This window comes from Microbacterium gilvum (assembly GCF_039543865.1).
In the GTDB taxonomy this organism is placed as follows: domain Bacteria; phylum Actinomycetota; class Actinomycetes; order Actinomycetales; family Microbacteriaceae; genus Microbacterium; species Microbacterium gilvum.
The window spans coordinates 1-55,599 of the sequence record NZ_BAABKO010000008.1 but is presented as its reverse complement, the minus strand read 5'-3'; the positions used below and the strand labels follow the sequence as shown (position 1 = coordinate 55,599).

The window sequence follows — 55,599 nt, the reverse complement described above, 5'->3', positions numbered from 1 at the left end:
GTCGATGCGGACGGAGTCGCTCATGATCCGTCCATCGTAGGCAGAGTCAGAGGGTGAGCGAGACGACGGCGCGGGTCTCGGTGGGGTGGGCGATGAGGTCGAAGCCGGCTTCCTGGAAGGTGGAGAGGGAGCCGACGAAGAGGGCGTTCGAGCTGGTCTTTCCGGCCGCGACGTCGATGGGGTAGGCCTCGAGCACGCGCGCGCCTCGTTCGCGGGCGTAGCGGATGGCGCCCTGGAGGAGTTCGCCGACGAGCCCCTGGCGGCGGTGTTCACGGCGGACGGAGAAGCACGAGACGGCCCAGACGCTGTCGTCGTCGAGGGGTTCGGCGGTGCCGGTCTTCACGATGCGCGAGCGGCCCAGGCGCTGTTGCGTCGGGCGGGGGCCGACGCGGACCCATCCGGCTGGGGCGCCGTCGACGTAGGCGACGAGGCCCGGGGGCGGGCCGGCGTCGATCTCGTCGCGGAGCATCCGTTCGCGTTCGTCGACCGTGGTGGTGCGCCAGTCGGCGTTGGAGAGAACGGGCCACATGCACTGGCAGCTGCGCCCGTCTCCGCCGCCCGTGAGGGCGCTCTGCACGTCGTTCCACTGCGCCGTGGTCGCCGGCGTCATCGTGATCTCGGCCATGCCCCGACGGTACTCCGCGGCGCCGACACTCGCGGGGTGCACCCCGGTTCGCGGCACCGTTCGCGACAGGCTAGACTGTTCGAGTTGTCCGGGTTCGCCCGGCAGCGGGCTGTGGCGCAGCTTGGTAGCGCACTTGACTGGGGGTCAAGGGGTCGCAGGTTCAAATCCTGTCAGCCCGACCAAGAAGTCCCGGAAACTCAAGGGTTTCCGGGACTTTTTCTGTAGGTGGATGTGATCTGGTCATCGAAAACCCGTCACTTTGACGTCCTCGCGGCCTGTTCGGCCGCCGCGTTCCGGCGGGGGAGCCTCCTTGCCGGTTGAGTCGCCCCGGCGTGTCCGGAGACAGGATTCCTTGGAAGGATCTGTCTTATGGGACGTCCCAGTAAGTACCCGCGCGAGCTTCGTGAGCGCTCTGTCCGGATGGTCGCCGAGGTGCGATCCGACTACGCGAGCGAGTATCAGGCGATCACCGCGGTCGCGCAGATGCTCGGCATCGGCTCCCCGGAAACGATCCGGACGTGGATCCGCCGGCAGCAGGTCGACGCGGGCGACCGGCCCGGCGTGACCACGGACGCGGCGGAGGAGATCAAGCGGCTCAAGCGGGAGAACGCGGAGCTGCGTCGGGCGAACGAGATTCTGAAGGCAGCCTCGGCTTTCTTCGCGGCCGAACTCGACCGGCCACTGAAGCGATAGTCGGGTTCATCGCCGACCACAAGGACCGCCGTGAGGGTGGGCTGCGATGGGGTGTCGAGTCGATCTGCGCCGTGCTCACCCAGCACGGCTGCAAGATCGCCCCATCGACCTACTACGACGCCCGGGCCCGGCGCCCGACCCGGCAAGAGATCGCCGACGAACAGTGGAAGCCGATCGTGCTGGACACCTGGCGGAAGCATCGGCGGGTGCTCGGCGCCTGCAAGCTGTGGCTGCGGTTACGTCGCGACGGGCATGACATCGCGAGGTGCACGGTCGAACGGCTCATGCGTGAGCTCGGAATCGCCGGGGTGCGGCGCGGGAAGCGCAAGCAGCCCGTCGACGGCGCGCTGCGGGAGACGAGGCTGGCCGATCTCGTCGACCGGCACTTCTCCCGGTTCCGCACGAACCAGCTCTGGGTGGCGGACTTCACGTACGTGTGGACGTGGTCCGGCTGGGTGTACGTCGCGTTCGTGTTCGACGCGCACTCCCGCCGTATCATCGGCTGGCGCGCAGCCACGAGCATGACCACCCCGCTCGTGCTCGACTGCCTCGAGATGGCACTGTGGACCCGCCGCCGCGAAGGCGTCACCGGGCTGTCCGGGCTCACCCACCACACCGACGCGGGCAGCGTCTACACATCGATCGCGTTCACCGACCGGCTCGTCGACGAGGGCATCGACCCGTCCGTCGGGTCCGTCGGCGACGCGTACGACAACGCCCTCGCCGAATCGCAGATCGGGCTCTACAAGTCCGAACTCATCCACCATGAGGGCCCGTGGCGGGACGTCGATCAGGTCGAAGCAGCCACCGCGTCATGGGTGCTGTGGTTCAACAGCGACCGGCCGCACGGCTCGATCGACGACCTCACGCCGCTCGAAGTCGAACAGCTCGACTACGCTCGCATCGAACCGGTCGAACAAGCCGGCTGACACCAGCAAAACGCTCTCCGGACACGCCGGGGCGACTCAGGTCGCTCCCGATTCGTGGGTAGGAGTACGACGCACCTGTTCGGTATGGACACGGAACACAGCTCGACCGGCGACCCCTGGCGTCCGGAGCCGCTGCTCGTCGTCGGCGAGCTCGCTGCTTATCTGGCGTTCCCGTCTCCATGGTCTCTGACTGGCGCACCCGTGGCCTCGGTCCGCGCGCGTATCGCTTCGGGAATCACTTGGAGCTCGCGCTCTCGGACGCGCGGATAGCGCGCTCCGTGCATCGCGGTGTACCGTTCTGTCGTCCGGAGCAGACGAAGTAGTCATAGACGCGCCCGCTCTTCGACCGAGCGTCGGGACCAGCAGCCGGCGTTGACAGTTGAAGCAGCAGACTGTGCTCTTGAGGTAGCGCGTATGAATGCGGCTGCGCGCGCTTTGACGGCGCGAGGAGAGGAGACGTTGGGCTGTCTCCCAGGTCGCCGTCGGGACCAGCGGTTTGTGGCTTCCTGCATGCTGCGCGCCGTTCCGCGTGACGATGCCCTTGCAATAGGGGCTCGTCAGCACACGACGAAGGCTCGCAGCTGTCAGCGCCGCGGGGGAGCGGGAAGCAGTCGCCCGAGTCCGAGGTCCTCTGTTATGAGTGCCGTGTCGAGCTGAGCGACGCTCCACTCGCCGGGCGCATAGGTGGCGAATGCCCAGGCGATGTGCGGCGCCCGTTCGCGGTCGAGTTGAATCGCTCGATAGTCGCGTACGTCCTCGGTCTGTCGGCGGACGTTGAGGTAGCCGATCGGCGCCCGCCCCGACGTTCCGCCCTGGATGGCCTTCTGCCGCATGCCCTTCATGACTTCTTGTGCGAGGATGCGCGAGTAGAAGTCCGCGATCGACGCCATGGTCCCGTGCAGGAACGTGCGGTTCGGAGTCGTATCGATGCCCGCGGTGCTTGATACGAGACGGCACCCGTAGGCTGAACGGCCTGGGTGATCGCGATGTCGTCGGCTCGAGACCGAGCGAGGCGATCGAGCTTGTGAACGATGACGTCGTCGGGGGAGGGCTCTCGGGTGTAGGTGAGCCTTCGTTGGAGTTCTGGGAGATCGATGCTCCGTCCTGAGTGTCCGCGGTCGACGAACTCGGCTACAACGCTCGCCACCCTTGTCTGCTTGACGAGTAGTCGAGACGCGGACGTACGAGACGGCCGATAGCGGCGAGAACGACACAGAGGCAGGGGAGCGGTGTGGGGATGGTTGAAGCGCGTGATCCGCTTCAGCAAGGATGACGACTGTGAGGCCTTATAACGCATCGGTCAAGAGCCGACCGAACCAGGATGGACCCAACGTGTGGGCTGAGGAGACGGTCCAGGACTTTCTCGACAGACGTTCGCACGTCTCCGCCGCGAGTTGCCCCTGAAGACATTCACGGAGCCCAACAGCGGTGTTCGCTTACGTCTATCGGGGTGAGCGCGCGCAGTTCCGTATCAGGCCACCTGGCGAGAATGACGACCGTCGGCGCGCGGCGCCTCGACCAGAACACGCCTCGCCACCGGTCGCAGCTTGGCTGGCCATGCTGCGGCCTCAAGCAGCCTGTGCTCGGATCCCTATCCGAGCACAGGCCGCTTGAGGGACCTGCCCGCGCAGCTGTCCGTCGGCCATGCGACGAGCCGGCCTCGCACGACAGCTCTATCTGAGGGGCGGGCGATTCGATCGCGGCGACCTTCGAACCCACATGGCATGCTCAACCCATGGCTCACGTGACGGATTCCTTCGACGATGCGGTAGCGTCCGCGCACCACGAGTGGACCGGAGGGAGCGCGGACAGATTCAGCTGCAGCATCGATGGCATTGTCCTCAAGAGTGGTGACGTGATCTATCCACAGCGCGCGGGGGTGACCGTTTTCGTCGGTGCGAACAACTCGGGAAAGTCGACCATCCTGCGAGAGGTGGTGGAGACGCTGAAGAAACACCGCAACCGAATCACGACGCCGACTCTGTCGGTGGATCGACTTGCGCTCAGCACGACGGGAACGATAGCCGATCAGTTCGCGTGGCTTAGGGATAACGCCTCGTTCTCATTCGTAAATGGTCGTCCGATTTTTCGTCGGCATGGCGTAGAAGCAACCCCAGGCGTCCTCGCGCAGCAGTTTGCGCTTCGCAACGAGGCGTCGCCCGGCGTAGGCGAGTTGGCCGGCTTCATCTGCTTCTACGGGAACGCAGAGGGTCGCTTTTCGATCGGCGGATCGGCGGAGATGCGCGAGTCCGTCGACGACGCACCGAGTCACCCAGTACACCATCTTCAGGACTCTGCCGAAGTCGCATCGACCGTCAGCCATATATCCGAGCAAGTCTTTCGCAAGCCCTTGACTGTGGACGCGCTTGCCCGGACTGTCCGCTTACGAGTTGGGAAAGTCGAGGGAGAGGTTCCGCGTGTGAACGACGTTCCCCGTTCGTATCGCGACGAAATGGCGGCCCTTCCGCCTCTCGACCGCCAAGGCGACGGGATGCGCGGATTCTTTGGACAAGTGCTTCCCGTCGTCACCGCGACCTACCCGATCATCGTTCTCGACGAGCCAGAGGCCTTCCTCCATCCTCCGCAAGCTCATGCGCTCGGCCAAGAGTTGGGCCGCCTTGCGGTGAGCCGTGGAATTCAGATCCTCGTCGCTACGCACGACAGGAGTCTGCTGACCGGCCTTCTCGATTCAGGTGTGGACGTGTCCGTAGTCCGAACCAGCAGAGACTCCGATGACGCCAGGGTGTTCCAGCTCGATTCTTCAGAGCTCCGTGAACTCTGGAACGACCCGGTTCTCAAGTATTCAAACGTCTTGGACGGACTATTCCATCGGCTGGTCGTTATTACGGAAGCCGAGAACGACTGTGCATTCTTGGCGGCAGCGCTGGACTGCCCAGACCGAAGCGCTAGCGGTATGCCAGCGAACGAGATCCTGTTCGTGCCAAGCGGCGGCAAAGCGGGGATGTGGAAGATCGCTAGCGCGCTGAAGGGCGCGAAAGTACCGGTGGTTGCTGCTCCCGACCTCGACATCATCGCCGAGGAAGCAGACATTGCTCGACTTGTGCAGAGCCTCCACGGTGAATGGGGCACTGACATGCGCCGTACATGGCTAAGCGCAACGTCGGCGCAACGTGCTCCGCGAGACCCTGTCCGCATCGGCGATGTGCTGTCAGCAATCAATGCCGCCCTTTCAGGCCGATCGGACGAAGTCTATGATGCCGATGTGCGACGTGAACTGATGGCTCAGGCGCGGTCTCGCGAGTCTCCGTGGACGGAGGTAAAGATGCATGGAGTAGACGCGTTCACCGGCCAAGCTCGTGTCGATCTGGGGGAATTGCTCGGAATGCTTGAGGACGTTGGCGTCGTGCCAGTCCATCACGGCGAACTGGAACGCCTCGCGCCAGCAGTCGTCTCGCGGAAAGGGCCGGGTTGGCTCCAAGAAGCGTTGGGAACGTCCCAGCAATGTAATGAACGGACGCAATCTCATGTCGAGCGAATTCTGGTCGCGGGCGAGCGCATCACATCTTTGCAGAACACTCGTGAAGCGCCGCTCGTCCCCTGACGCGCCGAACGAGGGTTTTGAAGGAGCCGGCGACCTTGACAGTTGGCCTGCGGACATTGCGGTCGCACCGGAGCGGTGCATCACGGAGATGTCGCACTTCTCCACCTCGAGCCATAGTGCGCGGAACATGATGGATCCTCATACGGGCAGTGCGCACAACGCGACGGTCGGCGCGCTGTCCTCGCTGCAGCGTCCGCTGCTCCAGGGCGGAGCTGAATCTGGCCTGAGTAGCGCTTCGCGGGTACAGTCACTGAGATGCGACTCAGATCACCACGACGCCGCTCGAAATGCTGGTCTGGGCGGGACATGAACCGTCGCTGATGAGCTGCGGCGCCCCGCTCGCCGGTGCTGGCAAAGTCGTCCTCGACGCCGATGACTGGGAACTAGCCTTCTTCAACGCGATTCCAGACACAAAGCGGCACGAGTTCGATCCGGCACGCGTCCTGGACGTAAAGATCGTGGTGAACGCCGGCGAGTTTCTCGAGATGCTCGTCGGCGCTGGTCAGGAACTGAGCTGGCACCGCTGGGAACGGGATCCGGCTCCGCGACGCGTGTGGGGTGTGTCGATCCCTCAGCTATCGGCTGAGGCGTTCGACCGGAACCCAGCACCGATCCACTAACGTGCGTCGCACGGGAGCGGTCCGGTTCGTGCCACAGCTCCGTCAGCGGAGAGCGGTGAGCAACCTCAGTACCACGTGGCTCCGGGCCGCCCATGTCCACGATGATGTCACGGGAGGCCGCCGAAGACCGTCCCGCTAGCCGTGGTGCACGCGACTACAGCATGCCGGTCTTCTGGCCCTCCTCGATCAGGTAGGAAACGAACGCCGAGCACGTCACCAGGGCGTACTTCGCGAGGGCTTGATCGACATCCGCAGCCTCGATTCCCGCGTGGCGGATGCCGTCCTCATCCGATGTCCACCCGTACATCTTTGACCATGCGCCCTTAAGCGCAGGGTGGATCTTCAAGCCCGCAGCTTCCAACTTGTTTAGTCCCGCGCCGAGCGTTCCCTCGCCCGCGATTTTCATGACCACGGCTTCGACGGCAGAGATCGACTCTTTGATGGAGTTGGGGTAGTCCGGATTCTGGCGGTCGGCAAGGAGTTCGACAGCGCGCTCCAGGCTGTGACGCGCGCCCTTGACGGTCGCCGCATCGTCGATCGCGGATGCCACCGCATCGGCCTCGCCCGTGGATCCGACCTGCGTGATCTCGCCGCTAATAAAGCGGAAGTCGACCAGGAAGTACTCAAATCTATTGTTGAAGGCGTCGGTGATCGCCTTAGTGACGTTGGAGGTGTGCGCGTCCCTGTACCGGGTCACGTAACCCACGAGGTTCTCGATCAGGTCGAGAACCTGCCACCACTCACCGGTCAGAATGGTCTGCTTGATCATCTGCCAGATGGCCTGCGAGGAAGGCTCTTCGTCGGCGGGCTTCTTGAACTCCCACATCCAGACCGCGGTCTTGACGTTCTTGTGGGTCTTGCTCCGGGTCTCAGCCTCCTTATCGCGGAGGATGGTCCGGAGGGTGTTCGTGACGTTCCACAGCTCGGTCCTGGTTTCTTCGTCCAGGGATTCCGACTGAACCAGCGTGCGCGCCGCACGATGACCCATGCGTTCGGCGAACCCAGGCACCGTCACTCCTCGTAGGTGGACAGCTTGAAGTCGTTGAACGCTTTGAGCAGCTTCATAGTCGCCTCGTAGTCGAGCTTGTCGCCCTCGTAGCGGACCTCGTACAGCCCCTGGAGGTTGGACGGCAGGGTGACACCCCGCTCGACCAGCAGGATGAAGTTGCGACGGTAGAGGGCGAGCGCCGCGCCGATCTCGATAAGCACGTTCTCGTTGAGCATCACGCGCTCGGTGCCTTCGGGCGTCATGAGCCGCTGCTCGCCGCCGACGTGGACGATGCCAGCACCGCAAGACCTCATGTCGTCCATCACCTTGTCGGGAACGGGCTTGGAGACCGACTCATTCTCAACCGACACGACCGGCTCGAACTCGCCAAAGGTGAGAACCTCCTTGAGCTGGTCCACGATTGCGCTGTTCTTGCCGTGGCTGATGAACACGCGCTTGTTGCGGCGCAGATCGGGCTGCACGACCGCACCAGGGGCAGCCGCTCCGGAGGGAGCCGCAGCAGCGGGAGCGGCGGAGTTGCCTGCGCCCGGACCGAAGATCTCCGGTTCCTGGAACGCCGGGGTGTCGTCGGCCGGGGGCGTGTCAGGGGCGACGACCTTCGGGGTCTGGGACAGGTCCACGTAGTCGTCACCCTTATGGTCCGCGCGGAGGAAACCGACGAAACGCGCGTTGTCCACGATCATGTCGAAGGCGCGCTCGGTCGCGTCGTTGGGAACGCCCATGTCGGCGAGCACGTTGAGCGCGATCGTGCGGGACGGCACACGGCTGCCGTCGTACTTCTCCAAGAACTCGCGGACCACGCGTGGGCGGAGGACGGCTTCGGCGAGGGCCCGCACGTCATCACCTTCGACAGTGGGCGCGACGACGCGCTTGCCAAGCTCGGTGAGGGACACGAGTTCGCTCTGGGCGGCGCCGTCGGTGAGGCCGTAGGCGACTGATGCACCCGTGATCGCGCGGAAGGTGCCACCGGTCGGGGTCATCTTGAGAGCCATCGCCACGCCGAGGGGGCGCGTCGGCTCCTTGCCATACTCGTCGCGGATCGCCTGGGGCACTCGCACGGCCTCGCGCACCGGGTGGCCGGGAACATCCGACTGGCTCAGGCGTGCACGGCGCTTCTTCGGTTCTTCCGCGGTCGGCTCGATCTTCCTACTCTTTGACGCTTTGGCGTGTGTTTTTTCAGTCATTGGCTGGAACTTTCTGTGTTGAGAAACAGACCCACGGGGTGGGCCCACGAGAAGTGTAAGCCAATATTGACCGGAATCATTCCGGAAGAGTGAGTAATCTTTCTGACCGGCCTGACTAGCCTCGTAAATACGCGGGTGCGCTTGACGGTCAGTGTGATGGCGTTTGTCAATCGCTTTCATAGCTGTTTCCCCACTCGCGGGCGTGGAGGAGCATCGAGGGTGGACACAGCGAGGCTCCCGCAGAAGCAGGGGCCAAGCCGTGCTCGACACAGAAGCGGGAACCACCCAGGTGCCACCGAATGTTTGCTTCTGGCCGCCGACAGACCGCTCGCAAGACGGGGGCTGAGCGTGCGTGGGATCGCGTCGTGAGCCTTGGGCTGTTTCGCGGACAGGACGAGTCGTGCGTGCCGCCTAGTGCTCGTATCCACCCTTCGATGCTTCGCGCGATAGTGGCTCCCTATGCGCACGACCACCGACGCCTAGCGGGGGTCGAGGCTTCCGAACGCGCTGAGCTGTCCGTCAACCTCCAGAGTCCGAACGGCTCCCCGCAGCTTGACATGGTGGGTGCTGGCCACCGAGCAGGGCCACGCCACTCCATCCGGATCCCGCGCGAGATCGTCAGCTGTTTTTGAGGTGAGTCCGAAGCCCGGCCCATCAGAAACCCACCTGAATCAGCCGCCAAGAACCACCACCGACCGGCTACACTCCTACCAAGCGAATCGCCCGGTTCCCCGTAAACACAAGGGGATCCGCGAGTTCCCGAGACGATCGTCGGAGACCGGAAATCGACCGGATCCTCCAAGGGGTCGCAGGTTCAAAATCCCAGCCCGTCGCCTCAACAGAGTGAGCGCCATGGATCACACCGAGTACCAGAGCGCCGTCCTCACAGTCCTCGACGGCGCAACCACAGCATCCTCCGCGTGCGTCGCCGCGATCCATCGCGCAACAGTCAACGCTGGCGCCGACGTCCTCATCGAGGTATTCGTTGACCAGGACGTCGAAGGCCCGTTCAGCGTCTGGGTTCGGTTCGAAGGCGATCACGCCGTCGCGCTCGACCGCGAACTCGGCGACGAGCGAGAGCTCTTCAGCGTGATCTGGGGCGAGGAGGGCTGGGAGCCTCCGGTTCCGCCGCGACCGGCCGGATGGTCGCGGCAGCGGCTGACGGAGGCGATCGTCGCCGCCGTCGCCGCATGGGTCGGCCCGCTCATCCCCGCAGGAACACCCGCAGTGCACTGGGAGGTCGCACCGCACGACGGCATCGTCGACGGCATCGCCGTCGGACCCGTCACCGCCTGACAGCCTCGCCGCCGGAGAAGCACACACTCCCGGCTAAGGTATCCACGTGCCAGACGCCGCGCCCGCCCCCGTTCCCCGCCCCGGCGCCGTCTACTTCGTCGGCCGCGTCATCCTGCGCCCGCTGTTCTGGCTGCTCTACCGCCCCCGCATCGTCGGCCGCGACAACGTGCCGGCCAGCGGCCCCGTGCTGCTCGCGAGCAACCATCTCGCGTCGCTCGACACTGTCATCATCCCGACCGCGGCCATCCGCCCGGTGCAGTTCCTCATCAAGTCGGCGTACTTCACCGGCTCGGGCCTGCTCGGCCGCGCGAAGCGCTGGTTCTTCACCTCGATCGGCGGCGTGCCCGTCTACCGCGCGACGGGCCGTGACGCCCGCGCCGCGCTCGACGCGGGCAGCAGCATCCTCCGCGCCGGGAGCGTCTTCGCCGTCTTCCCCGAGGGCACCCGCTCGCGGGACGGCAAGCTGCACGACGGCCACGGCGGCGCCGCCTGGATGGCCCGCGACACCGGCGCCGCCGTCGTTCCGGTCGGCCTCATCGGCACCGGCAGCGTCACGCCCTTCAGCCACCTGCTCCCCGGGCGCCCGCGCCTCGAGGTGCGCTTCGGCGAGCCGCTCGACCTCACCGACCTCGACGGCATCCCCGACGGCAAGGCCCGCCGCGAGATCACCGAGCGCATGATGGCCGCCATCGCCCGCCTCAGCGGCCAGGAGCGCTCCGGCAGCGTCAACGCCTCCTCACGAGACTGACGTCATCCGCCCGATCACCCCTGGGAACCGCCCCGCCAGCTCCCCGGCGAGGTAGCCGACGCCATCCCGCCGCCCGGCGAGCTCGTCGCCCGCGGCCGCATGCACGTACGTGCCCCACACCGCCGCCCGCGCGGGGGAGAGGCCCCGCGCGGCGAACCCCGCCACGGCCCCCGCGAGCACATCGCCCGAACCCGACGTCCCGAGCCCCGGCCCGCCCGCGCGGATGCGCCACGCCGAGCCATCGGCATCCGTCACGAGCGACTGCGTCGCGACCGCCGCGCCGTACCGCTCCGCCACGGCACGCGCGGCCCGCGCGAACGCCCGGCCCTCCGACGGAACCTCCGCGCCGAGCAGCACCCCGACCTCGGTCGGGCTCGGCGTGAGCACGAGCCGCCCGCGCAGCGCATCCGCGAGCGACGGCCGCCTCGCCAGCGCCGCGAGCGCGAACGCATCCACGACGAACGCGACCGACGGCGGCGCATCCGCGATGAGCCCCGCGAGCAGCCCGCCCGCCGCGTCGACGTCGTCGAGCCCCGACCCGACCAGCACGCACTGCACGTCGTCGAGGTCGGCCGCGAGCGACACGTCGCCGCGCACCGATCCGTCTTCGTCCGCGAGCGGCACGATCCCGGCCTCCGGAACCGCCGCGCCGACCGCCGCCGCGACCGATCGCGCGACCGCGAGCGTGATCCGCCCCGCACCCACCCTCAGTGCCGCCGTGCCCGCGAGCATCGCCGCACCGGGGCTCCGCAGCGCTCCGCCGACGACGAGCACGGTGCCGCGGTCGTACTTCGACGACCCCGGATCGGGCAGCCCCCATCGCCGCAGCGTGCGCTGAGTCACCCGCTCACTCCGCCGTGACACGGCTCTCCTCCTCGGCGTCGTCGGGCTCGCCCGGATCGATGTCGCCGCCCTCGGCCGCCGCATCGCGGCGCCCCGCGTGCAGCGTCGGCGCGATGCCCGCCGCGACGAGATGCGCGACGTCGCCGACGCGCTCGGCGCGCCATGCGCCATCCGACCGCTCGAGCACCGTGACCGAGGCGTTCGCGACCGGCTCGGCGATTGCGGCCGCGAGCGCCCGCCGCTCGTCCCACCCCTCGACGACGTACCGCGTCAGATGCACGAGCGCCTCATGCGCGAACACGACCACCGTCTCGCGCGGGGCATCCAGCGCGTCGCGCAGGAACGACCGCAGCCGCAGCGCGACGTCGGCCCACGACTCGCCGCCGGGCGGACGGTAGTAGAACTTGCCGAGATGCGCGCGCCGCTCGTCCTCCGACGGGAACCGCTCGCGCACGCCGTGCGACGTGAGATGGTCGAGCACGCCGAGCTCGCGATCCCGCAGCCGCTCGTCGACGGATGGCCGCGCCCCCGCCAGCAGGCCCGTGCGGTGGGCACGCACATACGGCGACGACCACACCTCCGCGTCGCCCACCTCCCGCAGCACCGCCGCCACCGCCTCGGCCTGCCTCTCGCCGAGCGGCGACAGCGGGGTGTCGACATCGCGGAACGGGAGGTCGATCACCTCGTCGCCCGCGGCCTCCGCGGCGCTCGCCGCCTCGTTGCCGACGCTCTCGCCATGACGGATGAGGATGAGCCGTTGCACGCGCATCGCACGAGGCTAGCGACGACGACGTCGCGGCGGGAGGGGGTTGCGCGCCGTCCGCCGGCGAGCAGAGTGGACGCATGGCCATCCCCGTCATCGAGCAGTCGTCGCTGGGCGAAGACTTCGTCGGCGCCGCGCACGGCTCCGAGGTCTCGTTCTTCCTCGAGCGGATCGAGCGCGAAGGCGCGGGGCCGCGGCTCCACCGGCATCCGTACAGCGAGACGTTCGTCATCCGCTCGGGTGCGGCGCGCTTCACGGTGAGCGACGAGCAGATCGTCGCGTGCGGAGGGCAGATCCTCGTCGTGCCGGCCCTCGTCGCCCACCGATTCGCCGTCGTGGGATCGGAGACCTACGAGGCGATCCACATCCACGCGAGCGACCGCTTCATCACCGAGTGGCTCGAGTGAGAGCCGGTCAGTGCCGCGCGTGATCCTCGGTATCGGGCTCGGCGCGCAGAACGTCGGCGATCTCCTCCTCGGGGCGGGGAGCGACGTTCTCGTCCTCTTCGAGCTCGGGAACCGTCGGCTCGTCGGGCAGCGGCACGTGATGCTCATCCGGTCGGCTCATGACAGCTCCTTCGCATGCGGGGTTCCAGCGTAGACCGGCCGACGGCGGCCAGCGGGCAGCCGACACCACCCCGTGACATCCGCCGCGTGGCGGAGTAGACCGGAGCCATGACGTACCGCATCGGATACCTCGTCGGCAGTCTCTCGGGCGACTCGATCAACCGCGTGCTCGCGAAGGCCCTCGTCCACCTCGCCCCGCCGAGCCTGCAGCTCGAGGAGATCCCCATCCGCGACCTGCCGCTGTACAACCGCGACGACGAGCTCAGCCCCGTCGACGCCGTGCCGACGTTCAAGAAGGCGATCGAGGCATCCGACGGGCTGCTCTTCGTCTCGCCCGAGTACAACCGGTCCATCCCCGCGCCGCTCAAGAACGCCATCGACTGGGGCTCGCGTCCGTGGGGCCAGAACTCGTTCGCCCGCAAGCCGACCGGCATCATCGGCGCCTCGCCCGGCGCCATCGGCACGGCCGTCATGCAGGCGTCGATGCGCAGCGTGCTGAGCTTCCTCGACGCCCCGCAGCTCAACGCCCCCGAGGCCTACGTCACCTTCCACGCCGACGCGTACGCCGACGACGGCTCGGTGACGGATCCGCACACGGAGACGTTCCTGCGCCACTACATGGAGGAGTACGCGGCGTTCGTCGAACGCGTGCTGTCGGCGACGCTGCCGGGCCACGAGGGCGACGCCGATCTGGATGTCATGCACTGACCCCCTGTCGTTCCGAGCGATCACGACATATCGTTGAGTATCGTTCGAACCCGATGGAGGTCATCATGAGCACCAACTCGTTCCCGTTCGGCGGCGCCAACCCCGTCGACGGCGTCTGGCAGATGATGGAGCAGCTGCGCTCGTCGTTCGACAAGCGCGCCGCCTCCCCGCGGATGGCTCGCGGCGACGTGCGCGCGGCCGTGCTCGTGCTCCTCGCCGAGCAGCCCATGCACGGCTACCAGATCATCCGCGAGATCGAGGAGCGCAGCGGCGGCAGCTGGAAGCCGAGCGCGGGCTCCGTCTACCCGACGCTGCAGCTGCTCGCCGACGAGGGCCTCGTCACGGCCGAGGAGTCGAACGGCCGCAAGACCTACGTCATGACGGAAGCCGGCCGCGCCGTCGCCGCCGAGGCCGAGGTCCCGTGGAGCACGGGCGCCGGCTCTGGCTCGTCCACCGCGTCGGACGGCCCCTCGTTCGGCGCCCTGCCCAAGGCGGGCGTCGACCTCGCCCAGGCCGCCGCGCAGATCGGCCGCACGGGCACGCCGGAGCAGGTGCAGCAGGCCGTCGACATCCTCGACGACGCCCGCCGCCGCATCTACGCCATCCTGGCGCAGGGCTGAGCGCGGTGGCGGCGGGCGCCGACGGGGCCGCGACTCCCGAGACGCGGGCGCGCTACCGGCGCATCCTGCGCTTCGCGAGCAGGCACCTCGTCGTCGCCTGGTGGTACGAGGTCGTCCTCCCCCAGATCGGTCTGCAGGCGGTCGCCGATCGCACCCGCGAACGCCGGATGACGCGCTTCGCGCGGCGCTTCCACGGCCTCGCCGTCGAGCTCGGCGGGCTCATGATCAAGGTCGGGCAGTTCATGTCGTCGCGCCTCGACGTGCTGCCGCCCGAGATCACGGCCGAGCTCGAGGGCCTGCAGGACGAGGTGCCGCCCGTGCCCTTCGACGCGCTCCGAGCCGCCGCCGAGGCCGAGCTGGGTGCGCCGCTCGAGCGCGTCTTCGCCTGGTTCGACGAGACGCCCATCGCCGCCGCCTCCCTCGGCCAGGCGCACCGCGCGCGCCTGTCCGCGGCCGACGCGGAGGACACCGGGCTGACGGACGTCGTGGTGAAGGTGCAGCGCCCCGGCATCGACGCCGTCGTCGACGTCGACCTCGCGGCGCTCCGCAAGGTCGGCCGGTGGCTCAGCCGTGTGCGCGTGGTCTCGAACCGCGTCGACATGCCGGCGCTCGTGGAGGAGTTCGCCGCGACGAGCCGCGAGGAGATCGACTACCTGCACGAGGCGGCCTCGTCCGTGCGCTTCGCGGACGACTTCGCGGGCGACGCGCGCGTCGCCGTGCCATCCGTCGTCTGGGAGCGCACGACCCGCCGCGTGCTCACCCTCGAAGACGTCACGGCCATTAAGATCACCGACCAAGAGGCCCTGCGCGCGGCGGGGATCGACCCCGCCGACGTCGCTCCCGTGTTCGCCGCCGTCATGTTCGACCAGCTCTTCGCGCACGGCTCCTTCCACGCCGACCCCCATCCCGGCAACGTCTTCGTGACGCCCCGCCCCGACGGCGGCTTCGTGCTGACGTTCATCGACTTCGGGATGATGGGCGCCGTCCCCGACTCCACGCGCGCGGGCCTCCGGAAGCTGCTCATCGCCGCCGCCGGGCGCGACGGGCACGGCCTCCTCGCCGCGGTCCGCGACATCGGCATGCTGCTCCCGTCGGCCGACACCGCCGAGCTCGAGCGCGCGCTCGCGCAGCTCTTCGCGCGCTTCGGCGGGATGGGCTTCGCCGAGCTGCGCGAGGTCGACCCGCGCGAGTTCCGCGCCTTCGCCGACGAGTTCGGCGACGTCGTGCGCTCGCTGCCGTTCCAGCTCCCCGAGAACTTCCTCCTCGTCATCCGCGCCATGTCGCTCACCTCCGGCGTGTGCAGCGCCCTCGACCCCGCCTTCAACCTGTGGGACTCGGTCGAGCCCTACGCCGCCCGCCTCCTCCGCGAGGAGAGCGGAAATGTCGTCCGCGACGTCATGACGGAGGCGGGCGAGGTCGCCGCCGTCGCGTGGCGGCTGCCGAAGCGCGTCGACGGGCTCATCTCGCGGTTCGAGGACGGCGCCGTGCAGGTCGCGACGCCGAAGCTCGACCGCCAGCTCGCGCGGCTCGAGAACCTCGTGCGCCGCGCCGTCTCCGGCGTGCTGTTCGCGGGGCTCCTCATCGGGGGAGCCGTGCTGCAGACCGCCGAGGTCGGCTTCGGCGCCGTGCTCATGTGGGCGTCGGCGCTTCCGCTGCTGCACGCGCTGTTCGCGCGCCGATGACGGATGGCCGCACCCGCGCCCCCGCTTCCTAGACTGGGCGGGTGCCGATCACGTCCGCGATCCTCGATGCCGCCGCGCGGCATCCCGACTGCGTCGCGATCGCGGGCGACGACGGACGCCTCACCTACGCCGAGCTCGTCGCCGACTCCCGACGCGTCGCCGCCGCGGTCGACGCGCTGCACCGCGCCCATCCGGTCGATGCCGCGCCCGAGACCCGCGGCATCCCGATCACGGCCGTGAGCGTCGGCTCCGCCTTCCACACCGCGCGCATCGTCGCGGGCCTCGCCGGCTACCGGGCCGTGTCGGCCGCGATCGACCCCCGCTGGCCGCTCGCGCACCGCGTCGGCGTCGTGCTCCAGACCGGCATCGGCGTCGTCGTGGGGGAGGACCCCGCCTTCGCCGCGGCCCTCCGAGAGCGAGGATGGCACGGCGCGTTCGTCGGGCTCGACGCGCTCGACCGGCACGGCACGGCCGCGCCCCCGACCGTGCGCGACGCCGACGAGGCGTTCCTCCTCCTCTTCTCCTCGGGCACGACGAGCGATCCCAAGGCGTTCCTCAAGACCCGCGGGCAGTACCGCGCCAACGTCGCCGTCTCGAGCGCGCACCTCGAGCCGCTGCCCGGCGTGCAGACCCTCGCGCCCGGACCCGTCTCGTACAGCCTCACGCTCTACGCCGTCATCGAGTGCCTCGCGACCGCAGGCGGCGTGCACCTCGCCGACGCCTTCCATCCACTCGACGCCGCGCGCACCATCCGCGACGAGGGCATCACGCGCGTCGTGGCCGTGCCCGCCGTCGTGCAGGGCCTCGTCGACGCGGCCCGGCGCGACGCCGCCGCGCTCGCTGGCCTCGACCTCGTCGTCACCGGGGGCGCGCACCTGCCGGCGAGCCTGCGCGACGGGCTCGCCGGCGTCCTGCCGCGCACGCGCCTCGTCAACTACTACGGCGCCGCCGAGATCGGCTTCATCGGCGACAGCCGCGGCGGCGCGCACCTCGACGTGTACGACGGCATCGAGGTGCGCATCCGCGACGACGCGGGGCGCGACCTCCCGGACGGCGATCTCGGCACCCTGTGGGTGCGCGCCGCCGCGTGCTCCGACGGCTACCTCGCCGGCACCTCCGACGCCGTGCTGCGCGGACCCGACGGCTGGGCCACCGTGCACGACCAGGCGCGCATCGTCGACGGACGCCTCGCGCTCGCGGGCCGCGCGGGCGACATCGTCGCGACGGGAGGCCACAAGGTCTCGCTCGCCGACGTCGAGCGCGCCTTCGACGGGATGGCGGGCGCCGTCTGCGCGATCGCCCTCCCGCATGAGACCCTCGGCTCGGTCGTCGCGCTCGTCGTGGAGGGCGACGCGGCATCCAAGGAGGCCCTCGCCGGCCGCGCTCGCACGGCCCTCGCCCCGCAGTTCGCGCCGCGCCGCTGGTACCGGGTTCCCCGCCTTCCGCGCACCGTGGGCGGCAAGGTCCGCCGCGGCGAGACGGCCGCGCTCGTCGCGCGCGGCGAGGCGGAGCGGCTGTGAGCGCGCGCCGCGTCGTCGCGACAGGGTTCGGCGCCGTCACGCCGAGCGGCATCGGCGCCGACGCCCTGTGGGACGCGGTCTCCCATGGCCGCAGCGCCATCCGCCGCCTCGAGGGGGTGGACGTCGACGGCCTCCCCGTGCGCATCGGCGGGCAGGTGCGCGGCTTCGCGACGACCCTCGGCCCCGCGCTGGCCCGGCGGCTCAGCCCCGTGCTGCAATGGGCCGTCGCGGCGGCCGACGAGGCGCTCGGGCAGGCAGGCGGCCTTCCCGCGGCGCCGCACCGGGTGCACGTCATCGCCGCGACGGGCTCGGGCCCCGTCGACGCCATGCAGGCGGCGACCCGCGCGCTCGACGCCCGCGGTCCGCGTGCCGTGCCGCTGACCCTCGCCATCCACGGCGCCCCCGACGCGGCCGCCGCGCTCATCAGCCAGCGCCACGGCATCACGGGCGCCGCCTCGGCCGTGTCGGCGACCTGCGCGAGCGGCGCCGTCGCGCTGGGGGAGGGGCTGCGCCGCATCCGCCACGGCTACGTCGACGCCGTGGTCGTCGTCGGCCTGGAGGACTGCCTCGGCCCCGTCAACCTCTCCTCGAACGCCAACCTGCGCGCGCTCGCGACGGGGCACGACGACGCGCCCGAGACGGCGTCGCGCCCCTTCGACCGCGCCCGCCGCGGCTTCGTCATGGCGCAGGGTGCGGCGGCGATCGTGCTCGAGTCGGCGGACGGCGCACGGTCGCGCGGCGCGACCGCCCTCGCGGAGATCGCGGGGTTCGGCGCCTCGAGCGACGCGCACCATCCCACGGCGCCGCTCCCCGACGGAGCGGGTGCGGCGGCGGCCATCCGCGATGCGCTCGCCGACGCCCACGTCGACTCCGGCGCGGTCGACCACGTCAACGCGCACGGCACCGGCACGCCCGCGGGCGACGCGGCCGAGCTCGCGGCGCTCGCCGCAGCCCTCGGCGACCGCGCCCGTGCCATCCCGGTCACCGCGACGAAGTCGTCGACGGGGCATTTGCTGGGGGCCGCGGGAGTCGTCGAAGCGATCATCGCCGCGCGGACCATCCGCGACGGCGTGCTGCCGCCCACGCTCAACCTCGACGACCCCGAACCCGGATGGCGCTTGGTCGGCTCGCGCACGCCGTCGCGGCTCGACACCGTGCTGTCGACGTCGTTCGGGTTCGGCGGGCACAACGGCGCGCTGCTCATCGCGCGCGCAGACGGATAGGAGACCGACATGGACCGAGAGCAGCGCCATCGCGCGCTCGCCGAGCGCTTCCTCCCCGACGACCTGCTGGAGCGCTTCCGCGCCCGCGCCGCCGTCGCCGATCGCGACAACGCGTTCTTCGACGACGACCTCGTCGAGCTGCGCGCCCAGGGGTACCTCACCCTCCTCGTGCCCGAGGAGCTCGGCGGCGCGGGGCTGTCCCTCCACGAGGTCTCGCGTCTCCAGCAGCGTCTCGCGGCGGCCGCCCCCGCGACCGCGCTCGGCATCAACATGCACCTGCTCTGCACGGCCGTCGTGCGCGCCATGATCGCGCGCGGCGACGACTCGCTCGCATGGGTGCTCGACGACGCCGCGGCGGGCGAGGTGTTCGCCTTCGGCATCAGCGAGCCGGCGAACGACTGGGTGCTGCAGGGGTCCACGACGCGCGCGGAGGCGCAGGACGACGGCGGATGGCTGCTCACCGGCACGAAGGTCTTCACGTCTCTGTCGCCCGTGTGGACGCGGCTCATCGCGCACGGCCTCGACGACTCCGACCCGGACGCGCCCCGGCTCGTCTACGGCTTCGTCGCGCGCGACTCCGACGGCATCACGGTCTCCGACCACTGGGACGTGCTCGGCATGCGCGCCTCGCAGAGCCGTACGACGCGCCTCGACCGCGCGCGCATCCGCCCCGAGCACGTCGCGCGGCGCATCCCCGCCGGCCGCCATCCCGACCTGCTCGTGTTCGCCATCACGAGCGCCTTCCAGCTGCTCGTCGCCTCGGTCTACGCCGGCGTCGCCGAGCGCGCGCTCGCGCTCGCCGCGGAGGGGCTGCGGCGCCGCACGTCGGCGAAGAGCGGCACGACGCTCGCCGAGGTGCCGGAGCACCGCGCGCGCCTCGCCGACGCCTACCGCGCGCACCTCGCGGTGCCCGCCCAGCTCGACGCGTACACGCGCGACTTCGACGACCTCGTCGACCACGGGGCCGGATGGCCCGTGCGGCTCGTGAGCGCGCGCCTGGCGGCCTCCGACGACGCGCGGGCGGCCGTCGAGACGGCGCTCGTCTGCGCCGGGGGCGCCGCCTTCGACAACGGCCATGAGCTCGCCCGCCTGCATCGCGACGTCACGGCCAGCCTCTTCCACCCGCCGAGCGCCGACGCGGCGCGGCCGCTCTTCGCCGCGGCGCTGCTCGACGGCTGAGCGCGCCCATAGGATCGGATTCGATTGGATCGGGCCCGACGGGGCCGTCCTCGACGGAAGGGGGAGCGCCATGCGCCGCAGGACCGCGTTCGAGAAGGAGCCGCCGCCGCCGAACGAGGTGCGCGTCATCGGCACGCGCATCCGCCCCTTCACGTTCGGTCTGTTCGGGGCGCTCGGCGTGCTCGTCGCGCTCCTCATCGGCTCGATCGTCGGCCAGCTCGCGACCGTGCTCGTCTACGTCGGCATCGCGCTGTTCCTGTCGCTCGGCCTCGACCCCGTCGTGTCGTTCCTGGAGCGACGGCTGCCGCGCCCCGCCGCCGTCACGATCGTCGTCGTCGGCGTGCTGCTGGCGTTCGCGGGCATCATCACGGCCATCGTCCCCGTCATCGTCGAGCAGGTGACGAACCTCATCGACGACGGACCGCAGATGGTGGACGACGTCCTCGCGAGCGACTGGTACCAGACGCTCGCAGCGCAGTTCGGCGACTCCTTCGAAGACGCCGCGGCCGGCGTCCTCAGCTTCGTGCAGGACCCCGCCAACCTCACGTCGATCGGCGGCGGCATCGTGGCGGTCGGCGCGGGCATCGCGGGCGGCGTCACGGGCGTGACGATCGTGCTCATCCTCACGCTGTACTTCATGGCGTCGCTGCGCGGCATGAAGCGCCTCGCGGCGCGGTTCGTGCCGGCCTACCAGCGCGATCGGTTCAGCGAGCTGCTCGAGGACATCTCGGGAGCCGTCGGACGCTACGTCATCGGACAGGCGAGCCTCGCGCTCATCAACGGCGTGCTCACGCTCATCGTCATGTCGATCATCGGCGCCCCGCTGCCGGCGCTCCTCGCGCTCATCGCGTTCGTCGGCTCGCTCATCCCGCTCGTGGGAACGCTCAGCGCGTCGATCATCAACGCGCTCGTCTGCCTCTTCGTGTCGCCCGTGACGGCGCTCATCGCCTTCGGCTACTACCTCGTGTACATGCAGATCGAGGCGTACGTGCTGAGCCCGCGCATCATGAGCAAGGCGGTCGCGGTGCCAGGAGCCATCGTCGTCATCGCCGCGGTCGCGGGCGGAGCGCTCGGCGGGGTGCTCGGCGCGCTCGTGGCGATCCCCGTCGCGGCGAGCATCATCATCATCGTGCAGAAGGTGCTGTTCCCCGCGCAGGACGCCAAGACCCAGCCGCCCGCCGGCGCCTAACGCGCGCCCCGGCCGCACGCAACCCCCTGCGGCGGGCACGGCGCGCGGGGGAGGCTGGCGGCATGCACACGACAGACGATCCCGACGCCATCCGCCCCGTCCGCGACGCGGAGTCGACCGCGTACGCCGATCCCTCGGATGATCCCGCGCAGGCGGAATGGGAGGGGCGCGCCCCCGAGCCCGGTACTGCCACGGGCGCCGACCCGGCGGAGATCCCCGACGAGGCGGACGAGATCCCCGCCGCAGACCTGCCGCGCGGCGAGGAGCAGCCCGAGACGCAGGAGGCCGACCCGATCGTCGCCGACCTCGGCGAGGACGGCGAGGGCGACCTCGCCCCCGAGGACCTGTGACGACCGACGACCTCTGACGACCGGAGACCCCCCGACCACCGGACCTCAGACGGCGAGGAGCCCGGCGCGATCCGCGCCGGGCTCGTCGCCGTCAGGGCCTCAGACCGTGCGGTGCGCGCGGTAGTACGCGAGGAGCGCCTTAGTGGAGGCGTCCTGCGCGTCGAGGGCGGCGGCATCCCCCTCGATCGCGGGCGCGATCTGCAGGGCGAGCTGCTTGCCGAGCTCGACGCCCCACTGGTCGAACGAGTTGATGCCCCACACGACGCCCTGCGTGAAGACGATGTGCTCGTACAGGGCGATGAGCTGGCCGAGCACGGCCGGCGTGAGTGCAGGCGCGAAGATCGACGTGGTCGGGCGGTTCCCCGCGAAGGTGCGCGCGGCCACGAGCGCGCCGGTCGTCCCCTCCGCCTCGACCTCCGCGGCGGTCTTGCCGAAGGCGAGCGCCTTCGTCTGCGCGAGGAAGTTGGCGAGGAACAGGCCGTGCACGTCGCGGCCGCCGTCGTGCAGCGAGTAGGCGGGGTTCGCGAACGCGATGAAGTCGGCGGGGATGAGGCGCGTTCCCTGGTGGATGAGCTGGTAGAACGCGTGCTGGCCGTTCGTGCCTGGCTCGCCCCAGAACACCTCGCCCGTGTCGGTCGTGACGGGCGAGCCGTCCCATCGCACCGACTTGCCGTTCGACTCCATCGTGAGCTGCTGCAGGTACGCCGCGAAGCGGTGCAGCTGCTGCGCGTACGGCAGCACGGCGTGCGACTGCGCACCGAGGAAGTTCGTGTACCAGACGTTGAGGAGGCCCATGAGGACGGGCACGTTCTGCGCGAGCGGCGTCGTGCGCACGTGCTCGTCGACGGCGTGGAAGCCCGCGAGCAGGTCGCGGAAGGCGGCAGGGCCGAGCACGATGGCGAGCGAGGTGCCGATCGCGGAGTCGACCGAGTAGCGGCCGCCCACCCAGTCCCAGAAGCCGAACGCGTTCTCGGGGTCGATGCCGAACTCGGCGACCTTGTCGAGCGCGGTCGACACGGCGATGAAGTGCCGTGCGACGGCCCCCGTGCGCGCGGCGTCGTCGGCCTCGATCGCGCCGCGCTTCTCGAGCTCGGTCCACAGCCAGTCGCGCGCGAGGCGCGCGTTCGTGAGGGTCTCGAGGGTCGTGAAGGTCTTCGACGCGACGATGAAGAGCGTCGTCTCCGGGTCGAGCCCCTGCACCTTCTGCGCGAGATCGGTGGGGTCGATGTTGGAGATGAACCGCGCCTCGATGCCGGCGTCGGCATAGGGCTGGAGCGCCTCGTAGACCATGACGGGCCCGAGGTCGGAGCCGCCGATGCCGATGTTCACGACGTGCGTGACGCGCTTGCCCGTGACACCGGTCCAGTCGCCGGAGCGCACCCGCTCGGCGAACGCGTCGATGCGGCCCAGCACGGCGTGCACGTCGGCGTCGACGTCCTGGCCGTCGACGATGAAGGCCGGCTGGATGCCGGCGGGGCGGCGCAGTGCCGTGTGGAGGACCGCGCGGTCCTCCGTCGTGTTGATGTGCGCGCCCTCGAGCATGGCCGCGAAGCGCTCGGCGACGCCGGTCTCCTCGGCGAGCCGCACGAGCGAGGCGAGGATGTCGTCGGTCACGAGGTTCTTCGAGAGATCGACGTGCAGGTCGGCGAGCTCGAGGGTCAGCCGCTCGGCACGCGCCGGGTCGTCGGCGAACCAGGAGCGGAGATCGGGGGCGAAGCTCGCGCGGTGCGCCTCGAGCTCCGACCAGGCCGACGTGGACGTGGGATCGACGGGAGCGGTCATGCCTGCAACGCTACCGAGTGCCGGCATCACACGCGCGCCGGCGGTCATGTGAGGTCGCCCGGAGTCGCCCCGGACGACGGCAGCAGATCGGCGAACGCGACCGTCGCGGGGGAGGGCTGCTGCCGCGTGACGGCGTTCAGCTCCCACACGACGCCGTCCGAGAGCGGCAGGACCGCCGTGCCTGTGCGGGGTGCGAAGCTGATCTCGGGGAGCACCGCGATGCCGAGGCCCGCCGCGACGTAGTCGGGGAGCGAGCCGATGTCGGCCACCTCGACCGACACGACCCTGGCGAGGCCCCGCGTCGCGAAGGCCGCGTCGAGCGTGGAGCGGTTGCCGAAGCCCGCCGGCGTGTCGACGAACCGCTCGGCCGCGAGCTCCGCGAGCGCGACGGCCGGGCGGTCGGCGAGCGGATGGCCCTCCGGCAGCACCGCCGCGAACGGCGAGGTCGTGAGGCGGCGCACGATGAGCCCCGAGACGGAGGTCGCGGGCAGGCCGAACAGCGCGATGTCGAGCCGCCCGCGCAGCACGTCCTCCGCGAGGCCCGTCGATCCGGTCGGGGAGGGGCGCACCTCGACCTCGACGAGCGGGTGCCGCTCGTGGAACGCGCCGACGAGGGCGGGCAGGTCGAGCCATCCGAGGTTCGAGAAGACGCCCACGCGCACGCGGCCACGGAGGCCGCCTTCGGGATCGGCGGCGATGCGGGCGCGGTCGACCGCATCGAGCGCCGCGCGCAGCTCGGGGAGCACCGCCTCGCCCGCCATCGTGAGCCGCACGCCGCGGGCGTCCCTGTCGAACAGCACGGCGCCGAGCTCGCGTTCGAGCGCCGCGACGCCCGCCGAGACGCTCGACTGCACGGCGAAGACGCGGCGTGCCGCGCGGGTGAAGCTGCGCTCGTCGGCGACCGCGACGGCGTAGGCGAGGTGGCGCATGTCCATGCGGCGATCGTAATATCCGATCGGGATGATCGAGAGCGTTCGTTGGACACGATGCCGGTTCGAGCGCACGATCGAGACGTGGACCTCCGCTCTCGACTCCGTCACGACACCGGCTTCTGGATCGTCGCCCTCGCCTTCCTCTCGGCGATGGCTTTCTCGACCCTGCCCTCGCCCCTCTACGCGATCTACCAGGAGCGCGATCACTTCGCCGCGCCCGTCGTCACGGTCGTGTTCGCCGCGTACGCCCTCGGCGTCATGGCGAGCCTGTACCTCGCCGGCCATGTGAGCGACTGGCTCGGACGCCGTCGGGTGACCCTCGTGGCGCTCGTCGTGAGCGGGCTCTCCGCTGTGCTGTTCGTGCTGTGGAACGACGTCGCTGGCCTCCTCGTGGCGCGGTTCGTCAACGGGATCGCGATCGGCGCGCTCACGGCGACCGCGACGGCGCACCTTTCCGAGCTCTCCGCGGCGACGGGACGCCGCGGGCCGCGCGCGGCGCTCGTCGCGACCGTGGCGAACCTCGGCGGGCTCGGGCTCGGACCGCTCGTCGGCGGGCTCTTCGCCGAGCGCGCCGCCGAGCCGCTCGTCACGCCCTACGTCGTCTTCGCCGCCGTCTTCGCGGCGCTCGCCGTGCTGCTCCTGCTCGTGCCGGAGACCGTCGAGCGTCGGGAGGAGCGCCCCGCCTACCGGCCGCAGCGCGTCTCTCTCCCCGGCGATGCGCGCGCCGCCTTCTGGGCCGCGGGGATGGCCGCCTTCGGCGCGTTCGCGGTGCTCGGGATGTTCACGTCGCTCACACCCACGTTCCTCACGGGCACGATGCACGAGAGCTCGCACCTCCTGGCCGGCGCCATCCCGTTCGGCGTGTACGCGTCGGCCGCCACCGCGCAGGCGCTCACGATGCGCCTCGCCACGCGCACGCAGGTGCTCCTCGCCGTGTCGCTCGTCGTGGCGGGCCTCATCGCCGTCGCAGCGGCCGCGCTCACGGCCTCGCTCGCCGTGTTCGCGCTCGCGGGCGTCGTCGCGGGAGCGGGGGTGGGGGTGCTGTTCCGCTCCGCGATCGCGTCGGCCGCCGCCGTCGCGGCCCCCGGGCGCGCGGGCGAGACGCTCGCCGGCGTCTTCCTCATCGCCTACGCGGGTCTCACGGTGCCCGTGCTCGCGGTGGGGGCCGCGCTCGCCGCGCTGCCGCAGGCGACCGTGCTCGTGGGCTTCTCCGGCGCCGTCATCGTCCTCGTCGGGGTGACGGGCGGGCGGATGGCCGCGCAGGCGCCGGCGCGCGCGGCCTGACCGAAACACGCAGGTAACACCCCGTCCTCACGGGGGTGACGCGGCGCTCCTACGCTCGGCGTGCGGCCATCCGACCGCAGGAGAGCGAGGAGACCGCCATGAAGAAGGCACTGCGCAACCCGGCGCTGCAGATCGGGGCGGGAGCCGTCCTCGGCATCGTGTTCGGCCTCGTCGCGGGAGAGTGGGCGGGCAACCTGAAGTTCGTGGGCGACATCTTCATCCGCCTCATCCAGATGTCGATCGTCCCGCTCGTGATGTCGTCGGTCGTCGTCGCGACCGGATCGATGTCGGGGTCGGGGGCAGGGCGGCTCGCCGCGCGCACGTTCGCGTGGATGATCGGCTTCTCGATCGTGGCGGCCGCGCTCGCCTGGGGCCTCAGCGCCCTGTTCCAGCCGGGAGCGGGCATGCGGTTCGACGGCGAGCTCGACCCCGCGCTGCAGGAGTCGGCGACGTCGGCGACGGGGTGGCAGGAGACTCTGCTCGGCTTCGTGTCGACCAACGTGTTCGACGCCATGTCGACGGGGTCGATGGTGCCGATCATCGTCTTCTCGCTGCTGTTCGGCGCCGCTCTCAACGCCTACATCGCGAAGACCGGCAACCGCCTCGTGCTGGAGATGGCCGACCAGGTGCAGCAGGTCGTGCTGACGATGATCCGCTTCGTCATGCGGCTCGCTCCGATCGGCGTGTTCTGCCTGCTCGCGGCGCTCGCGGGCGACGTGGGCTTCGCCGTCGTGACGACCGCGCTGTCGTACCTCGGCACGACGCTCCTCGGCGTCGTCATCCTGCTCGTCGTGTTCGTCGCGGTGGTCGCCGCGCGCACGCGTCTCAGTCCCTGGCGGCTTCCCCGCAAGCTCGCCGAGCAGACGGCCATCGCGGTGACGACGACGAGCTCGGCCGTGACCTTCCCCACCGTGCTGCGCAACACGGTGGAGAAGGTCGGGGTGAGCCCGCGCGTCGCGAACTTCACGCTCTCGGTCGGGCTGACGATGGGCTCGTACGGCGCCGTCCTCAACTACATGATCGTCGTCATGTTCCTCGCGCAGGCGGGCGACATCGAGCTCTCGATCGGACAGATCGCGCTCGGGATGGCCCTCGCCATCCTGCTGAACATGGGCACGATCACGGTCCCCGGCGGGTTCCCCGTCGTCGCGATGTTCCTCGCGACCTCGCTCGGTCTCCCGTTCGAGGCCGTGGGCCTGCTCATCGCCGTGGACTGGTTCGCGGGCATCTTCCGCACCTTCCTCAACGTCAACGGCGACACGCTCGTGGCCATGCTCGTCGCCGACGCGGAGGGCGAGATCGACCGCGACGTCTACGAGGAGCGTGCGACCGCGTCGGCACCCGAGGTCGACGAGGCGGGGATGGCCGAGGCCTTCGAGCGCGCGGACAGGGCGGACTGAGCTCTCAGTACGACCCCCGGGTCGTCTCGTCCTCGCCGATGAACTCGCGGGCGAGCGCCTCCGAGGCGCGGGCGACGAGCGCGACGTCGGCGCCCACGAGCACGAACCGCGCGCCGGCACCCGCGTAGGCCCGGGCGACGTCGGGGTCGAACGCGTTGACGCCCACGGCCGATCCGGCCGCCGTGACGGCCTCGAACGCGCGGCGCACGGCGGCGACGACGTCGGGATGGGTCTGCTGGCCGATGAGCCCCATCGAGGCCGCGAGATCGCTGGGGCCGACGAAGACGCCGTCGATGCCCGGCGCCTCGGCGATGGCGCGGGCGTTCGCGACGCCCTCCTCGGTCTCGACCTGCACGAACACGGCCACGTGCGCGGCCGCCGTGCGCAGGTAGTCGTCGACGCGGTTCCAGCGGGCCGATCGGGCCAGCGCGCTGCCGACGCCGCGCCGCCCGGCCGGCGGGTACTGCGCGGCCTCGGCGACGGCCCGCGCGTCGGCGGCCGTCGAGACCATCGGCACGAGGATGGTCTGCGCCCCGAGGTCGAGCACCTGCTTGATGACGACGGGGTCGGCGCTCGGCACCCGCACCACGGCCGTGGCGTCGTAGCCCGACACGGCGTGCAGCTGCGCGAGCACCGACTCGAGTCCGTTGGGGGCGTGCTCCATGTCGATGAGCACCCAGTCGAGACCCGATCCCGCCATGATCTCGGCGGTCACGGGCGAGCCGGCGCACGCCCATCCGCCGTAGAGGGGGCGGGGCGAGTCGGCGAGGCGCTCGCGGAGCGTCGGGCTCAGACGAAGCGGCATGAGATCGTCCCCAGGGGTCCGTAGTCGGCGTGCACGGTGTCGCCGCGCTCGATCCAGACGGGGCGCGTGAACGAGCCGGCGAGCACGATCTCCCCGGCTTCGAGGCGCGCGCCGTGCTGGTGCAGCTTGTCGGCGAGCCACGCGACCCCGTGGCCCGGGTGGCCGAGCACGCCGGCGGCGACCCCCGTCTCCTCGATCGACTCGTTGCGATGGAGCAGCGCGCTCACCCAGCGGAGGTCGACGTCGTGGGGGCGCGTCGGCGTGCCGCCGAGCACGAGCCCGCCGTAGGCGGCGTTGTCGCTGATGGTGTCGACGATCGTGCGGCCCTCCAGCTCGATGTGCGAGTTGAGGATCTCGAGCGCGGGAGTGACGTACTCCGTCGCGCGGAGCACGTCGAAGAGCGTGCAGTGCGGCCCCTCCAGCGGCTCGGCGAGCACGAACGCGAGCTCGACCTCGATGCGCACGTTCGAGAACGCGCCGTAGGGGATGACGGCGCCGCTCTCCCAGACCGTGTCGTCGAACATCACGCCGTAGTCGGGCTCCGCGATCCCCGTGGCCTCCTGCATGGCGCGCGAGGTGAGTCCGATCTTCCGCCCGACGAGGCGTCGCCCGGCCGCGACCCGGCCATCCCGCCAGATGCCCTGGATGGCGTAGGCGTCGTCCACGGTCGCCTCCGGATGGCGCGCCGTGATGCGGCGGATGGGGGTGCGCGTGCGCTCTGCCTCCGCGAGCTCCGCGGCGAGCGCCGCGATCGTCTCGGCGGGGAGCGTCACAGCTGGTTCCCCAGCTTGTACTCGCCCTGCTTCCACTCGGGCATCGGCGCGTCGTCGCCCTGCCGCGTGTACGAGAAGCCGTCCGCGCCGATCGTGACGGCCATCTCGCTCGAGTCGGTGCGGGCGACCACGGGCTGCGGGGCGCCGTCGAGGTCGAGGACGAGCGACCCGTCGGTGTACCACGACGGCACGACGGGGTTGCCCCACCAGTCGCGGCGCTGGTTGTCGTGCACGTCCCACGTGACGACGGGGTTGTCGGGGTCGCCCGTGTAGTAGTCCTGCGTGTAGACCTCGACGCGGTGCCCGTCGGGGTCGCGCAGGTAGAGGTAGAACGCGTTCGAGACGCCGTGGCGCCCCGGCCCGCGCTCGATCGCGTCGGAGCGGCGGAGGGCGCCGAGCTTGTCGCAGATGGCGAGGATGTTGTGCTTCTCGTGCGTCGCGAAGCAGACGTGATGCATGCGTGGCCCGTCGCCGCCCGTCATCGCCGTGTCGTGCACGGTGGGCTTCCGGCGCATCCACGCGGCGTACACCGTGCCATCCTCGTCCTGGATGTCCTCCGTGACGCGGAACCCGAGGTCCTGCATGAACTTCACCGCCCGCGGCACGTCGGGGGTGAGCTGGTTGAAGTGGTCGAGCCGCACGAGCTCGCCCGGGATGTGCAGGTCGTACCGCCACGACATCCGCTCGACGTGCTCGGAGTGGTGGAAGAACTCGATCGGGAACCCGAGCGGATCGACGACGCGGACGGAGTCGCCGACGCCCTTCACGAACCCCTCCGGCGCGCGCCGGACGTCGCAGCCGAGCTCGGCGTAGAAGGCGGCGGCGCGGTCGAGGTCCTCCGGCGTCCGCACGCGGTAGGAGAACGCGGCGACGGCGGCGACCGGGCCTGTGCGGAGCACGAGGTTGTGGTGGATGAACTCCTCCGTCGACCGCAGGTAGATCGCCTCGTCGTCCTCCTCCGTGACGTAGAGCCCGAGGATGTCGACGTAGAACTGCCGCGAGGCGGCGAGATCCGTGACGACGAGCTCCATGTAGGCGCAGCGGAGGATGTCGGGCGGGGTCGCCGCCGGCGTCGCGATCGGGTCGTCGGCGTGGATGGGGGCCTCCTGCGAGACCCAGTAGCCGGAGGAGGTGAGCGTCATGTCGTCGCGTCGAGTCATGTCATGCGTCCTTGCGTGAGCGGATGGCCGGCGTCAGTTCTTGCCGAACGTGGGGTTGTGCACCTCGCCGAGCGTGATGTGCACGGCCTGCTGGTCGGTGTAGAAGTCGATCGAGCGGTAGCCGCCCTCGTGCCCGAGGCCCGAGGCCTTGACGCCGCCGAACGGCGTGCGCAGGTCGCGCACGTTGTTGCTGTTGAGCCACACCATGCCCGCCTCGACGGCCTGCGAGAAGTTGTGCGCGCGCTTCAGGTCGTTCGTCCAGACGTAGGCGGCGAGGCCGTACTTCGTGTCGTTCGCGAGCGCGAGCGCCTCCTCGTCGGTGTCGAACGGCGTGATCGCGACGACGGGGCCGAAGATCTCCTCCTGGAAGATGCGCGCGTCGGGGGAGACGTCGGCGAACACGGTGGGGGCGACGAAGTTGCCCTCGTCGAAGCCCTCGGGACGCCCCCCGCCGGCGACGAGGCGGCCCTCCGTCTTGCCGATCTCGACATACGACATGACCTTGTCGTAGTGCTCGGGGTGCACGAGCGCGCCCACCTCGGTGGCGGGGTCGTGCGGGTAGCCGACGCGGATGCGCTTCGCCTGCGCGGCGTAGCGCTCGACGAACTCGTCGTAGACGTCGCGCTGGACGAGGATGCGGCTGCCTGCCGTGCAGCGCTCGCCGTTGAGCGAGAAGACGCCGAAGATCGTCGCGTCGACGGCGGCGTCGAGGTCGGCGTCGGCGAACACGACGGCGGGGCTCTTGCCGCCGAGCTCCATGGACAGCCCCTTGAGGTACGGCGCGGCGTTGCCGAAGATGATCTGCCCCGTGCGGCTCTCTCCCGTGAAGGAGATGAGCGGCACGTCGGGGTGCTTCACGAGCGCGTCGCCCGCTTCCTCGCCCAGGCCGTTCACGAGGTTGAACACGCCCCGGGGGAGCCCGGCCTCCTCGAAGATGCCCGCCCAGAGCGAGGCGGACAGCGGCGTGAACTCCGCGGGCTTCAGCACGACCGTGTTGCCCGTCGCGAGGGCGGGGGCGAGCTTCCACGACTCCAGCATGAACGGCGTGTTCCAGGGCGTGATGAGCCCTGCCACGCCGATCGGCTTGCGGTTGACGTAGTTGATCTGGCGGCCGGGCACCTTGAAGGTGTCGTCGGCCTGCGCGACGACGAGGTCGGCGAAGAACCGGAAGTTCTCGGCCGCGCGGCGGGCCTGGCCGAGCGCCTGCGTGAGCGGCAGGCCCGAGTCGAACGACTCCAGCTCGGCGAGGCGGGCGTCGCGCGACTCGACGATGTCGGCGATGCGGTGCAGCACGCGGGAGCGCTCGCGGGGGAGCAGGCGCGGCCACGGGCCGTCGGCGAAGGCGCGGCGGGCCGCGTGAACGGCGGCCTCGATGTCGGCCTTCTTCCCGGCCGCCGCCTGCACGTACACCTCGTTCGAGACGGGGTCGAGCACGTCGAAGGTGCCGCCGTCCAGCGAGTCGACGAAGGCGCCGTCGATGTAGTGGCAGATGCGGTCGGGCAGGTCGGCTGGCACGTGGCGCTGCGCCGTGGCGGTGTCGGTCATGTCTCCTCCTCGGTGAGGGTCGGGTCGGTCTCGCCCGCGTGGCGGCGCGCGAGGAAGGCGTTCATGGTGGCCCAGCGGTGGTCGCGGGCGGCGAGCTCGATCTCGAGCGGATCGGCACCCGCGCGGATGAGGGCGAGGATGCGGTCGTGCTCGGCGACCGACTCCTGGGCGCGGCCGGGGACGAAGGCGAAGCTGGAGTCGCGCAGGCCCGCCATCCGGGTCCATCCGCGCTGCACGAGATCGAGGATGTGCGGGTTCGGGCAGTGAGCGAAGAGGACGGCGTGGAACTCCTGGTTGATCACCGTGAAGAGGTGCGCGTCGAAGTCGTCGAGCAGACGACGCAGGCGCTCGTTGACGGCGGCGGCGCGGTCAAGGTCGTCGGCCGTGAGCAGCGGCGAGGCGAGCGACGTGGCGATGCCCTCGACGACGCCCAGCGTCTGCATCGAGTGGAGGTACTCGGTCTCGTCGACGAGGGTGACGCGGGCGCCCACGTTGCGCTCGAACTCGACGATCCCCTCGGCCTCCAGGCGGCGGACCGCCTCGCGCACGGGCACGACGCTCATGTCGAGCGATGCGGCGATGGTGCCGAGCACGAGCCGGTAGCCCGGCCCGAACTCGTGGCGGGCGATGCGCTCGCGGATCCACTCGTAGGCGCGCTGGGACTTGCTGAGGGTGACGGACATGCTGCTCATCCTCCCGCCCTCCGTGCCGCATCGAAGCGGGCGCGCCACTCGGCGTCCATCGGGAAGAGGCCGTCGACGGGATGCCCCGCCGCCACCTGCTCGGCGATCCAGGCGTCCTCCACCTCCTGGGCGAGCGCCGCGTCGGCGACCTCCTCGGCGAGCGCGGGCGGGATGACGATGACCCCGTCGTCGTCGCCCACGACGATGTCGCCCGGCTGCACGGTCGCCCCGCCGCACGAGATCGTCACGTCGACGTCCCACGGAACATGCCGGCGCCCGAGGACGGATGGATGGGGGCCCTGCGAGAACACGGGCAGACCGATGGCGGCGACGGCGGCCGCGTCGCGCACGCCGCCGTCGGTGACGACCCCGGCGGCGCCGCGGGTGCGCGCGCGCAGCGCGAGGATGTCGCCGAGCGTCCCGGACGTCGCGTCGCCCCGGGCCTCGATGACGACGACCTCGCCGTCGCCGACCGTGTCGAAGACGCGCTTCTGCGCGTTGTAGCCGCCGCCGTGGCGGGCGAACAGATCCTCGCGGAACGGCACGAAGCGCAGCGTGCGCGCCGTTCCGACGAGCTTCGCGCCGGGGATGCCGGTGCGCACGCCGTCGACGAAGCACGAGTGGTGCCCGCGCCGGCGCAGCTGCGCGGAGAGGCCCGCCACGGGGGCGTCGCGCAGCTTGGCGCGGAGCGAGGGGGAGAGTCCGGCGGGCGGGAGACCCGCCGCGTCGCGCGACCCCCAGGCCTCCTCGCGCTGGCGGTCGTCGACGGCGGGCAGCGAGCCCAGCGCGGCGTCGAACGGCGCGGTGCCGGCGACGACGCGGCTGACGAGGCGGCCGCTCGTCGGCGCGCCGGGCGCGCCGGGCGCGTCCACCTCGACCTCGACGACGTCGCCCGGGAGCGCGACCGACGAGCCGGCGGGCGTGCCGGTGAGGATGACGTCGCCCGGTTCGAGCGTGACGTGCTGCGAGAGGTCGGCGACCAGCTGCGCGAAGGGGAACAGCAGATCGGACGCCGTGCCCTCCTGCACGAGCTCGCCGTTGCGCCAGGTGCGCACGCGCAGCGCGGCGGGGTCGACGGCGCGGGCGTCGACGAGCGCGGGCCCGACGGGCGTGTAGCCGTCTCGGCCCTTGTTGCGCAGGTTCGATCCCTTGTCGTTCGCCCGCAGGTCGTACACGCCCCAGTCGTTCGCGGCTGTGACGGCCGCGACGGCGTCCCACGCCCGCTCGAGGGGAACGCGGTGCGCCCGAGCGCCGATGACGAGCGCGATCTCGCCTTCGAAGGCGAGGAGCTCGGTGCCAGCCGGTCGCTCGACGTCGGCGCCGGAGGAGGCGAGGGAGCTCGTGGGCTTGAGGAAGTACGACGGCGCGGAGGGCGTGCGTCCGCGCTGCGCGGCGCGGGAGCCGTAGGCGAGGTGCACCGCGATGATCTTCCCCGGGGCGACGGGGATCCGGTCGTCGTGCGGCATGCGAGCTCCTTCGCTCCGGGGGCGGGTCTTGGCTTCAGATCATATACGATCCGACAGCCTCGGCAAGGGGTCTTGTCAAAAGATATCTGAAATCGTATATTCTCATCCACGACGGTGCGCAGGCGCGCCGTCTCGACCTCGTCACATTGGAGTGCCAGATGTCCGCGCAGCACCCGAACGCCGGGCCCCTCACGCCCACGGGAACCATCGCGTCCACGTCGGATCGACGCCGAGTCGCCTTCGCCACCGTCGTCGGGACGACGGTGGAGTGGTACGACTACTTCATCTACGCCTCGGCCGCCGGCCTCGTCTTCGGCCAGCTGTTCTTCGAACCCGCCGGCGAGGGGGTGGCGACCATCCTGTCGTTCCTCACCGTCGGCATCAGCTTCCTCTTCCGCCCCCTCGGCGCGTTCCTCGCCGGCCACTTCGGCGACCGCTACGGGCGCCGCATCGTGCTCGTCGTGACGCTCATCCTCATGGGTGCGGCGACGGTGCTCATCGGCCTCCTGCCGACGTACGCGCAGATCGGCGTCGCGGCGCCCGTCCTCCTCATCGTCCTGCGCGTGCTGCAGGGCGTCTCTGCGGGCGGGGAGTGGGGCGGCGCCGTGCTCATGGCCGTCGAGCACGCGCCGCGTGCGCGGCGCGGCCTCTTCGGCGCCATGCCGCAGATCGGCGTGCCGATCGGCCTGCTCCTCGCGAGCGCCATGCTCGCCCTCATGAACGCGCTGTTCCCCGGGGACGCCTTCATCCAGTGGGGCTGGCGCATCCCGTTCCTGTTCTCCGTCGTCCTCATCCTCGTCGGGTACTGGGTGCGGCGCCGCGTCGAGGAGAGCCCCGTCTTCGCCGAGATCGCGGAGCGGAAGGAGCGCACGAGCGCACCGGCGATCACCCTGTTCCGCCGGTTCACGCCGCTCGTGCTGCTCGCCGCGCTCGTGTTCGCCGGCAACAACGCCGCGGGGTACATGACGACGGGCGGCTACATCCAGAACTACGCCACGACGGCCATCGGCCTCGATCGCGGCGCCGTGCTCACGGCCGTGACGATCTCGTCGGTGAGCTGGCTGCTGTCGACGTTCGCGGCGGGGTGGCTGTGCGACCGCATCGGGCGCCGCACGACCTACATCATCGGCTGGATCGCGCAGGGGGCCGCGCTCATCGCGCTGTTCCCGCTCGTGAACTCGGGCGAGGTGGTGCTGCTGGGAACGGGGCTCGTCCTCCTCACCATCGGGCTCGGGTTCACGTACGGCCCGCAGTCGGCCTGGTACTCCGAGCTGTTCCCCGCGTCGGTGCGCTTCTCCGGCGTCTCGATCTCGTACGCGATCGGCGCCATCCTCGGCGGCGCGTTCGCGCCCACGATCGCGGCATGGCTGCAGCAGTCGACGGGGTCTTCCGACGCCGTCACGTGGTACCTCGTCGGGATGGCCGTGCTCGGCCTCGTCGCGACCCTGCTGCTGCGCGACCGCCGCGGCATCGACCTGCGGCCGTCGGCGGAGGAGGCGCAGTCGACGGGCCTGTACGCCTGGCAGCGCTGACGGCGCCCGACGAAGGGGCCCCGCGGCGATGCCGCGGGGCCCCTTTCCGTGACCTCAGTGGCGGACGACGTTGGTGTTCACCCAGTCGCGGAGGTGGGCCAACGGGGCGGCAGCGGATGCGCCGAGTCCCGTGAGCGCGTACTCGACACGCAGGGGAACCTCCGGGTAGACGGTGCGAGTGAGCAGGTCTGCGTCCTCGAGGCGCTTGAGCGTCGAGGAGAGCACTTTCGGGCTGATGCCGGCGAGCTGTCGCTTCAGCTCACCGAACCGCAGCGGGCCGTCCTCGAGAAGGCCGATGGCGAGGGCGGACCACTTGTTGGCGAGGAGGTCGAGCATCTCGCGGCACGGACAGGCCGCGGCGTACACGTCGTTCCGGTCGCACGCGTCCACGAGGTGCGGATCAGTCATGCCGTCACTATACGCAGGGAACCATGGCGCAGATCCGAAAGCTGGTACCTCCTGGGTATCTTGCGTCCCGTATGGGATCCGCGGTTACTCGAAGGTAACTCGGTGGCCTTGCGGGTAACCACAGGGGCCGTTCCACACTGTGGTCATGACATCCGAAGCGCACATTCACGCCGTGGGGTACACGGCCGCCGGTCCGGTCTCCGACGCCCGGAGCTTCGTCTCCGCCGCCATCCCCGCACCATCGCCAGGACCCCGTGACCTCCTCGTCGCTGTGCGAGCGACATCGGTCAATCCGGTGGACGTCAAGGTCCGTGCTCGTACGCCCCCGTCGCACGGATTCCGGGTGCTCGGATTCGATGCTGCCGGTGTCGTGATCGGTGTCGGCAGCGCGGTCGCCGGCTTCGCCGTCGGAGACGAGGTGTACTACGCCGGCGCCCTCGACCGCCCCGGAAGCAACGCGGACCTCCAGGTCGTCGACGAGCGCATCGTCGCTCGGAAGCCTTCGGCGTTCAGCTTCGCGGATGCGGCCGCGCTCCCGCTGACCGCGCTCACCGCCTATGAGGGGCTCGCCGACAAGCTCCAGCTGACAGAGAGCAGCGAGGGGACGCTGCTGATGGTCGGAGGGGCGGGCGGCGTGGGCTCCATGGTGATCCAGCTCGTGCGCTCGCTGTACCCGGGCGTTCACGTGATCGCCACCGCGTCGCGGCGCGAGAGCGCGACGTGGGTGCGCGACCTCGGTGCTCATGACGTCGTGGATCACCACGGCGATGTCGTCGCGCAGCTCGCGCAGGCCGCACCGGAGGGCGTCGACTGGATCTTCACCACCAACTCGCACGGGCAGCTCCCGACCTACGTGTCGGTGCTGAAGCCGTTCGGGCAGATCGTCGCCATCGACGACCCATCTCACGTGGACGTCGTCTCGTTGAAGCCGAAGGCGCTGACCTGGCACTGGGAGTTCATGTTCGCCCGTTCCCTGCACCAGGCCGCTGACCTCGACCGACAGGGCGCGATGCTCGCCCGTGTCGCCGAGCTCGCCGAATCCGGTCGCATCCGCACCACCGCGACCACCGTCCTCGTCGGCCGCACCGCGGACAACCTGCGCGAAGCGCACCGTCTCGTCGAGAGCGGCAGCGTCATCGGCAAGGTCGTCCTCGCCGACCCCGCCGGACCCGCCCCCACCCTTTGAGCCCACCCCCACAAGACACGACTCACCGTTCTCCGCAGCTGAGCTGGACCGGTGCACCCGAGACGGCGCGCAGCTACGTCGTCTCGGTCCACGATCCCGATACACCCACGCCGTCCGGGTTCTGGCACGGAGCCGCCTGCCGGGGTGGACCAGCCGGAGGCGCCCGCATCGACGGTGAAGAACGACGCACGCGCGGCGCGGTTCATCGGCTTTCCGTGCTCTCAGCTGTTCACGCGGATGATCTCGTGCTGGTACGGCGCGATGACCGACCGGCTCACGCGCAGATCGAGGAGGAGGAAAGGGCGCTCGTCGGAGGGGCGGGCGGACCACCGCGCGAGGTGGTCGAGGTCGGAGAGGTCGCGCACGACGACCCCCTCCGCCCCGACCGCGGCGCCGAGCGCCGCGAAGTCGACCTCGGGGATGAGCATGGGCGACTCGGCGAGGCCCTTGAGGCCGTAGAGGTTGACCTCCGCTCCGTACGCGCCGTCGTTCCAGACGACGCAGACGCCGCGCCCGCCCGTCGTCCGCACCGCCGTCTCGAGATCGGCGAGCGCCATGAGCCCGCCGCCGTCTCCCGTCGTGAGGACGATCGTGGACGCCGGAGCCGCCTGCGCCGCCCCCGCGACGCTCGGGAACCCGAGCCCGATGGACTGGTACGCCGTGCCGACCATGATCATCCGCTCGGGAGACGCGACTGGCCAGTACATGTTGGCCCATCCGATGAAGTGGCCGCCGTCGCTCACGACGACGCGGTCGTCGGGGAGCAGCTCGCCGATGCGCTGGGCGGCGCTGCGGGGGTCGAGCCGGCCGTCGGGTGCGAGCCGGTCGCCGGACTCCTGCGCGCGGAGCGGGGCGAGGTCGACGCTCTCGCGCCATCCCGACGGCTCCGCATCCGCGAGGGCGGCGACGAGGAGCTCCGCCACGACGCGCACGTCGCCCTGCAGGTAGTCGCCGACGCGGGGGTGCGTCGCGGTCGGCGCCACATCGACCTGCACGACCCTCGTGCCCGGCGAGAAGAGGTCGCCGAAGCGCATCGTGAAGGGGGTGAGCGAGGCGCCGAGCACGACGGCCACGTCGGCATCCCGCACGAGCTCCATGGCGCCCGGCGCACCGAACCCGCCCGTCACGCCGAGGTCGTAGCGGGCGTCGGGGAAGACGCCGCGGCCGAGTGCCGTGGACGCCGTCACGGCACCCGTCGCGTCGGCGAGGGCCCCCAGCACCTCGCGCGCGCCCGCGAGGTGCGCGCCGCGGCCCGCGAGCAGGAACGGCCGTTCGGCGCCAGCGAGCGCCGCGGCGACCCGCTCGACCGCGGCGCGCGTGTGCGGCGCCGGCGGCGTCGGGGCCGGCAGGCGGAGCACTGGTGTCGGCGGCACCTCGCCCGCCTCGAGCGTCGGCACGTCGTACGGGATGGCGAGCACGACCGGCACGCGGTAGGCGAGCGCGTGCTCGATCGCGATGACGGTGCTGGCGGCGGCGTCGAGGCGTCCTGCCGTGTACGTGCGCACGCCCACGGCCGACGCGAGCGCGATCTGGTCGACGTCCCACGGGCGAGGGCCCGATGTCGGCTCGTCGCCGACGATGAGGACGAGGGGGATGCGGGCCTGCGCCGACTCGGCGAGCGCCGTGAGGGTGTTCGTGAACCCCGCGCCGTAGGTCGTCGTGGCGGCCGCGATGCGGCCGGAGGCGCGGAAGTGGGCGTCGGCGGCGACGACGGCTCCCGCCTCGTGGCGCACGGCGGTGAACCGGGCGGGCGTGCGGCGCAGGAGGGCGTCGAGGAAGTGGGCGTTGCCGTTGCCCATGAGCCCGAAGACCTCGTCGATGTGACGGGACAGGGCGACGGCGACGTGCTGGGAGACGGTGGGCATGGAGACCTCTCGAGACGGGACGGACGGGACTGCTCCGTATATGTCTCGCCGCCGCGTCGTCGCGCCGCTTCGTGCCCCTTTTTCGAGCACCGGGCCCTGAGCCCGGACGACTCGATCGTATACGTTCCCTTGCCCGTCGCGCGAGAGGGCGCTACCATCGTGTCATTCGATAAGGGAACGCCGTGTTCGCATATCGATTACGACGTCGTCGTCCCGCCCCACCCACACCGATGTGAGGAGAGCTCCGTGCAGTTCCACCACCATGGCTACGTCTCCGGCGACCCGCGGGTCCAGCCCACAGCCGGCACAGGCGTCGACCGGCCGGACGAGCTCCCCGACGTCGTCGACGTGCTCGTCGTCGGCACCGGCCCCGCGGGCATCACGCTCGCGGCGCAGCTGGCGCAGTTCCCGGGTGTCGTCACGCGCGTCGTCGAGAAGCGCGCGGGCCGTCTGGAGGTGGGGCAGGCCGACGGCATCCAGGCGCGCAGCGTCGAGACGTTCCAGGCCTTCGGCTTCGCGAACCGCATCATCGAGGAGGCGTACCGGATCACCGAGATGGCGTTCTGGAAGCCGGACGCCGACGATCCCACCCGCATCGTGCGGACCGCCGTCGCGCCGGACGACCCCTCCCACGTGAGCGAGTTCCCCCACCTCATCGTCAACCAGGCGCGGGTGCAGGACTACTTCCTCGAGGTCATGGCCGGCTCGCCGACGCGCAGCCGGCCCGACTACGGATGGGAGTTCGCCGGGCTCGAGATCGGCGACGGCGACCATCCCGTCTCCGTCACGCTGCGCCGCAGCACCGGTCCGGACGAGGGCGCCGAGCGCATCGTCCGCGCGAAGTACGTCGTGGGAGGCGACGGCGCGCGCAGTCGCGTGCGCGAGGCGATCGGCGCGCGCCATCAGGGCTCCCAGGCGTTCCACGCCTGGGGCGTCATGGACGTGCTCGCCGACACCGACTTCCCCGACATCCGGCGCAAGTGCGCCATCCAGTCGCATGACGGCGGCAGCATCCTGCACATCCCGCGCGAGGGCAACCACCTCTTCCGGATGTACGTGGACCTCGGCGAGGTCGGGCACGACGACGCGGGCGGCGTGCGGATGACCACGCAGGAGGAGGTCGAGGCGCGCGCGAACCAGATCCTGCACCCCTACACGCTCACCGTGAAGCACGTCGCCTGGCGCAGCGTCTACGAGGTCGGGCACCGCGTCACGGATCGCTTCGACGACGTCGAGGTGCCCGGCACCCGCACGCCGCGCGTGTTCATCATGGGCGACGCATGCCACACCCACAGCGCGAAGGCCGGGCAGGGGATGAACGTCTCGATCCAGGACGGCTTCAACCTCGGCTGGAAGCTCGGGCACGTGCTGGAGGGGCGCGCCCCCGAGGAGCTGCTCGCGACGTACTCGGCCGAGCGCCAGGTCGTCGCGCAGGACCTCATCGACTTCGACCGGCAGTGGTCGTCGCTCATGGCGGCGAAGCCCGACGAGATGGACGACCCCGCGGAGCTCGAGCGCTTCTACGTGCGGACCGCGGAGTTCCCCGCCGGCTTCATGACGGAGTACGCGCCGTCGATCATCGTGGACGGAGACGCGCACCAGTCGCTCGCCGCGGGCTTCCCGATCGGCAAGCGGTTCCGCTCGCATCCCGTCGTGCGGGTCTGCGACGGCAACCCCGTGCACCTCGGTCACCATGCCAGGGCCGACGGCCGCTGGCGGGTCTACGTCTTCGCCGACGCCGAGGGCGATGCCGCGGAGGCGCTCGCCGCCTGGCTCGCCGACTCGCCGCTCACGGCGGTGCCGGAAGGCGACGACCTCGACGCGCGCTTCGACCTCAAGGTCGTCTACCCTCGCCCGCACCTGCAGGTCGACCTCGGTCGCGTGCCGGCCGTGTTCCTCCCGCGGACGGGGCCGTTCCAGGTGGTCGACTACGAGAAGGTGTACGCCTCCGACCCGGCCGACGACGTGTTCGCGGCGCGCGGGATCGGCGCGGGCGGCGCGGTCGTCGTCGTGCGGCCCGACCAGTACGTCGCGGCCGTGCTGCCGCTGGAGGCGCGAGACGAGCTCGGCCGCTTCGTGGAGCGCTTCACGCTCCCGCCGCGGCGGACGGCGACGGCGGGCTGAGGTCAGCCGCCGTACGCGCGCGCGATCGCGCCTGCCGCCCGTTCCAGGTGCGCGGCCACGGCCGCGCGGTCGTCGGGCATCGCGACGTGGACGACCGCGATCGCGGCGGGGGGCTGACGGGGGAGGCGCAGGGGGACGGCGACGGAGCGCAGCGACGGCACGACCTCGTCCTGGCTCTCGGCGTAGCCGCGCTCGCGGGATGCGGCGAGCTCCTCGCGGAGCGCATCGGGCCACGCATCCTCGCCCGTCGCTAGGAGGATCGCCTTGCCAGGCCCTCCACGGGTGAGGGGATGGCGGTGCCCCGGCCGGTACGACACGACCGCGACGCTGCGGCGCGGTGACGCGCTCACGAGGGTCACCGCCTCGTCGCGGTCGAGCTGGACGGCGAGCAGGCACGTCATGCCGAGCTCGTCGGCGACCTCGGCGAGCGCGGGGAGCGCCGCCTGCTGCAGATCGCGCGAGACGCCGGCGGCGAGCGCCGCGAGCCCCGCCGCGAGGGCGGGGCGGCCGTCGTCGCCGCGGGCGACGAGCCCGTGGTCCTCGAGCGTGCGCAGGAGCCGGTAGGCGACGGAGCGGTGCACGCCGAGTGCCGCGGCGAGCTCGTCGATCGTGGGCGGGCGCTCCGCGGCGGCGATCACCTCGAGCAGGCGGATGCCGCGGCTGAGCGTCTGCGACCCGGTCGCGCTCTTCTCCGTCACGCGTTCGATCGTAGGGCGCCCAGCGCGGTCATCCCCGCAGCGCGCGGACGAGCGTCCAGCGGTTCCCGACGGCGTGCGGCTCGTGCTCGAGGGCGTCGAGCGCCCGGAGCGCCAGGGCGAGCCCGCGGCCCGACTCTGCGTCGTCGTCCGGCATGCCCACGGCGTCCCAGTCGATGGCCGCAGGCGGAGCGGTGTCGTCGAGCACGGCGCGCACCTCCCCGCCGTCGACGGAGAGGTCGGCTTCGACCTCGACCGGACGGGGGGAGTGTCGCGCGATGTTGGTGGCGATCTCCGACAGCGCGAGCGACATCATCATGCGGTCCTCCGCCGTGACGTGCGGGGCGCGCTCCCAGAGGCGCTCGGCCGCGTCGAGCAGGGCGTCGACGAGGGCGTCGTCGGCGGGGCCGGCGACGTGCGCGGTGACCGCGTCAGTCCCCATCGAACGCCGTCTCCGGCGTCGGGTGGGCGCGCAGCACGCGGTCGAGGTTCGTGAGGCGGAGCACGGCGGCGACCGGCTCGGGGACGGCGGCGATGCGCAGGTCGCCGCCCGCGTTCCGCGCCGTCTTGAGGCCGCCGATGATGGCGCCCAGGCCCGAGGAGTCGACGAACGCCGTCGCGGCGAGGTCGAGCACGATGCGCGCGCTGCCAGCATCGACGAGCTCCTGGACGGCGGCCCGGAGCGCGGGCGCGCCCGCCGCCGTCAGACGACCGGTCACGGAGATGACGGCGTGGCTCTCATGCGTCGTGGTGGACAGGTTCATCCTTCTCCTTCTGCTGCGGGCCGCGGTAGAGCGCGGCCTGGACGATGACGCTCAGCACGACGAGGTCGTAGACGACCCACGCCGTGTTGACGAGGGTTCCGGTGCCGTCTCCCGTCCCGACCGCGACGCGGATCGCGCCGATCGCGAGGGCGACGACGAGCGCAGCGATGGCCGTCAGCTGGGGCCAGATGGCGCGCCACGGCACCCCGTCGGGGTCGCGCCCGTCCTTGCGGGTGACGGCGAAGCCGAGCGGGCGCTTCAGCACCACGTTCGCGAAGGCCGTCCAGCACGCGCGGATCCACACGGGGAAGAGCGCGAGCGAGTACTGCTGCCCGCGCCACGTGCGCATGCCCTTCGCGACGACGAGGAAGAGCGCCTGGTTGACGAGGAAGGCGAGGAGGAAGCGCGCGAAGAAGTCGACCGACCACGCCGTGACGGGCAGCACCCCGAAGACGAGGTAGACGACCGGCGCCGCGATGTACACGACGGCCGTGAAGCCGGAGAGATAGCTCCACATCGTCGCGAAGTACATGAGCCGCTGCCCGGCGGAGAGCCCGCGCTTGACGAGCGGATTGTCGCGCAGCATGACCTGGAGCGTGCCCTGCGCCCAGCGCAGGCGCTGCGTGAGCATCGTGCGCAGGTCCTCGGGGGCGAGCCCGCGCGCGAGGATCTCGTGGTGGTAGACGCTGCGCCATCCGAGCGCGTGCAGCTGCATGGCGGTGGCCATGTCCTCCGTGACGGAGATGGTCGCGAGCGGCTGCACGGGCTGCGCCTCGTCCGGCCGGTCGACGCGGAGTGCGGCGAGCAGGGCGGAGACCGCCTCGACGGCGCCGAGCGGCGAGAGGTCGCGCGCCGCGAGAGCGTCGAGCGCGGCATCGTCGACGACGACGCCGTCGAGCTCGGCGTCGCGCGACACCGGCAGCTCGCCGAGCTCGGCGAGGTCGGCGCGGATGGCCGCCAGATCGCCCGTCACGAGCCGTACGCCCGCGTCGTCGACCGCCGTCTTCACGCGGTAGGTCACGTCGGCGACGGGCCCGCCCGCGGCGATCTCCGCACGGGCCTCGGCGACCGTCCGCCGCAGTGCGGCGAGCTCGTCGCGGAGCGGGCCGTCGGCACGCCGCGTCTCCCGGGCGAGGAGGCTCTCGGAGGCGCGCAGCGCGCGCTGCGCCCCGTCCGCGACGCTCCGGACGTAGCCGATGATGCCGAGCTGCATGAGGGCGTCGCGCCGCAGCACGGCGTTCGACCCGCAGAAGAAGGCGGCGTTCCAGCCGTCCTTGCCCTGCTGGATGGGGCCGTAGAAGAGCGGCGCCTGGCTGCCCAGCGGATCGGCCTCGTCGACGTTGGAGAACCACTGCGGCGTCTGCACGAGGGCGACCCGCTCGTCGTCGGCGAAGTAGCCGAGCGTGCGGTGGAGGATGAGCGGATCGGGGACCTGGTCGGCGTCGAGGATGAGGAGGAACTCGCCCTCCGTCTGGAAGAGCGCGTTGTTGAGGTTGCCGGCCTTCGCATGGCGGGGCTTGCCCGTCCAGTCGTCCGAGCGGTTGAGGTATCCCACGCCCTCCCGCTCCGCCGCCGCGCGCAGCTCGTCGCGGTTGCCGTCGTCGAGGATCCACGTCTCGTGCGGGTAGGCGATGCGCTTCGCGGCACGGGCCGTGGTCAGGACGAGCTCGAGGGGCTCGTTGTACGTCGTGATGAGCACGTCGACCGTGCCCTGCGGCTCGGACACGGGGGCGGGGCGCTCCCTCGCGCGCCACATCGTGAGGCAGAACAGGATCGTGTCGACGACGCTGTACGTCTCCGCGAGCACGAGGGGGACCGCGATCCACCACGCCTCCCAGTTGACGGAGGCGAGCCACCGCCACGCGACGTAGTTGACGCCGAGCAGGACGGAGAGCAGCGCGAGCACGCGGATGGCGGCGAAGCGGGCGGTCATGCGTCCCTCCGGACGACGACGACCGTGATGTCGTCGGTCGCGGCCTCGCCGCGCGCGAGGCGGAGCGCCTCGGCGACGGCGCCGTCGGGTCCCCGGTCGCGCAGCACCTGCGCCACCTGGCCGAACGGGTCGTCGAGGTCGAGCACGTCGAGGAGCCCGTCGCTGCAGCACACGAGCGCGTCGCCGGGTGCGAGGACGGCCGAAGTCGCCGTGCGCTCGTCGTCGCCGGCCATCCCCATCCCGAGCGGCAGCCCCAGCGAGCGCAGATGCTCCCAGCTCCCGTCGGCGCGCAGGATGAACGCGAGCGAGTGCCCGGCGTCGACGAGCTCCAGGCGGCCCGTGCGGGTGTCGACATCGGCATGCACGGCGGTGACGAACATCGTCGTGTCGCCGAGGTCTGCCTGCAGCAGGCGGTCGGCCTCAGCGACGGCGGCGGCGAGCGCCCGCTCCGGCGCGGTGCGCAGCGAGGCCCGCACTCCGGAGGCGATGATGGCGGGCCCCGTGCCCTTGCCCATGACGTCGGCGAGCGTGACGCGCACGACGCCCTCGCGGAGCGAGACGTCGTGGAAGTCGCCCGACAGGCGGTCGCGCGCGGCCGCTCCCGCGGCGATCGTCCATCCCGGCACACGGGGGAGCGATCGCGGCGCCAGCGTGCGCTGTACGAGGAGGGCGTGGTCGAGGTCCTGATCGCGCGCCAGCTCGGTCTGCACCCACACGGCGAGCTGCTGAAGGGCGATGCGCTCGTCGTCGCCGAAGGCGCGCGGCGTCGTGTCGAGGATGCAGAGCGTGCCGACGGGCTCCCCGCCCGGCGCATGGAGCGGATGGCCCGCATAGAACCGCAGGTGGGGATCGCCGACGACGAAGGGGTTGTCGGCGAAGCCCGCCGTCGCCGACGCGTCCTCGATGACGACGGTCGCGTCCTGACGCACGGTGAAGTCGCAGAACGAGTCCTCACGGGGCGCCTCGCGGCCGCCCAGCCCGATCTCGGACTTCCGCCACTGCCGGTCGCGGTCGAGCAGCGACACGCTCACCATGGGGACGTCGAAGATCTCCTGCGCGAGGCGCGTGACCCGGTCGACGCGTTCGTCGGAGGGCGTGTCGAGGATCTGCAGGGCGTCGAGGGCCCGCTGCCGTCGCTGCTCGTCGATCATCCCCGCCATCCTACGAGCTGGGATATCGGTCGGGGCGGATCACCAGGAGGCGCCGTCGGCGATCTCGCTCCAGACCGTGCGCATGTGCGAGCGCGAGTGGCGCTCCGCCGCGTCCGCGTCGCCGTCCGCGATGGCGCGCGCGGTCCGCATGTGATCCTCGAGCGTCCCCTCCGCTGGCACCCCGGGAGTGAGCCCCAGATGCGCGCGTCCGCTCAGGACCTCGTGGACGGGCGTCTCGAGCGCCGTGAGGAGGGGGTTGCCGGACGCGGCGAGGAGCGTGCCGTGGAAGGCGAGGTCGGCGGCGAGGTACTCGTCGGAGTCTCCGAGACCGCGCGCGCCGAGCGCATTGAGCCGCTCGGCGAGCCGCATGATCTCGGCGCGCTGGGCAGGGGAGGCGCGGACGGCGGCGAGCCGCGCCGCCATCGGCTCGACCGAGACGCGCAGCTCCATGAGCGCCTCCAGCTGCTGCTGGCGGAACGGGCCGTGCAGGTTCCACTGGATGAGCTGCGGATCGAACGCGTCCCACCGCTCGCGGGGGAGCACCGTGATGCCGACCTTCCGCCGCGAGGAGACCATCCGGATGCTCTCGAGCACGCGCACGGCTTCGCGGACGACCGTGCGGGAGGCGTTGTAGTCGGCCTCGAGCTGCGCCAGGGTGAAGACGGAGCCGGGCCGCGGATCGCCGGAGGCGATGCGCCGGCCCAGGTCGTCGAGCACATCGCCGTGCATGCCGATCGCCATGGTGCTCCTTCGCGAGATGATTCGTAGTATCTTATCTCCTCGTTAAGTAGTACTTTTGGATCCATCCGGCCGCGCAGCATCGCGTGGTCGTCGAGTTCAACGGAGAATCCCATGGACGATTGGACGCAGACGCTGGGCACAGCGCCCCTTCTGCTCATCGCCGCGGCCGCGGTCGCGCTCATCCTCTTCCTCGTCATCAAGGTCAAGCTGCACGCGTTCTTCGTGCTCGTCGTGGTCTCGCTGCTCACGGCGATCGCGACGGGGCTGCCGATGGGGGCGCTCGTCAACGAGGTGCTCGTGTCGAGCTTCGGCAGCACACTCGGCTCGGTGGCGCTGCTCATCGGGCTCGGAGCCGTGCTCGGCCGCCTCATCGAGTCGTCGGGCGGAGCAAAGGTCGTCGCCGACATGATGGTGCGGATCTTCGGCGAGAAGCGGGCCGCCTTCGCGCTCGGCCTCACGTCGCTCCTCCTCGGGTTCCCGATCTTCTTCGACGCCGGGCTCGTCGTCATGCTGCCGATCATCTTCGCCGTGGCGCGCCGCATCGGCGGGAAGAACCTCCTGCTCTACGGCTTCAGCGGCGCCGCGGCGTTCTCCGTCATGCACGTCTTCCTGCCGCCGCACCCCGGCCCCGTCTCGGCGACGGAGTTCTTCGGCGCCAACCTCGGCGTCGTCATGCTCATCGGCCTCGTGATCGCGTTCCCGACCTGGTACGTCTCTGGCTACCTGTGGGGGACCTTCGTCAACAAGCGCTACCCGATGATCGTCCCCGCGCTGTTCGGCACCGCCGACGAGGATCAGCCCGCGAACCCGCCCAAGGCGTCCACGGTCATCCTCATCCTGCTCCTGCCGCTCGCGCTCATCTTCCTCAACACGGGGCTCACGGCGCTCGGCTCGGTCGGCGCCGTCGACACGACCGAGACCTGGGCGCAGGCGCTCATCCTCATCGGCACGTCGCCCGTCGCGCTGCTCATCACCTCGCTCATCGCCATGCTCGTGCTCGGCAAGTTCCGCGGCGAGACGGGCTCTGCCCTCGAGAAGCTCGTCGACGGCACGCTCGGCACGGTCTCCTCCGTCATCCTCATCACGGGTGCCGGCGGGATGTTCGGCGGCGTGCTGCGCGCCTCCGGCATCGGCGACGCGCTCGCGACGACGCTCGGCGACCTCGGCCTGCCGATCATCTTCGCGGCGTACCTCATCGCCGTGGCGTTGCGCGTCGCGCAGGGTTCGGCGACCGTCGCGCTCGTCACGACGGCGGGCCTCCTCGCTCCCGCCGTGCTCGACGGCGGCTTCGGGGTCGTCGACACGGCCGCCATCACCCTCGCCGCGGCGGCGGGATCGGTGTTCGCGAGCCACGTCAACGACTCCGGATTCTGGCTCGTCGGCCGTCTCATGGGCATGGACGTCAAGACCACGCTGAAGACCTGGACCGTGCAGCAGGCGATCGAGTCGGTCGTCGGATTCGCGCTCGTCCTCGTCGTCTACACCATCTTCTGAACGGGGCGTCCATGACAGGCATCTTCGACATCACCGGCCGCCTCGCCCTCGTGACGGGCTCGTCGCGCGGGCTCGGGGCATCCCTCGCCCTCGCGCTCGCCGAGGCGGGAGCGCGCGTCGTGCTCCACGGGCGCGACGAGACCGCGCTCGCCGCCTCGCGCGATGCGATCGCGGAGCAGACCGGCACGGCCCCCGCCACCGCCGCCTTCGACGTCACCGACGCCGCCGCCGTCGAGCGCGGCGTGGGCGAGCTCATGTCGGCGCACGGCGTGCCCGACATCCTCGTCAACAACGCGGGCGTGCAGCGCCGTGCCCCCTTCACCGAGTTCGCCGTCGCCGACTGGGACGCCGTCGTCACGGCGAACCTGTCGAGCGTCTTCTACGTGTCGCGCTTCGTGACGCCGGGGATGGCCGAGCGGGGGTCGGGCAAGGTCGTCAACATCGGGTCGGTGCAGTCGCAGCTCGCGCGCCAGACGATCGCGCCGTACTCGGCGTCGAAGGGCGGCGTGGCGATGCTGACGAAGGGGATGGCCGCCGACCTCGCGCGCTTCAACGTGCAGGTGAACGCCATCTCGCCCGGGTACTTCGCGACCGAGATGAACAGGGCGCTCGTCGAGGACGAGCAGTTCAACGACTGGCTCGTGAACCGCACGCCCGCCCGCCGATGGGGCGACTTCCGCGAGCTGCAGGGCACGCTGCTCTACCTCGCGTCGGATGCGTCGAGCTTCGTCTCGGGGCAGAACATCTTCGTCGACGGCGGCATGACCGCGGTCGTGTGAGCGAGAGAGGACAGGACATGCGTGCAGCGTTCATCGACGGCAAGGAGCTCATCGAGGTGCGGGAGGCCCCCGCGCCCGAGGCGGCCGAGGGAGAGGTGCTTGTCCGCGTCGACTACGTCGGCATCTGCGGTTCCGACCTGCACTACTACTTCGAGGGCGCGAACGGCGAGTACGTCGTCCGCGAGCCCCTCGTGCCGGGCCACGAGCTCTCCGGCCGTGTCGCGCACGACCCCTCGGGTGTGCTCGCCGCGGGCACGCCCGTCACCGTGCATCCGGCGCGGTTCGGGTCGCCCGAGCACGGCATCGAGGAGGAGCCCCACCTCTGGCCGGGCGGGTCGTACCTCGGCAGCGCGTCGACGTGGCCGCACACGCAGGGCGGCCTGAGCGAGCTGCTGCTCGTGCGCGCCGACATGGTGCGCGTGCTGCCCGGCGCGCTGCCCGTGCGCCGCGCCGTGCTGGCCGAGCCGCTGGGAGTCGCGCTGCACGCGGCGACCCGTGCGGGCGACCTCGCGGGGGCGCGTGTGCTCGTGTCGGGCGCGGGGCCCATCGGCCTCCTCGGGGTCGCCGCGGCTCGCGCGCGCGGAGCCGCGCACATCACCGTCAGCGACGTGCTCGCCGAGCCGCTCGCACGGGCCCAGGCGCTCGGCGCCGACGCCGTCGTGCGGATCGGCGAGGACGAGCTTCCGGCGAACGCGTTCGACGTCGTGTTCGAGTGCTCGGGCGCTCCCGTCGCGATCTCGGCGGCCGGTGTCGCCGTGCGGCGGAGGGGGACCGTCGTGCAGGTCGGGATGGTGCCGAACGAGGCGCGGCCCGTGAACCTCGCGCCCTTCATCTCGAAGGAGGTCGCGCTCGTCGGCACGTTCCGCTTCAAGGACGAGATCGACGAGGCGGTCGCGCTCCTCGCCGACCGCCCGGAGATCGAGCAGGTCGTCACGCACGTCATCGGACTCGACGACGTCGCGGAGGCGTTCGCCGTCGCGCGCGACTCGCGGCGGTCGGGCAAGGTGGTCGTGGCGCTCCCGGGCGCCGACGACTGACGAGGCGGCGGGGATGAGCGCAGCGAAGGACGTCGTGATCGGCGTCGACATGGGCACGACGGCGACGAAGGCCGTCGCGTTCGGCGTCGACGGGGCGATGCTCGCGTCGGCGTCGCAGGGGTACCCGCTCGAGGAGCCCCATCCGGGGCACGCCGTGCAGGACCCGGATCTCATCCTCGGCGCCGTCTACCAGACGGTGCGCGAGGTCGTCGCGGAGGTGGGGGCCGACCGGGTGGCCGGGCTGTCCTTCTCCTCCGCGATGCACTCGCTGATGGCGCTCGACGCGCAGCTCGATCCGCTCACGCCGGTCGTGACGTGGGCCGACACGCGCGCGGCGGTGCAGGCGGAGCGTCTTCGCGCGTCCGCGAGCGGCCTGGCGCTGCACCGGCGCACGGGCACGCCCATCCATCCGATGTCGCCGCTCGTGAAGCTGATGTGGTTCCGCGAGCAGGAGCCGCGCATCCGCCAGCAGGCCGCGATCTGGGCGGGCGTGAAGGACTGGGTGCTGCTGCGGATGTGCGGGGCGCTCGTCATGGACCATTCCCTGGCGTCGTGCTCGGGGCTCATGGACATCCACCGGCTGAGATGGGACGACGAGGCCCTCTCCCTCGCGGGCATCCGGGCGGAGCAGCTGCCCGAGCTCGTGCCGACGACGACGGTGCTCGACGCGCTGACCGAGGAGGCGGCGTCCGCGACGGGGCTGCCGCTCGCGACCCCCGTCGTGGTCGGCGCGGGCGACGGCCCGCTCGCGAACGTCGGGGTCGGCGCCGTGCAGCCCGGTGTCGCGGCGTGCTCGATCGGGACGAGCGGCGCCCTGCGGGTGGCGGTCGACCGGCCGGCGGTCGATCCCCGCGGCGGCGTGTTCTGCTACGCCATCACGGAGGACCGCTGGGTGATCGGCGGCGCCATCAACAACGGCGGCGTGACGCTCGACTGGGTGCGGTCGGAGATCGCGGGCGGGCACGACGTCTCGACCGTCGAGCTGCTCGATGCGGCATCGACGGTTCCGGCGGGGTCGGGCGGGCTGCTCATGCTGCCGTACCTGCTCAGCGAGCGGGCGCCGCACTGGAGCAGCATCTCGCGCGGCTCGTACATCGGGCTCACCCGTGCGCACCGCACCGAGCACCTCGTGCGCGCGGCCGTGGAGGGCGTCGCGATGCAGCTCGCGCTCGTGCTGCAGTCGATGCGGGCGGCCGACCTCGAGGTATCGGAGATCCGCGCGACGGGCGGCGTCATGAAGCACCCGCTGTGGCAGCAGACGCTGGCCGACGCATTCGGCGCGCCGATCGGCCTCCTCGAAGGGCAGGAGGGATCGAGCTACGGAGCGGCGATCCTCGGGATGGCCGCACTCGGGCTGATCGAGTCGATCGACGTCGCGGCGCAGCAGCTGCCCGTCGACACCGTGGTTCGGCCCCATCCCGGGGATGCGGCCGTGTACGCGTCGCTGCTGCCCATCTTCGACGAGCTGTACGACGCGCTGCTGCCCACCCACACGCGTCTGCGGCGCCTCGCTCCGTCGCTGCCGATCTCGTTCTGACGGTCTCCGGGGCACTTCCGGCGGCGCCCGGGGAGCGTCCCCGGGTGCTTCCCGGCGTTCACCGCCGCGTCGTCCGCCGCTCTCCCTGGTGACACCGCGTCGCCCCGTCGCGGCGGTTGCGTGGGCGGCATGACTCCCACCCCCTCTCGGCGCGCGGTGCGCGCCGCTGCTCTCGCGGCTGCCGCTGCGGTCGCGGTCTCCCTCCTCCCCGCCCACGCGGCGACCGCCGCGCCTTCGCACGGTTCTGGGCACGGCTCTGCGCACGGATCGGTGCGCGCGAGCGAGCCGACGCTCGTGGCCCGCGCGACGCTGTCGGCTGACTTCCTCGCCGAGGGCCCGGCTTCGGGTGCGCTCGCCACGCCGGCCAACGGCCGCACCGGACCCTGGGATGGACAGGTCGTCCCGGGCTTCTCGGCCGTCCTCGACAACGGCGACGGAACCTTCTGGGCGCAGCCGGACAACGGCTTCGGCACGAAGGCGAACTCGGCCGACTTCCTGCTGCGGAACTACCTCGTGCGGCCGGACTGGAAGACGGCCGACGGCGGCTCGGGCGAGATCGCGGTGGAGGGGTTCATCTCCTACAACGATCGGAACGACGTGCTCGACTTCCCGATCGTGAACGAGGGCACCGAGGAGCGCCTGCTGACGGGCGCCGACTTCGACATCGAGTCGGTGGTGCGGGCGAAGGACGGGACGTTCTGGGTGGGGGAGGAATTCGGGCCGTTCCTGCTCCACTTCGACGCGGAGGGCACGCTGCTCGAGGCGCCCTTCGTGCTCGAGGGAGCGCAGTCGCCGCAGAACCCCTACCTCGACGAGGGGTCGTCGCCGCGCGTGAAGGCGAGCAGCGGCTTCGAGGCGCTCGCGATCTCGACGAACGGGCGGTACCTCTACCCCGTGATCGAGGGGGCGTACGCGGATGAGACCGACGAGCGCCGGCGCGAGATCCACGAGTTCGACATCCGCCGCGGGGCGTATACGGGGCGGACGTGGAGCTATCAGGCGGACCAGGCGGGCAACGTCATCGGCGACGCGTTCGCCGTGGACGGCGGAGACCTGCTGCTCGTCGAGCGCGACAACTTCGAGGGCGACCAGGCGGTGACGAAGCGCATCTACCGGGTCGACCTCGACGCCGACGACGGCGGCTACGTCGAGAAGACGCGAGTGCTCGACGCGCTCGACATCGCCGATCCCGACGGCATCAGCGAGGGCAGCGGCTACGGCACGGGGGAGCGGTTCTCGTTCCCCGTGCAGTCGTTCGAGACGGTCGTCCAGCTCCAGGGCGGCGACCTGCTGATCGCCAACGACAACAACTACCCCGGCAACGACGCGCGCACCCCCGGTACGCCCGACGACACCGAGTTCGCGATCGTGTCGTTCGAGAAGTCGCGCGTCCAGGCGGCCGATGTCGACGTGATCGCGCACCGCGGGGCGAGCGGCTACCGGCCGGAGCACACGCTCGCCGCGTACGAGCAGGCGATCCTGCAGTGCGCAGACGTCATCGAGCCGGACGTCGTCGCGACGAAGGACGGCGTGCTCGTGGCGCGGCACGAGAACGAGATCGGCGGCACGACGGATGTCGCGAACCGGCCCGGGTTCGCCGACCGGCGGACGACGAAGGTCATCGACGGCGTGAGCGTCACGGGGTGGTTCACGGAGGACTTCACGCTCGCGGAGCTGCGCACGCTGCGGGCCACCGAGCGGCTTCCGCTCGTGCGGCCGGCGAACTCCGTGTTCGACGGCCTGTACCCGATCCCGACGCTCGACGAGGTGATCGACCTCGCGCGCCATTCGACGACGTGCGACGGGGAGCCCGTGGGCGTCGCGCCGGAGACGAAGCACCCGACGTACTTCGACGGCATCGGGCTCTCGCTCGAGGAGCCGCTCGCGGCCGCCCTGCAGGCCGACGGGCTCGACGGCGCCGACGCGCCCGTCGTCATCCAGAGCTTCGAGACGGGCAACCTGCGGGAGCTGGACGCGCTCGTCGACGTGCCCCTCGCCCAGCTCGTGAACTCTTCGGGGGCTCCGTACGATCTCGTCGCGGCGGGCGACCCGCGCACGTACGAGGACCTCGTGACGCTCGACGGGCTGCGCGAGATCGCGGAGTATGCGGATGTGGTCGGGGCCGAGAAGTCGCGGATCATCCCGCGGACGGCCGACGGCTCGCTCGGGAGGCCGACCTCGCTGGTGCGCGACGCGCACGGGCAGGGACTCGAGGTGCATGCGTGGACCCTCCGCCTCGAGAACCAGTTCCTGCCGGCGGACTTCCGGTCGAGCGCCGATCCCGTAGCGGCGGGCGATCTCGCGGGCGAGGTGCGCGCGTTCGCGGCGACGGGTGTCGACGCGGTGTTCAGCGACCATCCCGACATCGCCGTGGCGGCGCTGATCGGCTGACGTCGCGACGCGGTCCGCGCTCCCGGCTCCCTCGCATCGCGGGGGAGCCGGGAGCGCTTACGATGACGGGGTGTCGTCCGGGAAGAAGAGCAAGGCGCTCAAGCCGAAGAAGAAGTGCTGCGCCGACAAGCCGCGGTGCAAGCGGTGTCCCATCCGCCTGTTGGCGGAGGGGAAGCTCGACCCGGCGACGGCGAAGGAGATCTTCGCGAAGGACCGCAATCGCAAGCAGGCGAAGAAGGCGAAGCTCGAGATCCCGAGCTGCTGACGAGCCGGAGACGGACGGGGGAGAGATGGCCGACGAGAGCATCGCGATCGTGTGGAATCCGTCGAAGACGTCGAGGGACGTCCTCGAGAAGGGGCTCGAGGCGGCGGGCGGGGCGGATGCATCCTGGTACGAGACGACGCCGGAGGATGCCGGTCAGAGGCCCGCGTCGGAGGCGCTCGCCGCGGGAGCTCAGGTCGTCGTGGCGGCGGGTGGCGACGGCACGGTGCGTGCCGTCGCGGAGCGGCTGGCGGGGACGTCAGCGGAGCTCGGCATCGTGCCGCTCGGGACGGGCAACCTGCTCGCGCGCAATCTCGGGGTGCCTCTGACGGGGCCGAAGGCGGCGTTCGCGCGGATCCTCGCGGCGGAGTCGCGGGAGATCGACCTCGGATGGATCGAGGGCACCGGGATCGAGCGCCAGGCGTTCGCGGTGATGGCGGGGTTCGGGATCGATGCGCACATGATCGTCGAGACCGATGAGACGCTGAAGAGCCGGGTCGGCTGGCTCGCGTATGTCGAGTCGCTGGGTCGTGCGGTGACGGCGAGCGAGACGCTGGCTCTGCAGGTGTCGGTTGATGGGAGCGCGGTCGAGGAGGTCGCGGGGCACACGCTGCTCGTCGGCAACTGCGGGATGCTGCAGGGTGGCATCACGCTCATGCCAGATGCCGATCCGTCGGACGGCGAGCTCGATCTGCTGCTGCTCAGCGCGGAGGGCGTGGCGGGCTGGCTCGACACGTTCCGGTCCTTCGTGTGGGACAACGGCATCCGCCGGCTCGTCGGGGCGTCGGAGACGGCCGTGAGCGCGGACACCACGACGCATGCCCGTGCCCGGTCGATCACGGTCGAGCTGCCCGAGCCACGCGTGCTGGAGATCGACGGCGAAGACCTCGGCGAGGTGACGCGTTTCGCGATCGAGGTGCAGCCGGGCGCGGTGCGCGTACGCTGAGACGCGGGGCGCGGGGCGCGGTGTGCGGGGCGCGGTGCGGCCCAGTGCAGCGCGGTGCGGGCCTTCGCGGTACATGTGGCATGGGACCGCGCGCCACGCGGCGCCGGATGTCACGCCGGTTGCCCCTTGGCGGCGACGTTGCGTTGCAAGGCCGACTGCGGGGCTGACGCTGTCCAGGTCGTGCAGGACGCGAACCGGCAACGGCATGCCGACGGCTCGGTTCCGAGCGCTGGTCTGAGGATTCGTCCCGCGCGCGTCCGAGCGCAGGCTCGCTCCGCACGCTCAGCGCGCGGAGGCGGGCTCGTCAGAGTCCGCGGCGTCGCGGTCGTTCCCTGGGTCGGGGTGCCATCCGGGTGGGGCCTGGTCGGTGAGGCCGTTCTCGTACTCCCATCTCCACTGGTCGTCGAGGTCGGCCTGGGTGACGGGAGCGTATTCCCACTCGGGTATGCAGGGGCTGGGTGGGTTCGGTGCATGCATTGCCGTGTGCGCGGTTTGCGGGGGCGGTTGCGTGGGGTAGTCGTGTCCGAGGGGGCTGGTCCAGACGATGACGCCGGGTTGGGGTTGTCGGATGCGCCAGGGGGTGTGGTGTCGGAGTTGGTGGTGTGCCGTGCAGAGGGCGGAGAGGTTGCCGGCGCAGGTGGGGCCACCTCGTTCCCACTCCCGGGTGTGGTCTTTCTCGCACCGTGACGCAGGCTGCGGGCAGCCGGGGACACGGCAGGTCCCGTCGCGCAGCTCGATCAGCCGCCGGATCGCCGCGGTCGGGGTGTAGTGGTCGACCGTGTGGAGAGCACCGGTGTCGGGATCCTGGAACAGGCGTTCCCATCCGGGGGCGTCTTGCGCGAAACGGCGGGCGACATCCGGGGGGAGGGGTCCGTATCCGGCGAGGAGGGCGGGGTGGTCGTCGAGGCCGGCGAGGGTGGTCGCGGCGATCGTGACCGCCACGGTGCCGCGGATCGCGGCGGCCTTCTCCGTCGACCCGTCGATCGTGTGGGTCGTGGGTGCCCCGGTGAGGAGGAGGTCGGTGGCGAGGTCCGCGCGGATGTGGTCCCGCGTGCGGGCATCCCGCCCCCGCTCCACCGCCGCGGTGACCTGCTCCTCGGTGGGGCGGAGGGGCAGGGCGGGGTCGTACGGGTACCAGGTGCCGTCATGGAACACCTCGACGTGCTCCCGCATCATCGAGCATCCCGGAAGGGCCGACCGGACGGTCCGCCGGTCACCGTTGCGCGGGCCACCGGCGGGGCCGTGGATGTGGGCACTGTCGGGGCTGTGGGTGCCGGGGCCGTGGATGTGGGCGCTGTCGGGGTGGGTGGCGTCCCCGTTCGCGTCGACCGCGACACCGTCACCGTTGATCCGCATCCCGAACGCGTTGCGCGTCACACGACCCGCCGCATCCCCGTCCGTCCCCGCGCCCGCGCCCGCGGCATCGCGTCGCTTCTGCTCTTCGGCCGCGAGTCGCTTCTCTTCGGCCGCGATAGGTTTCGCGATGGTGGTGAGGCGGTCGTGGATGGCGGTGATCTTCGCGGCCTCATCGGTCAGGATGAACTCCGCCAGCCCGTCGTCGAGAGCCCGCACCCGGGTTCCTCTCCGGTCCAGGGCGCGCCGGTGCCGTTCGGGG

General features: G+C 71.2%; 52 protein-coding genes, 1 tRNA gene and 1 pseudogene (1 of these 54 only partly in view). 28 read left to right on the top strand and 26 right to left on the bottom strand.

The window, feature by feature from the left end; all coding sequences use genetic code 11:
* Positions 1-24 carry the 5' end (the start) of an RNA-binding S4 domain-containing protein gene (locus ABD998_RS17535; RefSeq protein ID WP_345442274.1) on the bottom strand. The gene continues 354 nt to the left of window position 1, outside the view, so the window shows 24 of its 378 coding nt (coding positions 1-24); its start codon is at positions 22-24; its stop codon lies off the left edge, out of view.
* Positions 25-46: 22 nt separating this feature from the next.
* Positions 47-625: a GNAT family N-acetyltransferase gene (locus ABD998_RS17530; RefSeq protein ID WP_345442271.1), complete on the bottom strand. Its 579-nt coding sequence runs from the start codon at positions 623-625 to the stop codon at positions 47-49.
* Positions 626-730: 105 nt separating this feature from the next.
* Between ABD998_RS17530 and ABD998_RS17525 the strand changes: the two genes are divergently transcribed.
* A tRNA-Pro gene (locus tag ABD998_RS17525) sits at positions 731-807 on the top strand.
* 187 nt (positions 808-994) lie between these two features.
* A protein-coding gene (locus ABD998_RS17520) for an IS3 family transposase (protein ID WP_345442268.1) occupies positions 995-2,247 on the top strand; the annotation gives its coding sequence in 2 pieces (ribosomal slippage) (positions 995-1,277 and positions 1,277-2,247; 1,254 coding nt in all).
* A gap of 584 nt (positions 2,248-2,831) precedes the next feature.
* Here the strand turns inward: ABD998_RS17520 and ABD998_RS17515 are convergent.
* Positions 2,832-3,137, bottom strand: coding sequence for a hypothetical protein (locus tag ABD998_RS17515; protein ID WP_345442265.1), 306 nt, complete (start codon positions 3,135-3,137; stop codon positions 2,832-2,834).
* Complete coding sequence (locus ABD998_RS17825) at positions 3,086-3,544, bottom strand: recombinase family protein (RefSeq protein ID WP_425563004.1); 459 nt, start codon at positions 3,542-3,544, stop codon at positions 3,086-3,088. The genes ABD998_RS17515 and ABD998_RS17825 overlap by 52 nt, the downstream gene beginning before the upstream one ends.
* 438 nt (positions 3,545-3,982) lie before the next feature.
* Here ABD998_RS17825 and ABD998_RS17510 point away from each other — a divergent pair, with 438 nt between their 5' ends.
* Both ABD998_RS17510 and ABD998_RS17505 read left to right on the top strand, forming a co-directional pair.
* A complete protein-coding gene (locus ABD998_RS17510) occupies positions 3,983-5,809 on the top strand; it encodes an ATP-dependent nuclease (protein WP_345442262.1) in 1,827 nt (608 codons plus the stop codon).
* A gap of 287 nt (positions 5,810-6,096) precedes the next feature.
* Complete coding sequence (locus ABD998_RS17505; protein WP_345442260.1) at positions 6,097-6,429, top strand: hypothetical protein; 333 nt, start codon at positions 6,097-6,099, stop codon at positions 6,427-6,429.
* Between the two features lie 154 nt (positions 6,430-6,583).
* On the opposite strand, the gene ABD998_RS17500 is transcribed toward ABD998_RS17505, so the two are convergent.
* Positions 6,584-7,438 carry an AbiJ-NTD4 domain-containing protein gene (locus tag ABD998_RS17500; protein ID WP_345442258.1) on the bottom strand — a complete coding sequence of 285 codons (855 nt, stop codon included), beginning with the start codon at positions 7,436-7,438 and terminating at the stop codon, positions 6,584-6,586.
* 2 nt (positions 7,439-7,440) lie between these two features.
* On the bottom strand, positions 7,441-8,622 hold the full coding sequence (locus ABD998_RS17495) for a TIR domain-containing protein (protein WP_345442255.1): 1,182 nt from the start codon (positions 8,620-8,622) through the stop codon (positions 7,441-7,443).
* A gap of 852 nt (positions 8,623-9,474) precedes the next feature.
* Here ABD998_RS17495 and ABD998_RS17490 point away from each other — a divergent pair.
* Both ABD998_RS17490 and ABD998_RS17485 read left to right on the top strand, forming a co-directional pair.
* Entirely contained in the window at positions 9,475-9,918 is a 444-nt protein-coding gene (locus ABD998_RS17490) for a DUF6389 family protein (protein ID WP_345442252.1), read from the top strand.
* Between the two features lie 46 nt (positions 9,919-9,964).
* Positions 9,965-10,666, top strand: a complete 702-nt coding sequence (locus ABD998_RS17485) for a lysophospholipid acyltransferase family protein (protein WP_345442249.1) — start codon at positions 9,965-9,967, stop codon at positions 10,664-10,666.
* On the opposite strand, the gene ABD998_RS17480 is transcribed toward ABD998_RS17485, so the two are convergent.
* Entirely contained in the window at positions 10,655-11,509 is an 855-nt protein-coding gene (locus ABD998_RS17480) for an ADP-dependent NAD(P)H-hydrate dehydratase (RefSeq protein ID WP_345442246.1), read from the bottom strand. The two genes, ABD998_RS17485 and ABD998_RS17480, sit on opposite strands and share 12 nt — an antisense overlap.
* A 4-nt stretch (positions 11,510-11,513) precedes the next feature.
* Positions 11,514-12,278, bottom strand: coding sequence for a histidine phosphatase family protein (locus ABD998_RS17475; RefSeq protein ID WP_345442243.1), 765 nt, complete (start codon positions 12,276-12,278; stop codon positions 11,514-11,516).
* 74 nt (positions 12,279-12,352) lie between these two features.
* Here ABD998_RS17475 and ABD998_RS17470 point away from each other — a divergent pair, with 74 nt between their 5' ends.
* Positions 12,353-12,679, top strand: a complete 327-nt coding sequence (locus ABD998_RS17470; RefSeq protein ID WP_345442240.1) for a cupin domain-containing protein — start codon at positions 12,353-12,355, stop codon at positions 12,677-12,679.
* Positions 12,680-12,686: 7 nt separating this feature from the next.
* On the opposite strand, the gene ABD998_RS17465 is transcribed toward ABD998_RS17470, so the two are convergent.
* Positions 12,687-12,839 (bottom strand): hypothetical protein, encoded by a 153-nt coding sequence (locus ABD998_RS17465; protein ID WP_345442237.1) that lies wholly within the window; start codon positions 12,837-12,839, stop codon positions 12,687-12,689.
* A gap of 107 nt (positions 12,840-12,946) precedes the next feature.
* On the opposite strand from ABD998_RS17465, the gene ABD998_RS17460 reads away from it, so the two are divergent.
* The 8 genes from ABD998_RS17460 to ABD998_RS17425 all read left to right on the top strand — a co-directional run bounded on the left by ABD998_RS17460 (position 12,947) and on the right by ABD998_RS17425 (position 21,309).
* Positions 12,947-13,546 (top strand): NADPH-dependent FMN reductase, encoded by a 600-nt coding sequence (locus tag ABD998_RS17460; protein ID WP_345442234.1) that lies wholly within the window; start codon positions 12,947-12,949, stop codon positions 13,544-13,546.
* A 65-nt stretch (positions 13,547-13,611) separates the two neighbouring features.
* The gene (locus ABD998_RS17455) at positions 13,612-14,166 is read left to right on the top strand and encodes a PadR family transcriptional regulator (protein ID WP_345442231.1); all 555 of its coding nucleotides are present in this window, start codon (positions 13,612-13,614) and stop codon (positions 14,164-14,166) included.
* The gene (locus tag ABD998_RS17450; RefSeq protein WP_425563007.1) at positions 14,163-15,848 is read left to right on the top strand and encodes an ABC1 kinase family protein; all 1,686 of its coding nucleotides are present in this window, start codon (positions 14,163-14,165) and stop codon (positions 15,846-15,848) included. The genes ABD998_RS17455 and ABD998_RS17450 overlap by 4 nt, the downstream gene beginning before the upstream one ends.
* 41 nt (positions 15,849-15,889) lie before the next feature.
* Complete coding sequence (locus tag ABD998_RS17445; protein ID WP_345442225.1) at positions 15,890-17,368, top strand: class I adenylate-forming enzyme family protein; 1,479 nt, start codon at positions 15,890-15,892, stop codon at positions 17,366-17,368.
* Positions 17,365-18,591, top strand: coding sequence for a beta-ketoacyl-[acyl-carrier-protein] synthase family protein (locus ABD998_RS17440; protein ID WP_345442222.1), 1,227 nt, complete (start codon positions 17,365-17,367; stop codon positions 18,589-18,591). Before ABD998_RS17445 ends, ABD998_RS17440 begins: the two co-directional genes overlap by 4 nt.
* A 9-nt stretch (positions 18,592-18,600) precedes the next feature.
* The gene (locus ABD998_RS17435; RefSeq protein WP_345442219.1) at positions 18,601-19,770 is read left to right on the top strand and encodes an acyl-CoA dehydrogenase family protein; all 1,170 of its coding nucleotides are present in this window, start codon (positions 18,601-18,603) and stop codon (positions 19,768-19,770) included.
* 70 nt (positions 19,771-19,840) lie between these two features.
* Positions 19,841-20,959 (top strand): AI-2E family transporter, encoded by a 1,119-nt coding sequence (locus ABD998_RS17430; RefSeq protein ID WP_345442216.1) that lies wholly within the window; start codon positions 19,841-19,843, stop codon positions 20,957-20,959.
* 62 nt (positions 20,960-21,021) lie between these two features.
* A complete protein-coding gene (locus tag ABD998_RS17425; RefSeq protein WP_345442213.1) occupies positions 21,022-21,309 on the top strand; it encodes a sugar ABC transporter ATPase in 288 nt (95 codons plus the stop codon).
* 99 nt (positions 21,310-21,408) lie between these two features.
* Here ABD998_RS17425 and pgi read toward each other — a convergent pair whose 3' ends face one another.
* Both pgi and ABD998_RS17415 read right to left on the bottom strand, forming a co-directional pair.
* Positions 21,409-23,091: a glucose-6-phosphate isomerase gene (gene pgi / locus ABD998_RS17420; protein ID WP_345442210.1), complete on the bottom strand. Its 1,683-nt coding sequence runs from the start codon at positions 23,089-23,091 to the stop codon at positions 21,409-21,411.
* Between the two features lie 44 nt (positions 23,092-23,135).
* The gene (locus ABD998_RS17415; RefSeq protein WP_345442206.1) at positions 23,136-24,026 is read right to left on the bottom strand and encodes a LysR family transcriptional regulator; all 891 of its coding nucleotides are present in this window, start codon (positions 24,024-24,026) and stop codon (positions 23,136-23,138) included.
* A gap of 51 nt (positions 24,027-24,077) precedes the next feature.
* Here ABD998_RS17415 and ABD998_RS17410 point away from each other — a divergent pair, with 51 nt between their 5' ends.
* Together ABD998_RS17410 and ABD998_RS17405 are read left to right on the top strand one after the other, a co-directional pair.
* Positions 24,078-25,307 carry an MFS transporter gene (locus ABD998_RS17410; protein ID WP_345442204.1) on the top strand — a complete coding sequence of 410 codons (1,230 nt, stop codon included), beginning with the start codon at positions 24,078-24,080 and terminating at the stop codon, positions 25,305-25,307.
* Positions 25,308-25,405: 98 nt separating this feature from the next.
* Positions 25,406-26,707 carry a dicarboxylate/amino acid:cation symporter gene (locus ABD998_RS17405; protein WP_345442202.1) on the top strand — a complete coding sequence of 434 codons (1,302 nt, stop codon included), beginning with the start codon at positions 25,406-25,408 and terminating at the stop codon, positions 26,705-26,707.
* Between the two features lie 4 nt (positions 26,708-26,711).
* Here the strand turns inward: ABD998_RS17405 and ABD998_RS17400 are convergent, their stop codons facing one another.
* From ABD998_RS17400 to ABD998_RS17375, 6 genes are read right to left on the bottom strand one after another with little or no spacing between them, the layout of a single operon-like run.
* On the bottom strand, positions 26,712-27,512 hold the full coding sequence (locus ABD998_RS17400; RefSeq protein WP_345442199.1) for an HpcH/HpaI aldolase family protein: 801 nt from the start codon (positions 27,510-27,512) through the stop codon (positions 26,712-26,714).
* Positions 27,497-28,285 carry a 2-oxo-hept-4-ene-1,7-dioate hydratase gene (hpaH, locus tag ABD998_RS17395; RefSeq protein ID WP_345442196.1) on the bottom strand — a complete coding sequence of 263 codons (789 nt, stop codon included), beginning with the start codon at positions 28,283-28,285 and terminating at the stop codon, positions 27,497-27,499. Before hpaH ends, ABD998_RS17400 begins: the two co-directional genes overlap by 16 nt.
* Entirely contained in the window at positions 28,282-29,445 is a 1,164-nt protein-coding gene (gene hpaD, locus ABD998_RS17390; RefSeq protein ID WP_345442193.1) for a 3,4-dihydroxyphenylacetate 2,3-dioxygenase, read from the bottom strand. The genes hpaH and hpaD overlap by 4 nt, the downstream gene beginning before the upstream one ends.
* Before the next feature lie 33 nt (positions 29,446-29,478).
* The gene (hpaE, locus tag ABD998_RS17385; RefSeq protein WP_345442190.1) at positions 29,479-30,990 is read right to left on the bottom strand and encodes a 5-carboxymethyl-2-hydroxymuconate semialdehyde dehydrogenase; all 1,512 of its coding nucleotides are present in this window, start codon (positions 30,988-30,990) and stop codon (positions 29,479-29,481) included.
* Positions 30,987-31,673 (bottom strand): GntR family transcriptional regulator, encoded by a 687-nt coding sequence (locus ABD998_RS17380; protein ID WP_425563003.1) that lies wholly within the window; start codon positions 31,671-31,673, stop codon positions 30,987-30,989. The genes hpaE and ABD998_RS17380 overlap by 4 nt, the downstream gene beginning before the upstream one ends.
* Positions 31,674-31,678: 5 nt before the next feature.
* Entirely contained in the window at positions 31,679-33,139 is a 1,461-nt protein-coding gene (locus tag ABD998_RS17375; protein ID WP_345442184.1) for a fumarylacetoacetate hydrolase family protein, read from the bottom strand.
* 158 nt (positions 33,140-33,297) lie between these two features.
* Between ABD998_RS17375 and ABD998_RS17370 the strand changes: the two genes are divergently transcribed.
* The gene (locus ABD998_RS17370; protein WP_345442182.1) at positions 33,298-34,671 is read left to right on the top strand and encodes an MFS transporter; all 1,374 of its coding nucleotides are present in this window, start codon (positions 33,298-33,300) and stop codon (positions 34,669-34,671) included.
* A 54-nt stretch (positions 34,672-34,725) separates the two neighbouring features.
* Here the strand turns inward: ABD998_RS17370 and ABD998_RS17365 are convergent, their stop codons facing one another.
* On the bottom strand, positions 34,726-35,079 hold the full coding sequence (locus tag ABD998_RS17365) for a winged helix-turn-helix transcriptional regulator (RefSeq protein WP_345442179.1): 354 nt from the start codon (positions 35,077-35,079) through the stop codon (positions 34,726-34,728).
* Between the two features lie 145 nt (positions 35,080-35,224).
* On the opposite strand from ABD998_RS17365, the gene ABD998_RS17360 reads away from it, so the two are divergent.
* Positions 35,225-36,265, top strand: coding sequence for a zinc-binding alcohol dehydrogenase family protein (locus ABD998_RS17360; protein ID WP_345442176.1), 1,041 nt, complete (start codon positions 35,225-35,227; stop codon positions 36,263-36,265).
* Positions 36,262-36,393 (top strand): annotated as a pseudogene (locus ABD998_RS17820) (kinase inhibitor); the annotation flags it as partial. The gene ABD998_RS17360 and the pseudogene ABD998_RS17820, both read left to right, overlap by 4 nt.
* A 93-nt stretch (positions 36,394-36,486) precedes the next feature.
* Here ABD998_RS17820 and ABD998_RS17355 read toward each other — a convergent pair.
* The gene (locus ABD998_RS17355) at positions 36,487-38,130 is read right to left on the bottom strand and encodes a thiamine pyrophosphate-binding protein (protein WP_345442173.1); all 1,644 of its coding nucleotides are present in this window, start codon (positions 38,128-38,130) and stop codon (positions 36,487-36,489) included.
* 246 nt (positions 38,131-38,376) lie between these two features.
* Between ABD998_RS17355 and ABD998_RS17350 the strand changes: the two genes are divergently transcribed.
* Positions 38,377-40,254 (top strand): FAD-dependent monooxygenase, encoded by a 1,878-nt coding sequence (locus tag ABD998_RS17350; protein WP_345442170.1) that lies wholly within the window; start codon positions 38,377-38,379, stop codon positions 40,252-40,254.
* 2 nt (positions 40,255-40,256) lie between these two features.
* On the opposite strand, the gene ABD998_RS17345 is transcribed toward ABD998_RS17350, so the two are convergent.
* The 6 genes from ABD998_RS17345 to ABD998_RS17320 are packed head-to-tail and all read right to left on the bottom strand — an operon-like array spanning position 40,257 to position 45,538.
* Complete coding sequence (locus ABD998_RS17345; protein WP_345442167.1) at positions 40,257-40,952, bottom strand: IclR family transcriptional regulator; 696 nt, start codon at positions 40,950-40,952, stop codon at positions 40,257-40,259.
* A 28-nt stretch (positions 40,953-40,980) separates the two neighbouring features.
* Entirely contained in the window at positions 40,981-41,391 is a 411-nt protein-coding gene (locus ABD998_RS17340; RefSeq protein ID WP_345442164.1) for an ATP-binding protein, read from the bottom strand.
* On the bottom strand, positions 41,381-41,713 hold the full coding sequence (locus ABD998_RS17335; RefSeq protein WP_345442161.1) for an STAS domain-containing protein: 333 nt from the start codon (positions 41,711-41,713) through the stop codon (positions 41,381-41,383). The genes ABD998_RS17340 and ABD998_RS17335 overlap by 11 nt, the downstream gene beginning before the upstream one ends.
* Positions 41,688-43,646 carry a glycosyltransferase gene (locus tag ABD998_RS17330; protein ID WP_345442159.1) on the bottom strand — a complete coding sequence of 653 codons (1,959 nt, stop codon included), beginning with the start codon at positions 43,644-43,646 and terminating at the stop codon, positions 41,688-41,690. Before ABD998_RS17330 ends, ABD998_RS17335 begins: the two co-directional genes overlap by 26 nt.
* Positions 43,643-44,797, bottom strand: a complete 1,155-nt coding sequence (locus ABD998_RS17325; protein WP_345442156.1) for a PP2C family protein-serine/threonine phosphatase — start codon at positions 44,795-44,797, stop codon at positions 43,643-43,645. The genes ABD998_RS17330 and ABD998_RS17325 overlap by 4 nt, the downstream gene beginning before the upstream one ends.
* A gap of 39 nt (positions 44,798-44,836) precedes the next feature.
* Positions 44,837-45,538, bottom strand: coding sequence for a FadR/GntR family transcriptional regulator (locus ABD998_RS17320; RefSeq protein ID WP_345442153.1), 702 nt, complete (start codon positions 45,536-45,538; stop codon positions 44,837-44,839).
* A 111-nt stretch (positions 45,539-45,649) separates the two neighbouring features.
* On the opposite strand from ABD998_RS17320, the gene ABD998_RS17315 reads away from it, so the two are divergent.
* The 7 genes from ABD998_RS17315 (at position 45,650) to ABD998_RS17285 (ending at position 53,984) form a co-directional block, all read left to right on the top strand.
* The gene (locus tag ABD998_RS17315) at positions 45,650-47,032 is read left to right on the top strand and encodes a GntP family permease (protein ID WP_345442150.1); all 1,383 of its coding nucleotides are present in this window, start codon (positions 45,650-45,652) and stop codon (positions 47,030-47,032) included.
* Between the two features lie 11 nt (positions 47,033-47,043).
* Complete coding sequence (locus ABD998_RS17310) at positions 47,044-47,811, top strand: SDR family oxidoreductase (RefSeq protein WP_345442147.1); 768 nt, start codon at positions 47,044-47,046, stop codon at positions 47,809-47,811.
* A gap of 17 nt (positions 47,812-47,828) precedes the next feature.
* Positions 47,829-48,848: a zinc-binding dehydrogenase gene (locus ABD998_RS17305; protein ID WP_345442145.1), complete on the top strand. Its 1,020-nt coding sequence runs from the start codon at positions 47,829-47,831 to the stop codon at positions 48,846-48,848.
* Positions 48,849-48,861: 13 nt separating this feature from the next.
* Entirely contained in the window at positions 48,862-50,385 is a 1,524-nt protein-coding gene (locus ABD998_RS17300) for a gluconokinase (protein WP_345442142.1), read from the top strand.
* A 129-nt stretch (positions 50,386-50,514) separates the two neighbouring features.
* Positions 50,515-52,776: an esterase-like activity of phytase family protein gene (locus ABD998_RS17295; RefSeq protein ID WP_345442139.1), complete on the top strand. Its 2,262-nt coding sequence runs from the start codon at positions 50,515-50,517 to the stop codon at positions 52,774-52,776.
* Between the two features lie 70 nt (positions 52,777-52,846).
* A complete protein-coding gene (locus ABD998_RS17290; protein WP_345442137.1) occupies positions 52,847-53,041 on the top strand; it encodes a hypothetical protein in 195 nt (64 codons plus the stop codon).
* A 25-nt stretch (positions 53,042-53,066) separates the two neighbouring features.
* Positions 53,067-53,984 carry a diacylglycerol/lipid kinase family protein gene (locus ABD998_RS17285; RefSeq protein ID WP_345442134.1) on the top strand — a complete coding sequence of 306 codons (918 nt, stop codon included), beginning with the start codon at positions 53,067-53,069 and terminating at the stop codon, positions 53,982-53,984.
* 282 nt (positions 53,985-54,266) lie between these two features.
* On the opposite strand, the gene ABD998_RS17280 is transcribed toward ABD998_RS17285, so the two are convergent.
* Positions 54,267-55,599 (bottom strand): HNH endonuclease signature motif containing protein (locus ABD998_RS17280; RefSeq protein WP_345442131.1); only part of this gene is annotated, 1,333 nt, incomplete at its 5' end.

What these genes read in the sequence shown, in the direction of transcription:
- ABD998_RS17530 (WP_345442271.1), bottom strand. Translation starts at nt 625, where the DNA reads ATGGCCGAGATCACGATGACGCCGGCGACCACGGCGCAGTGGAACGAC.
- ABD998_RS17515 (WP_345442265.1), bottom strand. Translation starts at nt 3,137, where the DNA reads ATGGCGTCGATCGCGGACTTCTACTCGCGCATCCTCGCACAAGAAGTC.
- ABD998_RS17825 (WP_425563004.1), bottom strand. Translation starts at nt 3,544, where the DNA reads ATGCGTTATAAGGCCTCACAGTCGTCATCCTTGCTGAAGCGGATCACG.
- ABD998_RS17510 (WP_345442262.1), top strand. Translation starts at nt 3,983, where the DNA reads ATGGCTCACGTGACGGATTCCTTCGACGATGCGGTAGCGTCCGCGCAC.
- ABD998_RS17505 (WP_345442260.1), top strand. Translation starts at nt 6,097, where the DNA reads ATGCTGGTCTGGGCGGGACATGAACCGTCGCTGATGAGCTGCGGCGCC.
- ABD998_RS17495 (WP_345442255.1), bottom strand. Translation starts at nt 8,622, where the DNA reads ATGACTGAAAAAACACACGCCAAAGCGTCAAAGAGTAGGAAGATCGAG.
- ABD998_RS17490 (WP_345442252.1), top strand. Translation starts at nt 9,475, where the DNA reads ATGGATCACACCGAGTACCAGAGCGCCGTCCTCACAGTCCTCGACGGC.
- ABD998_RS17475 (WP_345442243.1), bottom strand. Translation starts at nt 12,278, where the DNA reads ATGCGCGTGCAACGGCTCATCCTCATCCGTCATGGCGAGAGCGTCGGC.
- ABD998_RS17470 (WP_345442240.1), top strand. Translation starts at nt 12,353, where the DNA reads ATGGCCATCCCCGTCATCGAGCAGTCGTCGCTGGGCGAAGACTTCGTC.
- ABD998_RS17465 (WP_345442237.1), bottom strand. Translation starts at nt 12,839, where the DNA reads ATGAGCCGACCGGATGAGCATCACGTGCCGCTGCCCGACGAGCCGACG.
- ABD998_RS17460 (WP_345442234.1), top strand. Translation starts at nt 12,947, where the DNA reads ATGACGTACCGCATCGGATACCTCGTCGGCAGTCTCTCGGGCGACTCG.
- ABD998_RS17455 (WP_345442231.1), top strand. Translation starts at nt 13,612, where the DNA reads ATGAGCACCAACTCGTTCCCGTTCGGCGGCGCCAACCCCGTCGACGGC.
- ABD998_RS17435 (WP_345442219.1), top strand. Translation starts at nt 18,601, where the DNA reads ATGGACCGAGAGCAGCGCCATCGCGCGCTCGCCGAGCGCTTCCTCCCC.
- ABD998_RS17430 (WP_345442216.1), top strand. Translation starts at nt 19,841, where the DNA reads ATGCGCCGCAGGACCGCGTTCGAGAAGGAGCCGCCGCCGCCGAACGAG.
- ABD998_RS17425 (WP_345442213.1), top strand. Translation starts at nt 21,022, where the DNA reads ATGCACACGACAGACGATCCCGACGCCATCCGCCCCGTCCGCGACGCG.
- pgi (WP_345442210.1), bottom strand. Translation starts at nt 23,091, where the DNA reads ATGACCGCTCCCGTCGATCCCACGTCCACGTCGGCCTGGTCGGAGCTC.
- ABD998_RS17415 (WP_345442206.1), bottom strand. Translation starts at nt 24,026, where the DNA reads ATGGACATGCGCCACCTCGCCTACGCCGTCGCGGTCGCCGACGAGCGC.
- ABD998_RS17410 (WP_345442204.1), top strand. Translation starts at nt 24,078, where the DNA reads ATGCCGGTTCGAGCGCACGATCGAGACGTGGACCTCCGCTCTCGACTC.
- ABD998_RS17405 (WP_345442202.1), top strand. Translation starts at nt 25,406, where the DNA reads ATGAAGAAGGCACTGCGCAACCCGGCGCTGCAGATCGGGGCGGGAGCC.
- ABD998_RS17400 (WP_345442199.1), bottom strand. Translation starts at nt 27,512, where the DNA reads ATGCCGCTTCGTCTGAGCCCGACGCTCCGCGAGCGCCTCGCCGACTCG.
- hpaD (WP_345442193.1), bottom strand. Translation starts at nt 29,445, where the DNA reads ATGACTCGACGCGACGACATGACGCTCACCTCCTCCGGCTACTGGGTC.
- hpaE (WP_345442190.1), bottom strand. Translation starts at nt 30,990, where the DNA reads ATGACCGACACCGCCACGGCGCAGCGCCACGTGCCAGCCGACCTGCCC.
- ABD998_RS17380 (WP_425563003.1), bottom strand. Translation starts at nt 31,673, where the DNA reads ATGTCCGTCACCCTCAGCAAGTCCCAGCGCGCCTACGAGTGGATCCGC.
- ABD998_RS17375 (WP_345442184.1), bottom strand. Translation starts at nt 33,139, where the DNA reads ATGCCGCACGACGACCGGATCCCCGTCGCCCCGGGGAAGATCATCGCG.
- ABD998_RS17370 (WP_345442182.1), top strand. Translation starts at nt 33,298, where the DNA reads ATGTCCGCGCAGCACCCGAACGCCGGGCCCCTCACGCCCACGGGAACC.
- ABD998_RS17365 (WP_345442179.1), bottom strand. Translation starts at nt 35,079, where the DNA reads ATGACTGATCCGCACCTCGTGGACGCGTGCGACCGGAACGACGTGTAC.
- ABD998_RS17360 (WP_345442176.1), top strand. Translation starts at nt 35,225, where the DNA reads ATGACATCCGAAGCGCACATTCACGCCGTGGGGTACACGGCCGCCGGT.
- ABD998_RS17355 (WP_345442173.1), bottom strand. Translation starts at nt 38,130, where the DNA reads ATGCCCACCGTCTCCCAGCACGTCGCCGTCGCCCTGTCCCGTCACATC.
- ABD998_RS17340 (WP_345442164.1), bottom strand. Translation starts at nt 41,391, where the DNA reads ATGGGGACTGACGCGGTCACCGCGCACGTCGCCGGCCCCGCCGACGAC.
- ABD998_RS17335 (WP_345442161.1), bottom strand. Translation starts at nt 41,713, where the DNA reads ATGAACCTGTCCACCACGACGCATGAGAGCCACGCCGTCATCTCCGTG.
- ABD998_RS17330 (WP_345442159.1), bottom strand. Translation starts at nt 43,646, where the DNA reads ATGACCGCCCGCTTCGCCGCCATCCGCGTGCTCGCGCTGCTCTCCGTC.
- ABD998_RS17325 (WP_345442156.1), bottom strand. Translation starts at nt 44,797, where the DNA reads ATGATCGACGAGCAGCGACGGCAGCGGGCCCTCGACGCCCTGCAGATC.
- ABD998_RS17320 (WP_345442153.1), bottom strand. Translation starts at nt 45,538, where the DNA reads ATGGCGATCGGCATGCACGGCGATGTGCTCGACGACCTGGGCCGGCGC.
- ABD998_RS17315 (WP_345442150.1), top strand. Translation starts at nt 45,650, where the DNA reads ATGGACGATTGGACGCAGACGCTGGGCACAGCGCCCCTTCTGCTCATC.
- ABD998_RS17310 (WP_345442147.1), top strand. Translation starts at nt 47,044, where the DNA reads ATGACAGGCATCTTCGACATCACCGGCCGCCTCGCCCTCGTGACGGGC.
- ABD998_RS17305 (WP_345442145.1), top strand. Translation starts at nt 47,829, where the DNA reads ATGCGTGCAGCGTTCATCGACGGCAAGGAGCTCATCGAGGTGCGGGAG.
- ABD998_RS17300 (WP_345442142.1), top strand. Translation starts at nt 48,862, where the DNA reads ATGAGCGCAGCGAAGGACGTCGTGATCGGCGTCGACATGGGCACGACG.
- ABD998_RS17295 (WP_345442139.1), top strand. Translation starts at nt 50,515, where the DNA reads ATGACTCCCACCCCCTCTCGGCGCGCGGTGCGCGCCGCTGCTCTCGCG.
- ABD998_RS17285 (WP_345442134.1), top strand. Translation starts at nt 53,067, where the DNA reads ATGGCCGACGAGAGCATCGCGATCGTGTGGAATCCGTCGAAGACGTCG.